Raw genomic sequence first — 55317 nt, 5'->3', positions numbered from 1 at the left:
TCTCAAAGCTCGAAGTTTTTGGCGGGTTAATGTGGACGGCAATATGGGCAACACTTTATTTTTATGCGAACCATCTTGTAGGTGTATATCATGGTACAGAAAGCGGATTGAAGTTTGTCGCGCCAACTTTTAACCAAGATGTGTTACTTCAGTATTGGCCAATCGTTGTAATTATGATTGTCTTTGAAATAGGTATATCTCTTTATAAGTTAGTACAAGGACAATGGACGAAAAAGTTGGCAATCGTGAATGCTATTCTTCAAATATTTGGAACAATAGTATTCATTGTAATTGTAGTAAATCCGCATTTATTTAATGAAGGATTTATTACGTATGTGGCAAATGTGTTTACTACTTCTCCAGAGGAAGTTAAAAAGTGGTTAATTGGAGGAGGTATTATCATTTACATTTTGTCTGCTGCGTTAAATATATTTGATGGTTTCCGAAAAGCTCGTATTCGTATATAGGAATGAAATTAGAGGAAAGGAAGAATGGGATGATAAGGGAAGCAAGGAAACAAGATGTAACATACATGTTAGAAATTTATAATGATGCTATATTGTATACAACGGCCGTATATACGTATAAACCTGTAACCCTTGAAAATAAAATAGACTGGTATGAACAAAAAAAGGCTGACGGTTATCCAATTTTAGTATATGAACTAAATAATAAAGTAGTAGGATTTGCGACATTTGGACCGTTTAGAACTTGGCCTGCTTATAAATATTCAATTGAGCATTCTGTGTACGTTCATAAGGAATATAGAAAGAATGGAATAGGAACTTCTTTAATGAAAGCATTGATTGCAATGGCAAAAGAAAGGGAATATATGATTTTAATTGCTGGAATTGATGCGGAAAATGAGAAAAGTATTGCTTTACATGAAAACTATGGATTTGTTCATGCTGGTACAATCAAAAAGGCTGTTTATAAGTTTAATAGATGGCTTGATTTAGCTTTTTATCAATTGGAGCTTAGCGGTCCTAAAAATCCTTTAGAAGAATAGAAGTTTAGTATCTTAGGTAGCATGGAGTAATGCATGCTACCTTTTTCTTATTGTAACCATAAGAATGGTTTTCTAAAAAAGGTATTTTATATTATATATTGAATTATTAAAAAGTAATATAACGTTCGGAAAAGAGGCTGTGAAATGGAAAATGTCATTCGAAAAATGAAAGAGATACAATCTGATTATGTTGGGATAGCCATTTATTCTACAAAAAGTAATCGTATAGTTGCTTCATATAATAGTGAATTAAATATTCCGTTAGCATCGGCAGCAAAAGTAGTAATCGGATTTGTAGTAGCGCAAATGGTGAAGGAAAAGAAACGTAATTGGAATGATATACTTCATCATGTTAAATTTAATCCAAATGAAGATAGTGCGCAGTTGTATCCACATTTACAAGGAAGAAGGACTTTAACACTTAGTAAAGCAGTAGAAGTGATGATAGCATGTCATGATAGTTACGTTGCACAGTCAGTTGTAATGTACTGTGGTGGTGGTTGGGATGCTATGAAAATGTATGCCCAAACGTATTTTTCAAAAATTCATATACAAGAGGACGCTAGAGATGAGAAAAATGTTGGAGAATTAAATGAAGTTCTTTCACTTTTATTACATATTTTTCAGGGTTATAAATCAGAAGCGGAATTATGGGAACCAGTTATTGGCGGCATGGTAAGGCAGCAGGGTGAATATGAAGGAATACATTCATATCACTTAGCTCATATGACAGGTGGACTATCTTCAGCTACTATGAATATTGGTATAATAGGAATATTTAACGAATTCCCGTTTCTTTATGTTATTGGGGGAAAAGATTTACCTGATCGACGTGAAAATAAAGAGGTAGATGAAGCTTTTGCAGTAGCTTTGAGGCACATATACAGAGAATATAGTGAAAGTATGCTAGGAGTGAGCGATTGAAAAGAAATTTAAAGACATCAACAATCATTATTTTAATTGTAACGATTATTGCTCTTGAAGTGGGTATCGCACTATACGATCACAATTTGTCATTAGATACTATTTATTTTGCCGCAATCATCATTTGTATTGTATTACTTTTTGGTACACGTGTTTCTAAAGAGAAAGAAAATACATCGAAACAGGGACGAAGAAAAACAGCTATTATATTTTGGCCATCTATTATATTGTCTATCGCTTGTTTTGCAGTTATAAGTTATATAAGAATAGGCTATGTCTCTGTGCCAGGGATAATTGGTTTTTCCTGCTTTGTTACCTATGGTGGATTCGTATTTATTAGTATTTTAAAAAGGAAAAGTAAAAATGAGAGGTAGCTTACAAAGTTGAAAGGAAGAGATATATGAAACGCATAGAGAATGGTACTCGCATTGAAGGAGAATATATAAAGAATAAAGTCATTCAATATAACATGTCTATTTTAGCAGATGAAGTAAAACAGCCAATGGAACAAGTAAGCTTTGTAGTGAAAAATGAAGATGGGAAAATCTTTGGCGGCGTAACAGGAACAATGTATTTTTATCATCTACATATAGATTTTTTGTGGGTTGATGAATCAGTTCGTCATGATGGTTATGGTAGTCAACTGTTACATAAAATTGAAGACATTGCGAAGGAAAAAGGTTGTAGATTAATATTATTAGATTCATTTAGTTTTCAAGCACCAGAATTGTATAAAAAGCACGGCTACCGAGAATATGGTGTTGTTGAAGATCATCCTAAAGGACATAGTCAACATTTTTTAGAGAAGAGGTTATAGTATTCGTGTTTTACAAAAAAGTGGATTTTTAGAAGCATCGCTAACCAGGTGATGTACCAGGTATCGGTAAATGTATTGATAGGAAGTAAACCACTTTCTTGGTTTACTGAATCAGTACCAAAACAAGAAAACATACAAGCACAAGTTTCTAAGCAAAATATCATCCAATCTGGAGCTTTTTCACCTTATGAAACTCTAGACGTTATGGGGAGCGTTAACTTCTTTGAAAATGACAGCTACCTTCATTTTACAATCGGATGGATTAACGTATTTTGTTTCTGAACCAACTAGTGATACGCAATTAAAGGCTCTGAAAGATTGGCTTGATCGAAAAGGTTGGTGGTATAAAGTTGAATAATAATAAATAAATAGCTACTATTTGTGTAAAAAAAGAGCCTTCCAGTTTTGGAGGACTCTTTTTTTACTATTCAAATAGCTTATTCATTAAATCTTGTATTTCACGTCTTCTTTTATCTGTTTCGCCCTTATCAATTGTATACGTATCATCCTCTATTATGAGAACATCACCCTCTTTTGCAGTGGAAGGGAGTTTGGATTTAGGTACATCAATTGTTACGTTATTCACTTCAATAACTGCTAGTTCACCTTCAAAACGGTCAATAATACCTCTTTTCATAATTATCTCTCCGTTCTTACAGAAATGTTAGAACCATCACTATTAATAATTACAGTTCCATTTAAATCAGTTCTATATACATTAACAGACATTGCATTTAACTTTGCTAAAGTTTCTTGTGTAGGATGACCATAACGGTTACCTGCACCGGCACTGATCACAGCGATACTTGGTTTCACTGCATCTAAAAATGACTGGGAAGAAGATGTCTTACTTCCATGGTGACCAGGTTTTAATACATCAGATTTTAAGCTAGAACCATGTGTTGCAACCATATCTTTCTCACTTTTAGATTCAGCATCACCAGTAAATAAGAAAGATTTGCTTCCATGTGTTACTTTTAATACAGCACTCCACTCATTTAGATCGTTACCGTATTCTTTAACGGGAGCTAAAAATTGTGTGTTTAAACCATTGATTGGTAAAGTTACTCCAGATTTTGCTTCTTTAATTGTTAATCCTTTGTTAGCTACTGCAGTTAGGAAGTCTTTAAACGTTTGAGTTGTATGACTTACTTTAGGTGCATATACGTTTTTTACATTCATAGCATAAAGTACTTCATCTAATCCACCTACATGATCAGCATCAGGATGAGTAGCGATCATATAATCAATAGATTGGTATCCTAATCCTTTTAAATAATTTGCTACTACTTTACCTTTTCCGTTGTTACCAGCGTCAATCAGGATCGTTTCTCCACTAGGAGATTTAATAAAAGTAGCATCACCTTGTCCAACATCAATATAATGAACCTCTAAGTTACCTTTAGGCTTAGGAAGAGCTGGACGGAAATTTGGCTCTAATACACGAGCCAAGAATGCAGCAAATTGCTCACGAGTTACTTTTATATCTGGACCAAATGTACCATCTGGTAATCCAGCAGTGATATTATTTTGCGCTAAAATTTTGACATAATTGTAACCCCAGTGATTAGAGGGAACATCAGGGAAATTGACATCGGCACCTGTAGGTTTCAAATCAAAAGTTTTAACAAGAACTACTGCCATTTCTGCACGAGATAATGAACGATCAGGGAAGTAGTTTTTTTCACGTTGTACAATGTTATTGTGTGCTAACTTATGTACAGAATCGTAATAATAGATACCTTTAGTTACATCAGAAAAAATATGATTATACTTAGATGGCTTTTCTAATTTTAATGATAAATCTAGCATTAAGGCCATTTGTCCACGAGTTACATGATCACTCGGTTTAAAAGTTCCTTCTGGCGTACCATTAATGATGCCGTTATCCGATAAATAGTTAATTTCTTTAATTGCCCAATGATTAGATTGGACATCAGGGAAAGATTTAGCACATGTAAGATTTGGAATGAACAACGTTAAAATCATGACAAATGCTGATAGTAATAAACTAAACTTTTTCAAAAAATCGCCTCACTTAATGTATTTTTCACCTTATTAACTTTACCATTTCTTACAAGTAATTCAAAGTTTAATAGGTAAATATTTTATTAGTTGTTGTGTATTTCCATAAATTCATTAATTTGAAATAATCTAACTTAATAGAAGGAATAGGAAAGGTAGTAGAGAATTGTTTGAATTGTAATTGTAAAATCTATATTATAAATTTATACAATTATTTATAATAATTTAAATTATGTTAAATGGGAGAAAGAAAATGTACACGTATAAATTGCAACATGAACAACCAATCTGCGTAGAAAAAATAAGAAAACTTTATGACTCCGTCGGTTGGTGGCCAGAAAGAAAAGAAAACGATATTCAAAAAATGTTAAAGAATAGTATAGCGATTGGGGTATGGGAAAAAAATGAATTAATCGGATTTGCTAGAGTTGTTTCTGACGGTGTTTTCCGGGCGTATATAGAAGATGTTGTTGTACATGAAAGTGTAAGAAATAAAGGCATTGGAGAGAAAATGCTAACAATATTACTTCAAGAAATATCTCATGTTCATATCGTTAGTTTATTTTGCGGAGAGAAATTAATAAAGTTTTATGGTGAAAAGCAATTTCAAGCGACGAAACAAATTGTAATGCATCGTAATCAAATCGTGAGAGAATAAGAGGTGTCAATTAGAATGGATGCAACTAGAACATATTGTTTATCAAAAAGAAAAGCGACAGAAGATTCACCAGATGGTTGGAATGCAACATGTATGAGGCTCAACAATAAAATATTTGCGATATTGAACCATGAAGAAGGTGAAAAAGCGGCAATTACATTAAAATGTGATCCAGAACTTGCAATAAGAATAAGAGATGATTATCCAGATACAATCATTCCAGGGTATCATATGAATAAAAAACATTGGAATACAGTTTATTTACATAAGGATGTAGAGCAGGAACAAATTAATAAAATGATTGATTGGTCGTATGATTTAGTTCTACAGTCATTTTCAAAGAAAAAGCAGCAAGAGTTATTAGATTAATATGTATGAGGGGTGGATGTATTGAAAGACATGATTAAAGATACATATGATAAATTAGCGAGTACATATAAAGAAAATCTAGATGTGGCAAATCCATATAACAGTTATTACGAAAGACCAGCGATGATGGAGATGATTCCAAAGAATTTAGAAGGGAAGAATATATTAGATGCTGGATGTGCAGCAGGGTGGTATACTTCTCAATTTATAGAAAGAGGAGCAAATGTAACTGCAATTGACGTAAGTTCTGAAATGATAAAAGCTGCAAAGGAAAGTATGGGCAATAAAGCAACGTTTCTTTGTCATGACTTGCAAGAAATATTACCATTTGAAGACAATACTTTTGATGTTATTGTGAGTTCGTTAACCCTTCATTATTTAGAAAATTGGAATCAAGTATTTCAGGAGTTTCGTCAAGTATTGAAGTCAGGGGGAGAATTGATATACTCCATTCATCATCCTTTTATGGACTTTACAAAGTTTACTTGTGAAAATTATTTCGAAAAACAATTATTGGTAGATACTTGGATTAAACCAAATATTACAATAGAAGTTAGCTTTTTCAGAAGGTCACTTCAAGATATTATTAATGAAACAACAAATTATTTTGTGTTAGAAAAAATGCTAGAACCGAGACCGGTTGAACAGATGAGAGAAGTAAATGAAAAATCATATCATTATCTAAATACAAATCCACATTTTCTTATTATGAAAGCCATTAAAGAATAGCTAGTAAAATAATTATATTTTACTAGCTATTTTGCAGTTTTAAATAATGAAATAGGAGTTTTGAAATGAATACGAAACGAAATAGATTACTATACGCAACGTTTACAATCATTGTTATTATTTTAGGGCTTAGTTCAAGAAAGTTAGCTTTTGCACTGCCCGCTCTATTAAATGATTATTTAGGTGATGCTTTATGGGCATTAATGATTTTCATTGGATTTGGATTTTTATTTCCTAAAATAGAAACGAAGAAATTGGCTTTTATAAGTTTACTGTTTTGTTATGGGATTGAATTGAGCCAATTATATCATGCCGAATGGATAGATAGCATTCGTGCAACGACTTTAGGTGGGCTCGTGTTGGGATATGGTTTTCTGTGGAATGATTTAGTGGCTTATACAATTGGTGTTGGAGTAGGGTTTATTTTTGAGTTTATTTTACAGAAGAAATAAAAGATTTGTAAAAGGGGTATTCGTTTATGGATGATATATTAGAAATTACAAATTTTGGTTTGGAGATAAAGAGGTCACAGCTACTGAAATAAAAGTAAACGTAACAAAGATTCATTGTAATAATAAATCCTATATTTTAAAGGAAAAGAGATCGATAAAACAGCTATTAGTTGAAATAAATCTAATAGAACAACTTGATAAAAAAGGGGTTAAAGTACAAAGGATAGTTAAAACGAGTAATAATGAAGAGATGTTCTTCTGGATTTTTGTAAATAAAAAAGCTATTGAAGAATCAATAGAAAGGGGTGTATGAATATGAAAAAAATAATATTAATAGGTTCTGGTGGTTCAGGGAAATCTACATTAGCCAGACAGTTAGGTAATAAATTAAGTATAAAAGTGCATCATCTTGATGCGTTATTTTGGAAACCGAATTGGGAAGGTGTACCGAAAGTGGAGCAAAGAAAGGTTCAAAATGAATTAGTTAAAGAAGATGAATGGATTATTGATGGGAATTATGGCGGGACAATGGACATAAGAATGAACGCAGCTGATACAATTATCTTTCTTGATATTCATAGAACAATATGTGTTTATCGAGCTTTTAAAAGAGTTATACAATATCGGAATAAAACAAGACCGGATATGGGTGCTGGATGTGAGGAAAGGTTTGACTTGCAATTTTTCAAATGGATATGGGAATATCCTAAAACGAAACGACCTTCAATTTTAAAAAGGTTAAATCAATTGAGTAAGGAAAAAGATGTTATTATTTTAAAATCTCCAAATGAAGTACGACTATTTTTAGAGAAGTACGATACTATAAATAGTTAGATTATAAAAAGAGGTAACGTGGGGGGATAAAATTGAATAGATTCATTGACCTGGTTGATTCTAATATGGTGAAAATTCCAGCAGGAAAAGTAGAATTAAGAGATGATCGAATAAAAAAAAATGGGAAGTTCAAGTTAAACCGTTTCTTCTTGCAAAATATGTTGTAACGATGGAATTATATGACGTCATTACGAATCATACATCAAATTTATTCAAAGATAAAAATAAACCAGTTGTAAATATCTCATGGAATGATGCCATTATGTTTTGTAATTTACTTTCAAAAAAAGCGGGATTAAAAGAATATTATTCTATTAATAATGGTGGTCAAATTGTTAGTTGTAATTTAGATTCAAATGGGTACCGATTACCTTCAGAAGCAGAGTGGCAATATGCGTGTAAAGCAGGAACTACTGGATACATATACGGTGAACTGAAAGAGATTGCTTGGTATAATGAAAATTCAGATGGACATATTCATGAAATCGGTAAAAAAGAGCCGAATGCATGGGGCTTGTATGATATGTTAGGAAACGTTTGGGAATGGTGCTATGATTTGTATGATGAAAAGGTATATGGATCATATCGAATTTTCCGAGGCGGTAGCTGGGCTGAAGCAGCTAGAGGTTGTGGTGCAACTTGTCGCCGGCGTAGCCATCCTACATTTCATATAGATGACCTTGGATTTAGGCTCGCTAAGTCCATTTAGAAGAATTATAAGAGCCAAACTAATATAGAGAAGATTTAAATTAAGGAGTGTTTTAAGTGGCACGTGTTTTATTCATTAATACTGGATCAGAAGGACATATAAATCCAACATTGCAAGTTGTAGAAGAATTAGTTTCACGTGGGGAAGAGGTTGTATATTTTTCAATAGAATCTTTTAGAGAGCGTATTGAAAAGACGGGTGCTACTGTACGAACAATTGACGATCAAAAATTTATAAATGCTTTTCTTTCCGGTGGTCGAAATTATTTACCAGAGAGAATAAATGGTCTATTACATACGGCAGATGTTATTATACCAAATGTTCTTGAACAAATTGAAGGGGAACATTTTGATTATATCATTCACGATTCGATGTTTGGGTGTGGTCGTTTAATTGCTCAAATTTTAAAGCTTCCAGCAATAAATTCCTGTACATCTTTTGCACAGGATGAAAAATCATTTGAACAAATGTTAGGCCATTTGTCTAAAAATATACCAGTGGAAGTTCAAGATAAAATACATAATGATTATGAACGATTAACTAAGGGAATTGCGGAAAAGTATAGTGTTGAAATAAAATCACCGTATGAAGTTTTCTGCAATCCAGCGCCACTTACTATTGTGTATACAATAAGGGAGTTTCAACCTTTTGGAGATATGTTTAATGAAACATTTAAATTTGTAGGTCCATCTATCTCTACGCAAGTAAAAAATGAAGCCTTTGATTTTACTGCAATTGAAGAAAAAAGCGTAGTTTATATTTCTTTAGGCACTGTTTTTAATGAAGCGCTTGATTTTTATAAACTTTGTATGAAGGCGTTTGAGAATAGTGATTATACAATTGTGATGTCTATTGGCAATAAAACGAAAATAAGTGATTTAGGTAAAATTCCTAAAAACTTCATTGTGAAAAATTATGTACCACAAACAAAACTACTTACATATACAAAGTTATTTATTACACACGGCGGTATGAACAGTACACATGAAGGATTATATAACGGGATTCCGCTTATTGTAATCCCACAAAGTGCAGATCAACCAGTTATCGCCAAGCAAGTGGAGAATCTCGGAGCTGGGGTTAAGTTGTCAATGAAGGAATTAACTGAGGAACAACTACGTGAAAGTGTAGAACTTGTATTAAATAATCCATCATATAAAGAAGTTGCATTGAATTTGAAGGAGTCTTTCCGAAAATCTGGTGGCTATCAGGAAGCTGCTGATGAGATTTTTACATTTATAGGTCAATAATAAATAGAAAATTATACATGAGAAGAGTGTCTATATGAAATGATATAGACACTCTTCTTTTATATGAAGCGGAGAATTCGTTGTTTTGAAATGTTAAATATTCTGTTTTGTAAATTCGAACCATAGTTTTACGTGTTACTAATGCTTTCATCATTTCTGCACAACTTCTGCACATATTTTGATGATTTCTATGTCATGATATATTCATCAAGTGAAATATTTCACAAGGAATGAAATATATTTTCACTGCGGTGTATGCATAACACACACATACATCGTTACAAGATTGTCTCTTGTTATTCTTTTACATCGAAGCCCACATTACACTACAAAGTATAACAAGAAGGGGACAGGAACATGAATAATCGATTATTAAAACAACTACAAAACATGAAAATGAACAAAAAAAGTCTAGGAGCTGTTGCATTAACAGCTGGAATTATTGGCACGACACTTATTCCTCAAAACGCATACGCGCACGGTTTTGTTGAAAAGCCTAGCAGCCGATCTGCTTTATGCAGTCCAACTTATGGTGCACTAAATGTAAACTGCGGAAGTGTTATGTATGAACCACAAAGTTTGGAAGCTCCAAAAGGGTTCCCGCAAGCTGGACCAGTTGATGGCCAAATCGCTTCTGCAGGTGGTAAATTTGGTGGTGTTTTAGATCTACAAACAGCTGATCGTTGGTTTAAAAATACAATCACAGGCGGGGAAAATACTTTTACTTGGAAATATACAGCGCCTCACTTAACAAGTAAATGGCATTACTATATTACTAAAAAAGGATGGGATCCAAATAAAGCGCTCACAAGAGCAGATTTAGAACCAATTGGAACTGTACAACATGATGGCTCTACAGCTTCAAATCATTTAACTCACAAAATTAATGTACCTACTGATAGAAGTGGATATCATGTGATTTTAGCAGTATGGGATGTAGCCGATACAGCAAATGCATTCTATAATGTCATTGATGTTAATCTCATCAATGACGTAAAACCAGACACAGAAGCTCCAAGTATTCCAAATGGAATTCAGGCACAAAAAGTAACAGCGAATAGTATAGAACTAGCATGGAACGCTTCTACGGATAATGTAGGGGTAAAAGGGTATCAAATCTTCCGTAACGGAGAGATGATTGATACAGTACCAGGAACTCATTTTATGGATAAAAAATTACAACCAAGTACAGAATACTCTTATACTGTAAAAGCAATTGACGCAGCTGGAAATGTATCGAAAGAAAGTGCAACGCTTACAGTAAAAACAACAGTTGAGACTCCTGATACAGAAGCACCAACACAACCAAAAGGATTACATAGTATGGGAACGACAGCGTCAAGTGTGGATCTAATGTGGAGTCCTTCTGACGATAATATTGGTGTAGACCATTACGATATTTATAGAGAAACAGAAGGATCATTGAAAAAGATTGCAACATCCAATACGACTTCTTATATGGATAAAAATTTACTTCCTAATACTACTTATAAATATGTAGTGAAAGCTGTTGATGTAGCTGGAAATGAATCTGTACAGAGTGATATATTCGTAATCGCCACAAAAACTGAAAGCGCTTCATATGAAGCGTGGGATGCAAAGAAAGCATATGAAAAGGGAGATAGAGTTCTACACGAGGGAAAAGTATATGAAGCAGTCCAGAGTTATCAAGGAAATGGGGATCCAAACTGGATTTATGCTTTATCATTATGGAAAACAGTGTAAGCCTTACCTAAATATGAACTAAGAGATGATGGGCTTTGATGCAAAAGAAAATCTTGAGAATTCACTTTTCTATTTATAAAAAAGGGTAGTATATAAATTCATATACTACCCTTTTTATTATGATAGTATTTTCGTCATAAGAACGTGCGGAATACCATCTTCTATAAATACATCAGAAGAAGTTTGATAATCTAATTTTTTATAAAATCCTTCAGCTTGTGTTTGACCGTGTAGTTTTACTTTTGTTGCTTCTTTGCTACGTGCAATTTCTTCTAACGCCTTGATTATTACTTTTCCTAATCCGTATTTACGATAGTCTTTTAAAATACAGATGCGTTCTAATTTTCCTGCACCGTCAACAAATCGTATACGACCTGTACCAACAGGAAGATCGTTATAATAAACTAAAATATGTTTACATTTCTCACTGATTTCATCGAATGTATCGAATTCATCTTCAAGAGGGACATTTTGTTCTTTTACAAATACTTCTGTTCTAATATGAAAGGCAGTTTCTAAATCTGTAAATTCTGTTATGACTTTGGAGTGCAAATTGTTCAGTCCTTTCTAGTGTGATGTGTTTTTGTTTTCATAGTATATCATAATAATAAGTAATTAAGAGAAAATATAAAAGCTGACTGTAAGAGTCAGCCTTCATTATAATTCTTTTATCCCATTTTTTGTTCCAATAATTGCTTTGCTAGTCATATTAACAAACAATCCTGTTTCAACTACGCCTGTAATCATTTTTAATTGTGTGTGTAAATTGGCAGGATTCGTTATATTTTGAGGGAATACGCAATCGATAATGATGTTATTGTTATCCGTAATAAACATTTCATTATTTTTTAAACGTAACGTTGTTTGACAACCTAAAGATTGAATTTTCCTTTCGGTTTGTTTCCATGAAAAAGGTATAATTTCAACAGGTAATGGGAAAGTACCTAAATGCGTTACGAGTTTCGATTCATCAGCAATGATAATTAGTTCTTTAGAGGAGGAGGCAACGATTTTTTCACGAAGTAATGCGCCACCACCACCTTTTATTAGTTGTAAATTTAAATTAATTTCATCGGCCCCATCAATTGTTAAATCGAGTATTTCAATTTCGTTTAAGGAGATTAATGGAATAGATAGTTGTTTAGCTAATGCTTCCGTTTCTTTTGACGTTGGTACAGCTTGAAATGATAATCCATCTTTTACACGCTCACCTAATTTTTGTATCGTCCAATATACAGTGGAACCTGTGCCTAGCCCAACTGTCATTCCATCTTTTACAAAGTTAGCGGCATATTCACCTGCGAGTTGTTTTAAATGTAACATATTATTCTGCTGGACGTGGGCCTGCATCAAGACCTGAATTTTCTACTGTAAGTATAGGGCGAACGATTATATCTTTATGTACGTGCATTTGGCATGATAAACGTAAGTGATCTTCAATTCCTTTTTCCGTAATTGCATTTTTTTCATTAGAACTTGCTTCACAAAACTCACCTGCTATAATTTCTACTCTACAAGTAGTGCAGCGTGCTTTTCCGCCGCAGCGATGGAGAATGTTTACACCGTTATCTTCAATCGCTAATACTAACTTTGTGCCTTCTTTTACATCAAAAGTTCCTGCACCTTCAATTGTTAATTTTGGCAATTTTGTTCCTCCTCACGTAAAATTGTACATAACATATTTATGACCGCGAATTATTGAACATAAACATAATTTTTTTATATGCCCCGTAACTTTTTTATTTGTTGAATCGTTAATTAAGTAAGCGCTGAAAAGGAGTGGTTATTTTGTGCACAAAAATAACTCATATTTTTAAAAATCATATCGATATGAATCATTCGAATATAGACTTTTTAATTGAGCAATATGGAGAGTTGAAAAGGTACTGTACATTTTTAACGAAAAATAAATGGGACGGCGAAGATCTTGCCCAAGAAACAATTTGTAAAGTTCTTCAAAAATATAGTAATAAAGATATTTGTATGACACTTGTATATAAAATAGCTAGAAATCGTTGGATAGACCAGATGAAATCAAAATCAGTTCATGAAAAAATAAAGGAACAAATTACTTTTGAAGAACCACAAGAGAACATTGCAGATTTGCATGAAATGGTAGAGAAAGTATTATCTTCATTAAATGTACAACAATCCGCGATTTTATTATTAAAGGATGTTTTTCAATTTAGTATCGCTGATATTGCTAAAGTATGTTCTGTATCGGAAGGTGCAGTGAAAGCTTCTTTATTTCGGAGTAGAAATAGGATGAAAACTGTAAGTGAAGAAGGGATTGAGATAGTCGAATTCACAGATGATATTGAAGTTGTAGTAACGTCTATTCGTGAGGAAAAGCCAGAATTGTTAACAAAGCTTCTTCCAACAATAGATTTTACTAAGTTACCATCTAAACAACCAGTCTTATTATTTAATGCGAAAAAACCTTCTTCCTACAGTTGTATGCTTTTAGCAGCATAACAATTATTGGAGGGATATAAAATGAATGCAATTCCATATGTTGTAGAACAAACGAAATTAGGAGAACGTTCCTATGATATATATTCAAGGTTATTGAAAGACCGCATTATTATTATTGGTTCAGAAATAAATGATCAAGTAGCGAGTAGTGTCGTAGCTCAATTATTATTTTTAGAAGCGGAAGATGCAGAGAAAGATATATTTTTATACATTAATAGTCCAGGCGGATCAACGACAGCAGGTTTTGCCATATTAGATACGATGAATCTCATTAAACCAGATGTACAAACGCTATGCATGGGATTTGCAGCATCATTTGGTGCATTGTTATTATTATCAGGTGCAAAAGGAAAACGGTTTGCGCTACCTAATAGTGAAATTATGATTCATCAGCCGCTTGGTGGTGCAAAGGGGCAGGCTACGGAAATTGAAATAACAGCAAAAAGGATATTGAAGTTAAAGCATGATATTAATAAAATGATTGCAGAAAAAACAGGGCAACCGATTGAAAGAGTAGCACATGATACAGAAAGAGATTATTTTATGACTGCAGAAGAAGCGAAGGCATATGGGATTGTAGATGATGTTGTTACGAAAAAATAAGATAAAACAGGCTAGAGGATACGATAATCCTCTAGCCTGTTTTATTAATCTTTTATCCATTCATCGACTAAAGCTTGATTCTTTTTAATCCATTTTCGCGCTGCTTCTTCGGGATCTTTCGTTTTATTTAACTCAACCATTAATGTACCAAGTTGTTCATCGTTCATTTTCCATTTGTCAAAGTATTTTATGATATCCGGATGATCTTTTTCGAAACCTTTACGAACAGAGTAATAAATGTCATCTTTTTCACCATATACTTTCTTAGGGTCTTTTAAATATTTTAAATCAAATTCTGAAAAGCCCCAATGCGGATTCCAAAGCGTAACAGCGATTGGTTTCTTTTTCGTATATGCTTTCTTTAGTTCACTCATCATCGCCGCTTCAGAAGATTGGACAAGTTTTAGCTTAATATCATATTCCTTCATCGCCTTATTGGTTAAATTCATTAGGCTGCTGCCAGGTTCGATTCCGACAATTTTGTTATCTAGTTCATCTTTATGTGCATTTAAATCTTCAATACTGTTTATGTTTTTCACATAAGAAGGGACAACTAAACCTAGTCCGGTTCCTTCATACCATTTTGATTTTAAGACAATATCATCTTTATAACGATCATTTAGTGGTTTATCCGTAACGGGTAGCCATACTTCTAAATTAGCATCAACATCACCGCGAGCGACACCAGTCCAAATTGCCGCTTTTTCTAAATACATGAGCTCAACTTTGTAGCCTTTTTGTTCTAATAGAACTTTCCACATGTTTGCAGTTGCAATATTTTCTTTCCAACTTGTTACACCTAGTTTAATTTTTCCTTTCGAATTTGCATTTGTTGCATTACATGAAGAGAAAATCATAGTAATAAATAATGCAAGGCATATAAGCCATATTTTCTTTTTCATTGAGAACCTCCTAAAAAACATTTGCCTTTTAAATAAATGTATAAGTAAGCATTCTTATTATGAACGGAAACGAGAATTTTAAATAAATCTTATGAATGTCATTTTTATGTAATATTTCTTTGCAAAATCGCAACACTATGTGAATAGATGGGTAGAAAAGGAGTAGTGACATGGATAATACAAAGGTGCGTGTTGAAAACGTAACAAAAGTATTTGGGAAACACCCGCAAAGGGCGCTTACTTTATTAAAAGAAGGGAAAAGTAAATCGGAAATTTTAAAAGAGACGGGGATGAACGTTGGTGTGAAAAAGGCAACGTTTGAAGTATACTCTGGAGAAATTTTCGTTATTATGGGTTTGTCTGGTAGTGGCAAATCAACTCTAGTTCGAATGCTTAATCAATTAATCAAACCGACAGCAGGACACATATACATAGATGGTGAAGACATCGCAACAATGGGAAAAGAAGAATTACGAAGAGTGAGAAGAACAAAAATGAGTATGGTGTTTCAAAAGTTTGCTTTATTTCCTCATCGCACAGTTATACAAAATGTAGCGTACGGATTAGAAATTCAAGGAGTTCCCGTAGAGGAACGAGAGAGAAAAGCGTTAGAGTCTTTGAAATTAGTTGGACTAGACCATCACAAAGATAACTATCCAAGTCAGCTGAGTGGTGGTATGCAGCAGCGTGTAGGAATCGCAAGGGCACTAACGAATGATCCAGATGTTTTATTGATGGATGAGTCATTTAGTGCATTAGATCCACTGATTCGAAAAGAAATGCAAGATGAGTTATTAGAACTGCAAGACAAAATGGAAAAAACAATTATATTTATTACTCACGATTTAGATGAAGCTCTTCGAATTGGTGATCGAATTGCGTTAATGAAAGATGGAGAGGTTGTCCAAATTGGAACACCGGAAGAAATTATGATGAGTCCTGCGAATGAATTTGTAGAGAAGTTCGTAGCGGACGTGAATTTAGGAAAAGTAATTACAGCGGAATCTATATTAAAACGACCAGAGACATTACTAATTGACCGTGGACCACGTGTGGCACTTCAAATTATGAGGAACGCCGGCGTTTCAACTGTATATGTTGTTAATAAAAAGTATGAGTTTTTAGGTATATTAACAGCAGATGATGCAAGTAAAGCTGTTCAAAAACAGTGGCCAATTGCTGATTTATTACTTACCGATATCCCGCATGTGTATGTAGATACGTTACTGGAAGAAACGTATGCGAAAATGGCGGAGATGAAATATCCGTTACCAGTAATTGATGAGAAGAAAAGGTTAAGAGGAATTATTAAACGTGAAAGTGTCATTCAAGCTCTTGCAGGAAACATTGAGGAAGAGGTGAAAGACGATGAATAATGTACCACGTATTCCTTTAGGGGAATGGGTTGATTCATTTGTTGCGAGTTTATATGAGCACCTTGAAGGCTTATTCCGAGGATTCTCTTATATTATTGGTGGATTCGTTGATTTACTCACTAATTTTTTAACAATAATACCGGCCATATTGATGATTATTATTCTTTGTTTCCTCATTTGGTACACAACGAGAAAAGTATCTTTAATTATTTTTACACTGATTGGTTTATTATTTATTTTAAATATTAACTACTGGGCACAGACGATGCAAACATTAGCGCTCGTACTTACATCTGTGATTATTTCAATTATTGTCGGAATCCCAATCGGAATTTTAGCTTCTCAAAATGAACGCTTTTCAAAATTTTTAAAACCGACATTAGACTTTATGCAAACAATGCCGGCTTTCGTATATCTTATTCCTGCGATTACATTTTTCGGAGTAGGTGTAGTACCTGGGATTATTGCATCAGTAATCTTTGCAATGCCGCCGACAATTCGTTTTACTGACTTAGGAATTAGACAAGTTCCAGAAGATTTAATAGAAGCAGCGAATGCGTTTGGCTCTACCGCATCACAAAAATTATTTAAAGTACAATTACCACTCGCAACCGGAACAATCATGGCTGGTGTGAACCAAAGTATTATGCTTTCTTTATCGATGGTTGTAACAGCATCTCTTGTAGGAGCACCAGGTCTTGGAGTTGATGTATACCGTTCTGTAACACAAGTTAATATTGGAATGGGATTTGAAGCCGGACTCGCTATTGTTGTCATTGCGATTATATTAGACCGCATTACACAAGGATTTCATCAAAAAAGAAGATAAAAGGAAAACACACTTTATTATACAAAGTGTGTTTTTGGTTTAAAAAGATGCATACGAACAATGACAGAACCGCCAGTTGGGGCACAAGCTTGGTTTTGATGTTCCATTGATTTTTATTAAATAATTATTTACTTCGATTAATGAGATTAGTTTCGCTGATTTACTTTCAAGACTTGCAATACGCTGCATCATTCATTGTGAATTTTGATGCAATGTATTTCTTACGGGATGGGGGGAATACACATATTGTTGATTTATATATGGATTCCAATGAGGATGTATTTGAATCACTCCTCCTTCAATAAATTACGAAGCTTTCTTGTAGTAAATGCCTATGTTTAAATTAATGGTTACTTAAAATTTTTTTATTATAAAAGGAGTATGTACAAAAAATGGAAAATATTATATGTGAAGTTAAAGTACATTTTTTGGAAATATTCAAGTGAGATAGTGAATATATTAATACATTCAAGTAAGTGTATGTTATTTAGGGAGAAATGATGGGAGGAGATGCAATTTTGGCTAAAAATAATAAAAGGAATGATGCCTTGGCAATAGGTATTGGTATAGGGGTTGTAATCGGTGTGTTTCAGGGGTTCTTCACTAGTAGTTTAGTAATCGGAATTGTGATTGGAATTGTAATTGGAAGTGTGTTTTTGAAGAAATAGTAAGTTTTAAATTTATTTCAAAAAATGCGCTATTAAAAGAATGAATTTTCGGAATATAAATCCTGTTTTTCCTTTTTTTATGATATTATTAATAAAAAGGATGGTGAAGGATATGTCAACAAACAATCAATTAGAACAAAAATGCTTTATTTGTGAAAAACATAGAGGAAACATTACAGTTCCAGGTGGAGCTATTTACGAAGATGAACTCGTTTATGTTGGACATGTCCATTGGGATAATGAAGAAACATACCTTGGTTATGTCATGATAGATATAAAAAGACATGTACTTGGCCTTGCTGAATTAACGGATGAAGAAGCAAAAACGTTCGGACTTATAACAAGTAGGGTAAGTAAAGCGTTAAAAGAAAGTGAGGGAGCAGAACATATTTATGCTTTTGTTTCAGGGAATGGTGTGCCACATATGCATATGCACCTCATACCGCGTTATCCAAATACACCCAAAGAGTTTTGGTCACCGACTGAAGTAGCGAAATGGAATGGTGCGCCATATGGTGACGCAGAGAAAATCCAAAAACTATGCGAAAGAATACGAAAGTATATGGTGATTGAATATGCATATAACAAATAATAGACAATATTCATGGGTTGGAAATACAGAAATGTGCTTAGGAGAAATTTCAGTTAAACAATATGGTGACACTGTACTTGGAAAATACGGCGGGAATATAAGCGCCGGAGCAAAAAAGAACGAAGATGGCGCGTTAGTTTGGTCAAATGGTGATTGGGAATTTGCAGCTATTTTAGATGGACATAATAGTGCGGAAAGTGTTGATTTAGTAGTAAATACAATCCAACAAGAATATGAAAATATAAAAGTAATGATGAATGAATCGATTGAAACAGTATTTCGATCTGTTGAAAATCATCTACTTACAATCTTTCAATCCCCCGTATTTAAAGAAAAGTGCAAAAGAGTAAAAGGTGAAACAGCGTGCTTACTATGTGTAAGAAAAGAAAACTACATATGGTGGTTATCTATTGGCGATTGCTTAGTTTATGTATTTCATGAAGAGTTACATAAGTTAGGACAATATGCATTAAATCAACGTCACTTTTACGAATGGATTGGAAATGTAAATACCTTTGATTTATCTGTACCTTGCTATTCAACAGGAATTCGTGAATTACGTACTGGAAAAAATCGAATTGTCATGGTTACAGATGGGGTATTAGAATGCGGGGAACGACACTATGAAACACCATTAAATCTATATAACGATATGAATAGAAATGATATAGAAATGGAAGAAAGTGTTCATCATGTATTAGAGCACGTTCATCATCAATTCGGACGAGACAGTGCGACAATTATTAGTTGGGATGTTGAAAATAAAAGAAATACTACGTATCCGAGTGATCAGCTGGATAAAAAGTAAAGGAGGGGACATCACTGCTTTTAGCTAAAGGGATTTTATTAGTATTATGGATTATATCCTTATTTGTTTTGGAAAAAGTAGTGAGAAAAAAATTAAATATACCGAAACAAACTGACTGGAATAGTAAATATGTAAACAACGCTCATAAATGGGGGACTAGGGCTCTTATCATTTCTTATATAATTGTTACGATGATATGTGTCACTTTCAATCCCATTTATATTAGTAATTTACCCATACTATTTTTAATAACTTTATACTGCTTTCAATCATATATGGAGTGGAAATATGATAAAGAATCGAGGGAGTATGTCATTTCTTTAGGTACGGTTCCATTATTAATAATAACAGGAATTATGATTAATCTTTTCTTTTATAACTATTGGATTTAATTATATGTAGAATAAATGGGGAGACAAAATGAAAATATCTAAATTACGCGCTGAAGTAATGATTTTAAATGAAGATCATTCTAAAGTACTTGTTCAATGTGATGAGAATGAATTATTTTACCGTTTTCCAGGTGGTTCTATTGAATTTAGTGAAACTGCAAAAGAAGCGATAATACGAGAATTAATGGAAGAATACGATTTGAAGATTGATGTTCAAGAGTTAGCCGTTGTAAATGAGCATATTTTTGAGTGGAACATTGAGAAAGGACATCACTGTACATTGATACATAGGGGGACTCTTCAAGAGAGAATGACAAATGAAATAAGACATAAAGAATATGAGGATATTATATTAATTTGGAAAAGTATAAATGAATTAAAGAAGAAGCCCACATATCCTAAAGGGATTGTAAGTTATTTAGAAGAGAATAACCGAAATATAGTCCACTTTATTTCTAAAAATAAATAAAGTAATAGGAGGGGGATAACAATGGACATTTCTACAATCTTGATTATTATTATTGGACTGGCTATAGGTGGTTACTTATTAGAACAGTTTTTAAGAATAAAATTAAATGTGGTGAAAAGAGGCTTCTTTGGATATAAGCATGTGAATAGTTTACATGTAAAAATAGAAATAGGGCTTATTATTATTTATGTAATAAGTAGTTGTTATTATATGTTTAAATTTGAAAACGCTAAAATGGCTTATGTCATGTTCGTTTATTTAGGGATATCATTGACTTTAAGAGCATGGATGGAATGGAAGTATGATAGAAAATCAAAAGAATATATACTGTCGATAACGGGAATGGTTACATGTATATTGATGCTCTCAATACTCGTTTATTTCGTTCCACCTGCTGCATAATAAGGTGATTATTAATGGTACAAATAAAGAGTTAACTAATAAATAAGAAACCATTTACTACTAAATGGTTTCTTATTTAAATTCATCATTTATCCCACTTTAATGGGCAGTAAGACCCCCAACTCAAAATTCAACGAAAGCAAAGAATTTAGGTGGGAGTCGGGCTGCCCATTAAAGTCCGATTGGTTCAACTAATAATCAGTGGGGATGAAGAAAACGCCCACTGATTAAAGTTTCACTTTATTTTGGCTAATATGGATGTAACGAAATTTGTTTTATCCTCAGCATATTGATGTTTATCATTAGGATTAGCTTGTGAAAGTTGAACCTTTAACTGTTCATACTGGATACGAGAAGTTTTGTTGTTTATTAAGTAATCTCTGAATTGTAATTGCTCTATTAAATATGTATTTCCTTGTTCATACATATGAATTTGATGAGTTCGTGGTTCTCCTTTATTAAAATAATATCGCTCAGGTAGTACATTTTTTCTATATTTATAGTTAAGTAGTTCTAACTTTTTAATGCATGTTAATCCGTCCTTATAATCTTCTAATTCAATTGCAATGTCAATAATTGGCTTTGCGCTTAAATGTGGAATAGAAGTACTACCAATATGGTGTATCGCTAAAATATGCTCGCCAATTTGTTCCTCGATGAGTTGTTTCTCTTTCATAAACTCAATTTGCCATTGTTCAGTCCACGGAACTAAAAATACTTGTCCATATGGTAAACCTAACATTTAATTGCACCTCTTTCAAAATGGTTTTCAAAAAGTCTATTACATTTTCTTAAAGGTTCTCAATACAAGGTATTCCCACAATCTCCAAGGAAGAATCATCTTTGCAAAGATCATAAATTTTACACCTTTTCCGATCGGATATCGTAAATTCGTTCGCTTAGATTCAGTGATTTCTACAATTTTATTAGCAACATCTATCGGATTACCAAATGTATCACTGCCGCTATTAATATGTTTTTGTATTTTATTCATATAATCTTTGTAAGGAGAAGTGGTATCAGATTGGTTTGTAGCTAGTTGTTTACCAACTTCCCATATGTTTGTGTTATAAGAACCAGGTTCCACTAAAGCAACATCTATTCCGAAAGGTTTTACTTCTAAACGAAGGGATTCACTCCAGCCTTCTAATGCATATTTTGAAGAAACGTAAGGGGATAGACCAGGGAATCCAACTTGACCACTAATGCTGCTTATATTAATGATTTTCCCACTTTTTTGTTCTCTCATATAAGGTAATACAAGTTGAGTAATTGATATAGCTCCAAAAAGGTTCGTTTCAAATTGTTTACGGTATTCCTCTACTGGAATTTCTTCTACAAAGCCCCCATTTGCATATCCTGCGTTATTAATAAGTAGATCTACTCTATTTATTTCTTTTATATATAATTGAAAGTTATGTATAGAGTTTTGATCGGTTACATCTAATTGTTGAACTGTTATGTTTTGCTGCAAGTGGAGTTGAGTAGCTTGAGATATTAAGTTCGCTTGTTTTTCAAGGTTTCGCATTGTAGCGATAATTAAATAATCTTTTTTTGCGAGTTCGAGTGTAGTTAATAGTCCAAATCCACTTGAGGCTCCTGTAATAATTGCGACTTTTTTGTTCATTTTCTGCCAGCTTTCTTTTTCTTTTATCATAACGAGTTATGATAAGAAAATCTATTATTCTTACATTTTCTTTGAGAGCTATTCATGTTAATTCTACATACTATTAGATTTTTAAAAGAGGGAATGATACGGACTTATCGTATATAGAGAAGTGATTATGAATACGTTAATGAAATGAGGGAAGAAAAATGGCCCATGTGAAAGATGTATTAGCAGATCAATTATTGGCGAATGCAAATGATCCTAGTTGGTACATTCCATTTTCAGATGCAGTGAAAGATTTATCAGAGAGGGAAGCTTTCTGGAAACCGAATGAAGAGAGTAATAGTATAGCTGAAATTGTACAACACTTACTGTATTGGAACTCAACGTGGCAAACTAGATACAAAGAATCAAATGTGAATGCCGTGCCCGCAATTGGTGATAATAACAAAAGTTTTATGCTTTCAGATAATCAATCTTTCGATGAGTTAAGAGAAAAACTACTAGAGAAACTGTTACAATGGCAAAAGCTTATAGATGAAGAGAAGGTTGAAAGTGACGTAGTTGGATTTCCTGTTTCTGCAAAGTAGTGGGAAGTATTAGCCAATGTAACAACTCATAATGCTTATCATATAGGTCAAATTATTTACATCCGGAAGTTACAGAAGAGTTTTGATCCTGAATAAAATAATAATTCTCAAATTAGGTGAACAAAAGTGGACAAAACGAGACAGATGTCTCATTTTGTCCACTTTTTTATTTTGAAAGAAAAGAGAAAACCTATTAAATCAAGGATTAGAATTTGGCACAGTATTTGCAATATAAAAGATGAAAAAGAAAATAGGAGGGCTGAACATGTTAAAAACAACTGAAAGTAAAGGGAATGAAATTACGAAAGAACAAGCTCGTTGGATGTATGAAAAAATGTTAGAAATTCGTAAGTTTGAAGATAAGGTACATGAATTATTCGCGCAAGGCATTCTGCCAGGTTTCGTTCATTTATACGCAGGTGAAGAGGCAGTAGCAGTAGGTGTATGTGCCCACTTAACGGATCGTGACAGTATTACAAGTACACATAGAGGACATGGGCATTGTATCGCAAAAGGTTGTGATTTAAACGGTATGATGGCTGAACTTTTTGGAAAAGCGACAGGGTTATGTAAAGGGAAAGGCGGTTCCATGCATATTGCTGATTTAGATAAAGGAATGCTTGGTGCAAATGGGATTGTAGGCGGAGGTTTTCCACTTGCTTGCGGCTCAGCATTAACAGCTAAATATAAAGGAACGAAAGATGTAAGTGTTTGTTTCTTCGGTGACGGAGCAAATAATGAAGGCACATTCCATGAAGGGGTTAATTTAGCTGCGATTTGGAAGTTACCAGTTATTTTTATCGCAGAAAATAACGGTTACGGTGAAGCAACGACATTTGAATATGCTTCAAGTTGTGATTCCATTGCAGATCGCGCGAAAGCATATAATATTCCAGGTGTTCAAGTAGATGGAAAAGATTTACTTGCAGTGTATAAAGCGGCGGGAGAAGCAGTAGAACGTGCGCGTAATGGCGGTGGTCCAACAATAATTGAATGTATGACCTATCGTAATTACGGTCATTTCGAAGGTGAAGCACAAACGTATAAAACTTCAGAAGAAAAAGAAGAACATTTAAATGAAAAAGATGCGATTGTGAATTTCCGTAAGCATTTAATTCATGAAGCTTTATTAACTGAATCTGAGCTTGTAGATATGGAAAGGGCAGTAGATGAAGCAGTGCAAAAATCAATTGAATTTAGTGAAAATAGTCCATATCCAGAGGATGAAGAGTTATTAAAAGATGTATACGTTTCTTACAAATAAGAGGAGGGTGAAAAATAATGATTAGAACAGTAAGTATGTCAACTGCAATTAATGAAGCAATGAAAATCTCAATGCGTCGTGATGAAAACGTAATTTTAATAGGAGAAGACGTTGCAGGTGGTGCACAAGTTGATCACTTGCAAGATGATGAGGCATGGGGCGGTGTACTCGGCGTTACGAAAGGACTTGTGCAAGAGTTTGGCCGAAATCGTATTTTAGATACTCCAATTTCAGAAGCAGGTTATATGGGAGCGGCGATGGCAGCGGCGGCAACAGGACTACGTCCGATTGCTGAATTAATGTTTAATGATTTTATCGGTAGTTGTCTTGATCAAGTATTAAACCAAGGGGCAAAGTTCCGCTATATGTTCGGTGGTAAAGCGAAAGTGCCAGTTACAGTACGTACGATGCATGGTGCTGGATTTAGCGCAGCGGCACAGCATTCGCAAAGTTTATATGCGTTGTTTACGAGCATTCCAGGTATAAAAGTTGTCGTTCCTTCTACTCCGTATGACGCAAAAGGCTTATTATTAGCGGCAATTGAAGATGATGACCCAGTAATCTTCTTTGAAGATAAAACACTTTACAATATGAAAGGTGAAGTGCCGGAAGGATACTATACAATTCCATTAGGAAAAGCAGATATAAAACGTGAAGGTTCTGATGTAACAATCGTCGCAATTGGAAAACAAGTTCATACAGCACTTGCAGCTGCTGAGCAATTATCGAAAAAAGGACTTGAAGTAGAAGTAATCGATCCACGTTCTTTATCACCGCTTGATGAAGATACGATTTTAGCATCTGTTGAAAAAACAAATCGCCTTATTGTTATTGATGAAGCAAATCCAAGATGTAGTCTCGCAACAGATATTGCGGCAATTGTAGCGGATAAAGGATTCGATTTATTAGATGCGCCTATTAAACGAATTACAGCACCACATACACCAGTTCCATTCTCTCCACCACTTGAAAAGTTATATTTACCAACGCCGGAGAAAGTAATTGAAACTGTATCAGAAATGATCGGAGACCAATCTTTATTACATGTGTAATGAAACTATGAGAAGGGAGAGAGAAACATGGCTGTAGAAGTTGTAATGCCGAAGTTAGGTATGGCGATGAAAGAAGGTATTATTACGAGCTGGAATATTAAAGCAGGTGATCATGTAGCAAAAGGTGAACTAATTGCTAGTATTAACTCAGAAAAAATCGAAACGGAAATAGAAGCACCAGCGGATGGAACTGTTATTGATATAGCTGTAAGTGAAGATGAGGGAGTTCCACCTGGCACTGTCATTTGCTATATCGGTAAGCCGAACGAAAAAGTAGAAGTCTATGAAAGTAAAAATATTATAGAAGAAAAAATACCTAACCCTGAGCCTGAAAATATCCAACATCCAGAACCATATGCGAAAGAAGTGGCGAAGCAAAGAATCAAAATTTCACCTGTAGCGAAGAAAATTGTAAAGTCTGAAAATTTAGATATCAAGGCATTAGTTGGTACAGGCCCTGGCGGAAGGATTACAAAAGTAGACGTATTAAAAGCGATTGAAGAAAGAGTAATAATTCCAGAAGTACTTAAACAAGAAGAAAGCAAAGTCATTCCTGTTACTGGTATGCGAAAAGCAATTGCGAGCCGTATGCATGCAAGCCTACAAAATAGTGCGCAATTAACATTAACGATGAAAGTGGATGTTACAGATTTAGTAGCTTTACATAAAGAAATAGCGGAAGTGGTACAAAAACGGTACGATAACAAACTAACTATCACGGATTTCGTTTCTCGTGCTGTTGTATTAGCGCTTAAAGATCATAAAGAGATGAACAGCGCTTATATAGATGATGCCATTCATCAATTTGAACATGTTCATTTAGGCATGGCGGTCGCGTTAGAAAAAGGACTAGTCGTTCCAGCTATTCGCTTTGCAAATAATCTATCTTTAGTAGAACTATCTAAAGAGATTAAGAATGTGGCACAAAAGGCACGAGCAGGCAGTTTAAGTAGTGATGATATGCAAGGAACAACCTTTACAATTAGTAATTTAGGTAGCTTCGGTATTGAATATTTTACACCAGTATTAAATACACCTGAAACTGGTATTTTAGGTGTAGGGGCAATTGAATACGTTCCTGTATATAAAGGGAAGAAATTAAGAAAAGGAAGTATGTTACCTTTAAGTTTAACATTCGATCATCGTGTATTAGATGGTGCACCAGCAGCTGCATTTTTACGCACAATTAAACGTTATTTAGAAGAACCTGTAGCAATTCTTTTATAAAGAGAAGGTGAGAGAATGAGTAAATTAGTCGTTATTGGAGGTGGGCCTGCTGGTTATGTAGCAGCAATTACCGCGGCTCAAAATGGGAAAGATGTTACTCTAATTGATGAAGCTGATCTTGGCGGGACTTGTTTAAATGTTGGTTGTATGCCTACGAAATCATTGTTAGAAAGTGCAGAAGTGCATGACATTGTGAGAAAAGCGAATCACTATGGAATTATGCTTAACGAAGGAAGTATTTCAGTTGATTGGAAGCAAATGCAGGCAAGGAAATCACAAATCGTAACGCAGCTCGTCCAAGGAATTCAATATTTAATGAAGAAAAATAAAATAAAAGTTATACAAGGTAAAGCGAGATTTAAAACGGATCATCGTGTGAGAGTTACACACGGTGATAAAGAAATTGTAGTAGATGGAGAACAATTCGTTATTGCGGCAGGTTCAGAACCGACTGAATTACCTTTTGCTCCATTTGATGGGAATTGGATTTTAAATAGTAGCCATGCAATGTCCCTAGAAAATATACCGAAATCATTATTAATCGTTGGTGGTGGTGTAATAGGGTGCGAGTTTGCCAGTATTTATAGTCGTCTTGGAACAAAAGTTACGATTGTTGAAATGGCACCGCAATTATTACCTAGTGAAGATGGAGATATCGCACAAATATTAAAAGAGAAATTGGAAAATGATGGCGTAGAAATATTTACAGGAGCAGCTTTAAAAGGATTAAATAATTATAAGAAGCAAGCTTCATTTGAATATGAAGGAAATATCCAAATAGTCAATCCGGAAATTGTTCTCGTTTCTGTCGGTCGAAAACCACGTGTGCAAAAATTAGGTTTAGAAAAAGCAGGTGTTAAATTTTCAAATAAAGGAATTGCTGTGAATGAACATATGCAAACAAATGTACCACATATTTACGCAGCAGGTGATGTGATTGGCGGAATCCAGCTTGCTCACGTTGCCTTCCATGAAGGAACTACGGCAGCATTACACGCGAGTGGAGAAGATGTAAAGATAAACTACCATGCTGTACCTCGCTGTATTTATACAGCTCCAGAAATTGCTAGTGTCGGTTTAAGTGAAAAATTAGCAAGAGAGCAATATGGTGATATTCTTATCGGTGAGTTTCCTTTTTCAGCAAATGGAAAAGCGCTTATTATTGGGGAACAAACGGGTAAAGTAAAAGTTATTGTAGAGCCTAAATATCAAGAAATTGTAGGAATTTCTATTATCGGTCCTCGTGCAACCGAACTGATTGGACAAGGAACCGTAATGATTCATACGGAAGTTACTGCTGATATTATGAGAGATTATATTGCAGCGCATCCAACTTTATCTGAAGCGATTCATGAAGCGTTATTGCAAGCGATAGGACATGCTGTACATGCTTAGATGGAAATATAATAAACCACTATTCTCTAAATGAATAAGAGAATAGTGGTTTGAATTTTTATAGAAGAAATGAAATACCTTATTACTATTTAATTTCAATAGCTGAAGTTTTATCGTTCCATTCAGCAGATAAATTAGCAGTTTTACCATACCAATCAGCGTGTTTAAATAAAACACCTTTTCCTAATCCTTGTGTAGAAGTATGCTCCCAAAGTGTCGTTGAATAACTTGCAGAAGGTGACGCCGTACTTACAGAAGAAATTCTATCGTTCCAGCTAGATGGTAAGTTTTTAAAGCCACTGCTCCAGTAAATGTATTGCCCACCTTTATTTATATGTTCATAAAAATCTGTACTACCAGCGCCGCTACCTAAAGGATTAATTTTATTTTTAAGTGCTTTTTTATCCTTTTCAATATAAGCATCCAATGTTTCTCTACTAGTAAAACCGTAAGCTAACCAATCTCCATTTTCATTTTGCTCTGGTAATACCATAGTAATTTGGATATCTTTCTTATCCTGATCACTTAATTTTGTAAGTGAATTAACATTCTGTTCATCCACTTTTAAATAATCAAAAGACTTAATTGTGTTACCTTTTTCTTCAGCACTTGCTACCCCTAGTCCTCCAGTTAATGCAAATCCTGCTACTAATGTACCCGCTACTAGTTTTTTTAACATATAACCATCCCTTTTTATTTAGATTTTTGTACAGGTGAATTCTTTGTACTAGTAAAATGTATTCTAATTATTAATTATTGTAAATATTCTGAAGTTTTAGAAATAAAAGGCGGAATATTTACAGTTTTGCATTTTTTCTTTAGAAAAAATAGTTATTGGAATGATATAATAAATAGATATATCGCTTTTGTTGGATGTTAAAATGTTTTAGGAGGGAAGCTATTGAAATATTTCAATAAAGATTGGTATAAAGAAATGCAAGTGTCTGGATTTTTAATTTTCCCAGAAACAGTAGAAGAATGGGAAGAGATGTTACGAGAGAGCGAAGAAGTAAGAATTGATTATAAGCAAAGTTTAAGAGAAGACGTGGAAGAAAAGAAAGAAGATTTATTAAAGTTTCTACCTAAGTCATTACATCCATACATTCATGACAATACAATTAATTCAGAATACCCATCGAAACAATTAAAGAAACATATGCTTGAATGGACAGTAGATTATGAGAAAAGAATGAATGATTTAGAACAAACTTATATAGATAATTACAATAGTATAAAAGAAAAGCTCTCGCAGAATGTCGTTCAACTACATGATTACTCACTACATGACAGTGTAGTCAAATCAGTAGAGAGATTATCAAAAGATACGCTAATTATTACTTTGGATTGCAGCGGTACGTTCAGTGAATTTGATAAACTACAAGTAACTTTTACAGGGGTAATGAAATGTTCTATTCCGGAAGAATTTGAAGGTGCTTGGTGGTTATGTCATGAAATAGATCTTACGAATGAAGGGTTCGAATTGAGGATTTTATTTGATTGTCCATTTGAAGAAGTGACGATTTGTGCAAAAGACGTACTGCTTGAGATAAGTAACTAGTAAACTTTACAAATAAAAAAACAGTCTTATAGGACTGTTTTTTTATTTAGATGCTAAATTATCAAGTTTCCAATATGTATCTGTTAACGGCGCAGCTTTGCTATCTATGTATAAATACATATTATTTAAATCTTTTGGTGAAGTTTTCATATTAAATTCAATGTCGCTAGTTAAAGAAAACTCAGATGGAACCTTTTTAGCATTTTCATTTTGTATAACTTCACCTTCGTATTTTTTACCCGTTTTTTCATCTTTTATGAAATATTTTATTTCTGAAAGATCTATCGTTTGTCCGTCAGCACGAGCGTTATTTATAGTAACACGAGCTGTGAGACGCCACTCTTTGTCTATTTTTTCGAATTTAGCATTTTCAACAGTTGCTCTATAGTATTCATTTTTAACTATTTCCCCATAGTGCATTGCATTCTTTTCAAGAGCGCTCTTTTCTTGTTTCGGTGCAGTATTCCCACTACATCCTGCCATAAGTCCTGTAAATAATAATGCTGTACAAGTTACTTTCATTATAGATTTCATAATAATTCCTTTCTGTGTTAAAAAGTAAAACATAGGAATAATTTTACATGAATAGGAAAGGAAATGGAAGTGTATTTGCAGAATATGCAAATATGCATTTATTTTGTTGTCAAGTTAATGGAATAGAAAGAGGGAGAAAGCTGAATAAAACAGAGTGAATAAGAATTGAAAATATTGTAACACGGAAGAGACATGCATATAATTAAAATAAAGATAAAGTTTCAGAATCTTCAATGACGGCGGTGGATACATGTTTACTGAAGAGCGTAGAGAGAAAATTTTAGAGTTACTTAAGAAAAACGGAAGGGTAATTGCTAAAGATCTTGCGGAAAGTTTCGATATGTCTATTGATTCTATAAGAAGAGATTTGTCTATTATGGAGAAGGATGGCTTGTTAAAAAGAACACATGGAGGTGCAATCGAACTTACTAGAGTAAGAAATTTAACTGCTGAATCATCGAAATGTTATCGTGATAGTTCACTAGGTGAAGAAGCGATTGCGAAAGTTGCTGCATCCTACATACAAGAAGGAGATTCCGTTTTTATTGGCGGAGCTTCTATCCATTATGCAATGTTAAAGTATTTACCTGAAACGTCATTTACAGTGATTACGAATGCTTTAGAAATTGCTAGTAAGTTACGGGATTATAAGAATGTAGAAACGTATTTAATTGGTGGAAAGGTGAAACCATCAGGAAAGATGACAGATACACTTGCCTCTGAAATGATCAGTAGGTTATCAATTGATATTTATTTCTCTACAGGTGTTGGCATTTCATTGAATGGTATAAGTACTACAACACCGGAAGTTGCTTATTTTGGAAAAACAGTAAGTAAAATTGCTAGAAGAAATATTTGTTTAGCTCCGCATACTAAACTTGGAAGAGATTGCTTTATTAAAGGAGAGTCACTGAGAGAAATTGAACTTATAATAACAGATGAAGAAGCTCCTAAAGAAATGATTCAACAATTTGAGAAACAAGGCAAAGAAATTTTGATAGCATCAATAGACTGCATTTAAAAGGAGTTTAAAATGATTATAAAAGAACAAGAGTTTTATATAAATGGATTAACTTACACAATTCGTTCAGCAGCTCAAACGGATGCGGAGCAATTATCGAAGATTAGAGTTCAGATCGATGGCGAAACTGAAAATATGGATAGAGAAGCTGGAGAGGGATTTATAGATAAAATAGGTTTTCAAAAAATAATAAAAGCAGATAGTGAAGAGGTGAAGAATCTCTTTTTAGTTGCAGAAGTGCACAACCAAATCGTAGGGTTTTCAAGATGTGAAGGATCAAATTTGAAAAGATTATCCCATAAAGTAGAGTTTGGCGTTTGTATTTTAAGAGAGTTTTGGGGATATGGAATCGGGAAGAGTCTCTTGCAACAATCTATTCAGTGGACTAATGAAAATGAAGTAAAAAAGATATCATTACAAGTGTTAGAGACAAATGAAAAAGCCATTCAGCTGTATAAAAAATTAGGTTTTGAAGTAGAAGGTATTTTGAAACATGATAAAAGACTGTCGGATGGGAAGTATTATAATACGGTTGTAATGGGAAGATTCATAAAAGAGGTGTAGTGGAATGTTTTACAGAAGAAAGTACTATATAGTAAAGAATGAATTTGTAGAAACATTTAATGAGCACTTTACTAACACGAACTTACCCAATCAATTAAAGCATGGTTCCAGGTTAATAGGACGCTGGATGAAAGATAATAATGATGATACAACAGAAATATTCGCTATATGGGAATATGATAGTTATGACCAGTATAAAGACATTGAATCGAAAATTAGAAACGACAAGATACATGTTAACAGAATACATGATTGGTATGAAAAACATGGCGGAAGAGAATATGTTTTTCAGAAGTACATATTAGAGTTAAAAAATGAAGAGTTAGTATGTACTGTAAAGTGATTGAGGAGTGATGCATAATGGGAATGAAAACAAAATTATATTTTAGTTTAGCATCCACTATTTTATTTGCAATAGCGTTGATAGTTTTCTTTATAAACGGCAATCCACAAAAGTGGTTTTGGTTATGTATTTTCTTTGCGTCTATCATACAAAATATAGTTTTACTAAAAAAGAATAAAGAAGCGCATTAAGATATTCAAATTATTAACATATTTGTGTCGTCTTTCTAGATTTATTGAAAACGCTTTTATACAGTTTTATAATAAAAGTATGTTTTACAGATCTCCAAAACAATGAATAGGGAGATGATACAATGTTAGCTTCACCGTTTTACTTACATACATGGAAAAAGTTTGTTGATGAAGGAGTCCTTGATTCGAACCGTATTAACGAAAGAATTTCAGAGTCATGGCATCGATGTAAACAAGCAAATGTGAATCCTCATATGAATAAAGGTCAGAAAATTTTGTCTTCTAATATTTTTCAGGATCAAAAGAAAAAGAGTGAAATCTTCCTAGATATAGCAATACCCCAAATACAAAAAATGAGAAAAACCATTGATGAACTGCAAATGATGGCATTATTAATTGATCCAGACGGTTACGTTCTATCGTTAAGTGGAAATCAACAAACGTTGAAACGAGCGAAACACATTAACTTCATTGAAGGTGTGAAATGGACGGAAGCAGCTGTTGGTACAAATGCGATAGGAACCGCATTACAGATTGAAGAGGCTATTATGATAAGTGGTACAGAGCATTATTCTGTCGCATCTCATAGCTGGAGCTGTGCGGCCGCTCCCATTCATAATGATGATGGGAAATTAATTGGAGTTCTAGATTTTTCTTGTCCAATTGAATTTTCCCATCCGTATATGCTCGGGATAGTAACTTCGATTGCACATTCGATTGAACGTGAATGTAGTATTCGAGTGCATCAAAATGAATTACATTTAATCCATCGTTTTTTAGATGTAATTGACAGTGATGAACAAGTTGTTATTTGTAATCATCGTGATGTTATCGTTTCTGCAAGTAAAAAGGTTCGAGAACGAGTTTCTAATTGGTCACGAATGAAACTAGAAGATCTAATGCAAAATGGATTGAAACCTAAGTTAGAGGTACCAGTATATAGTAATGATAGAATGATTGGGAAATGTATTTATGTAAAGGAAAATAAACAAGGAAATGTATTTTCTACTTCCCCAGCTATAAACAAAATTACGTTCCCTGGAGTTATTGGGACAAGCAATGCATTTCAACATACTTTAGAAGAAATTAAGTTAGTATCTCCAACTGACGCTAGTGTATATGTTTGTGGTGAAACAGGTGTAGGGAAAGAATATGTAGCGAGAGCGATTCATGAAAATAGTCCAAGAAAAAATGGTCCTTTTATAGCTGTTAACTGCGGTTCATTGCCGAAAGAATTAATGGAAAGTGAATTATTCGGTTATGCTGAAGGTGCATTTACAGGTGCACGGCGCCACGGATATAAAGGGAAATTCGAACAAGCAGACGGAGGGACAATATTTTTAGATGAAATTGGTGAAGTGCCGCCAGAGATGCAAGTCGCATTATTGCGTGTTTTACAAGAACGAACAGTAACCCCAATTGGCAGTTCAAAAGAGATACCAGTAAATATTCGTATTATTACTGCGACACATAAAGATTTATTGCGATTAGTTGAGGAAGGCAAGTTCCGTCAAGATTTATATTATCGTTTACATGTTTATCCACTATATGTTCCATCGTTAATAGAAAGAAAAGAGGATATTCCGTACTTCATACAACATTTTTGTGAACGAAAGAATTGGAATGTTGCATTTCCAAAGAGCATTTGTAATCAATTTTCACAACATACATGGCCCGGAAATATTCGAGAATTATTAAATGTATTAGAACGTATTTACATTTTGTCGCAAGGACGGGAAATATGTGAAAAACAAATCTCTTTTTTATTACAAACAATAATGGGATATCAACATCAACTTGCATTGCAAGCAGAAAATAAAACAGAGCATACATTAAATTTCCGTGAAAGAATACAGCGTGATAGCATGATTGAAGCGCTAGAAAAGACGAACGGAAATGTTTCGTTAGCTGCAAAACTGTTAGATGTACCTCGAAGTACATTTTATAAACGAATGCAGAAATATAAGCTATAAAGTAGATTTTTGTAATCTACTTTTTCTTTGTGAGCTCATGTTCTGTCGGAATATGCGCTTACCGGGGAAATAATAAAATAGTTAAAAATAAATTTCCGAAAGGGGGACTTATGTGAAGTATATTGAAATTGGTATTGGAAATAGGTGGTTCGTTCGAACAGAAACAGAAAATACAGATGGAACTGAACTTGAGGAACGAGGAATTATAAAACCTATTTATTTTGAGTCTTTATCCCGCATTAACGGGCAGTAAGACCCCCACCTCAAAATTCAGCGGAAGCAAAGAAGTTAGGTGGGGGATCAACTGCCCGTAAATGTCCGATTGGTTCAACTAATAATCAGTGGGGATGAAGAAAACCCCACTGATTAAAGTTTCACTTTATATGTACGAATTTGGTTTCGGAAATCATGTTTTATTTTTGATACGAAAGAGGGGTTTAAAAAGGTTAAGAAGAGGAGGATTGAATATAAATTTATAGTTGGGATTGTAAGTAGAATGAATAAAGAAAAGGTGTACTGACATAAGTCGTTATATTGGCTAGGAAATTCTTTGGACGTATATCAAATTCATAAAAAGCAATTTTGTAAATATAAATTATTAAGAAAGTCGCTAAGGAAACTTAGTGGCTTCTTTTATAGGAGGGATTTACGTATGAATAGAATTTTAACAATTTTACTTGCAATTATTGTAATGGGGTATTCCATTTATAGTTGGGATGATGCTTCGAAACAAAGCGTACTAATTTTACAAACGCTGTTAGGATGTATGTTAGTTAGTATGGGGATACAAAATTTCAAAAATAAAGAAACAGAAAATAGGAGTATAGAAATTGCTTTACTACTTGTTGCTTTATTTTTAATTATTGTATCGTTTATTAAATATTTTAAATGATTTTCTTATGACAATAAGCATTCTCAAAATAAAAGTTAAAATTCTACTTGTATTTCACTATATAAAATATGGCATAATGATTTAGTTAATATAGAATTGGATAGGGTATTTGAGAGGGGCAGTTTAATGAGTTTCGCACTAGAAATAGTAATAAAAGCACCAATTGATGTAGTTTGTGACTATATTGTAGAAGATGAAAAAATAAAAGAATGGAATACGTTTATAATAGAAAATCGTTATCCTTCAAATATGGATAAAGAGAATCCATGTGTAGGAGATACATATATCTCTGTTCAAAAAGTCGGTAAGAAAATAATTGAGGCAGAAGTAGAAATCATTGAATACGATACACCACATATTATTTCACTAGGAAGTGAAATGAAGCAAGGTTATTCAGCGATGACTTATATGTTAGAAAAAGATGAGGAAGGTACAGCACTAACATTAATTTCAGAATATGAACCTAGTAATTTTTATTATAAAATTATGTATAAGTTAACAGGTTGGATTTCACGAGGTTTGACTATGGAACAAATGGAGCGTCTAGCAGAATGTGTAGAAACTGCTTATAATAAAGAAAATTAATATTAGTTACCATATCCAGATAAAATATTTTTATAAATGTAAAATAGCACACCTTATTTATTGAAGGTGTGCTATTTATATAACCCCGTCGTATACATTTCTTTCAATGTATGTACTATCTCTTCTAACTCTAATTTTTTATCATTTTTCACAATTGTCCAAAGAAACATTTCATTCATTGCGAACCAAGCACGTGCTACAATTTCTTTATTTAATTCAGGCTGTGCTAATCCACTTTCTTGAGAGTATGTAATATCCTGCGTAATATTGTTTATAAATCGTTCCCGTATCTCGTCCCATTTTTGACGTATCTCTTTTGATAATCCGATCGCTTCTTCTACTACTTGTAAAATAGCTCGTTCTTTCTTTGCTAGTTGCAGAAATGCTCTAACTTGATTTTGAATCATTTTATATGCTTCTTCTTTTGTTTGAGGTGAAAAGGAGCGCTCGGCAATATCATAAAATTGATTCATGACATCTTCCATTAAAACGATGAGGAGGTCATCTTTGTTTTTAAAGTATACATATGCCGTGCCATAACCGGTTTCTGCATGTTTAATAATTTGTGTAATTGTCGTTTTTTGAAATCCGTTACGTATAAAAATAGTGTAACCAGCGTGTAATAGTTTTTTCTTTGTTTCTAAGGAGCGGTGTTTTCTTGATGAAAGAGTACTGTTTTTCAAAGAATCACCTCTTTATACTGAAATATCTGAAAATATAACTGTATTGTAAAAGAAATTCACATATAAAGTCAACTGACATAATATCATTGACGTTATATCAAGTAAGGTGATATATTTCAATTAGTTAGAATAAAAAGAAAATTAAAAGAAGGTGACACCATGTATAAAGAACCATTTCAACCGAATTATGAATATGCGCTTGAATGTGATAAACATGATGAACTGAAAGATTTTCAAACTGAATTCTATAAAAAAGAAGGAACGATATATTTAGATGGAAACTCATTAGGGCTACTTTCAAAAAGAGCAGAGAAATCATTACTTACGTTGCTCGATTCATGGAAGGAGTATGGAATTGACGGCTGGACTGAAGGAGAGCATCCGTGGTTTTTCCTTTCGGAGAAATTAGGTGAATTGACTGCGCCTCTTATTGGAGCTTTACCGGAAGAAACAATTGTAACCGGTTCCACAACGACGAATATTCACCAAGTAATTGCGACGTTTTATGAGCCGAAAGGAATACGTACAAAAATCCTTGCTGATGAATTAACATTTCCGTCAGATATATATGCACTTCAAAGTCAAATTCGTTTAAAGGGCCTAGATCCAGATGAGCATTTAGTACGAGTGAAGAGCCGAGACGGTAGAACACTTTCTGAAGATGATATTATTCAAGCAATGACAGATGACATCGCGTTAATTTTATTGCCTTCTGTACTATATAGAAGTGGACAAATTCTTGATATGAAACGTTTAACAATGGAAGCTCATGAGCGTGGTATTCATATTGGATTTGATTTATGTCATTCAATCGGTTCTATTCCGCATCATTTCAAAGAGTGGGATGTTGATTTCGCGATTTGGTGTAATTATAAATACTTAAATGCGGGACCTGGTGGTGTTGCAGGGCTTTATGTAAATAAAAAGCACTTTAATAGACTTCCGGGATTATCAGGTTGGTTTAGTTCTAGAAAAGATAAGCAGTTTGATATGGAACATACATTAACAGCTGCTGATCATGCAGGTGCTTATCAAATTGGTACACCACACGTATTAAGTACTGCACCTTTAATTGGTTCTCTTGAAATGTTTAAAGATGCTGGTATAGAACGTTTACGCGAAAAATCATTACATATTACAAGATACATGCTTAATTTGATTGATCATGAATTAAAAGATTTCGGATTTACAATTGGAAATCCATTTGAGGATGAAAAACGAGGCGGGCACATTTATTTAGAGCATGCAGAAGCAGCACGCATTTGTAAAGCGTTAAAAGCAAATGGAGTTATCCCTGATTTCCGTGCACCTAATGGAGTAAGACTTGCACCGGTCGCTTTATATAACACATACGAAGAAGTATGGAAATCTGTACAAATATTAAAGAAAATAATGAAAAATGAAGAGTATAAGCAGTTTGAAAATAAGCGAGAGGTTGTGGCCTAAGTATGAAAACATCAGAGTGGATTGATATTTCACAACCGCTAAATAATGATATTGCTACTTGGCCAGGGGATACACCATTCTCGTATGAAGTTTCATGGTCAAAAGAAGAGAGTGGTTCAGTAAATGTCGGAAAGTTAACGATGAGTATTCATACAGGCACTCATATTGATGCACCGTTTCATTTTGATAATGAAGGAAAGAAAGTAATAGACTTAGATGTTCAAGTTTATGTCGGACCAGCGCGTATCATAGATGTTTCGAATCTTGAAAGCATCGGGAAAAAGGAATTGGAAAACTTTCATTTAGAAGGCGTAGAACGATTGTTGTTACGCACATCTTCACATGGTAAAGCGAATGAATTCCCAGATGTAATCCCGCATTTACGTGCGGAAATAGCACCATTTCTTTCAGAAAAAGGTATACGTTTAATCGGAGTGGATGTACCATCAGTTGATCCATTAGATGATAAAGAATTAGCAGCGCATCATCAATTATTTAAACATGGCATACACATTTTAGAAAATGTCGTACTAGATCACGTAGCAGATGGCGATTATGAATTGATCGCATTACCACTTGCCTTAACAGAGGCAGATGGCAGTCCAGTTCGAGCAGTTATTAGACCAATATAAGTAGAAATATATAAAAGGGGCGTTTGGCTAATATGAAAGAAAATGAAAAGGTAATTATGGAAAAAGGGATTCATACGGACTTTAAAGAGAATATGACGTATGGGGAGTATTTACAATTAGATAGTTTACTATCTTCTCAAAAGAGATTATCAGACCATCATGATGAAATGTTATTTATCGTAATTCACCAAGCAAGTGAACTTTGGATGAAACTTATTTTACATGAGTTAAACGCAGCAATTGAATCTATTAAACAAGATAAATTACAACCAGCTTTTAAAATGTTAGCACGTGTATCAAAAATTCAGTCTCAAATTATTCAATCTTGGGATATTCTTGCGACATTAACGCCATCAGAGTACATTGAGTTTCGTGACTCGCTCGGTCAAGCTTCAGGTTTTCAATCGTATCAATACCGTATGATTGAGTATGCGCTTGGTTATAAAACACCATATGCATTAAAAATTTATGAAAAAGATCCAGAATTACACGCTCGACTTTATACAGCGCTACATGCACCAAGTTTGTATGATGTGGCAATTCAAGCACTTGTAAAAGAAGGATTCCCTATTCATAAAGATGTGTTAAATCGTGATATTACACAGCCTTATGAAGAAGATGCAACGGTAGAAGCAGCATGGTTAGAAGTGTATGCCGATGTGAAAAAATATTGGAACTTATATCAGCTTGCTGAAAAATTAATTGATATCGAAGATTGGCTACAACAATGGCGTTTCCGTCATATGAAAACGGTGGAACGCATTATCGGACATAAAATGGGAACAGGCGGCTCTTCTGGTGTATCGTATTTAAAACGAGTACTTGATCAATGTTTCTTCCCAGAGCTTTGGAATGTTCGCACGAAATTATAAAAAAGAAAACTGTCAGTAATGAACTGTAAACTGGTACCTGTAGTTAGGACACTTGAAAACGAGTGTTTTTACTACGGGTATTTTTTATATACTTGAATTTCAAGATATGGAGATTAGGGGACATCATGAGTAAAATAATATTTTCAACTAAAGAGATAAAAAACTTCAAAACAATTCAAATGTACAACGATTTAGCAGTATAACTAAATTTGATAGATGTATTCAAATTAGAAAATAAATAGACAAGAATGGAGTAGGGTGTTATTAAAGTAAAAATAAAAAAGTTAAGTCTTATTGTTTTGAGGTCGTAAAAAGTGCTCCAAAACACTGAGGAATCAATAAGGGGAATTTTTTAAAAGCAGACAGAGCGGGATTTACTACAATCGTAAACTTGTTTTCATTTTGTTAAAACACTCAAAATTCCTATTAATTATGAGAAAATTTCATATCTTATTTATAAAATTTATGTTATGGTACAATATGTAAAATAATTACAATGTTTTCTAAGGGGAGGATACATAATGAAAGCAAAGAAACTAGTAAGTTTTGCGATACCGATTATGTTATTGGCAGGTTGTGGTACTGATAAAATTGACGCAAAACCAAAAGAAAAAGTAGAGTCTAAGTCAGAAACTAAGGATAAGTTATCAAAAGAGCAGTATCCAGTTCGTATGACTGGTTTATCTTCTGAATTAATGAATAAAATTTCTTCTATAACTGAGATAGCATTAGATAAAACGAAGGACGAAAAGGATCTAGTAAAAGGGTTGGTAAAAGAAGAAGCTGAGTTACAAAAGACTATTACCAAGTTTGATAAAATAGAACCGCCTAAAGAGTATCAAGACTCACATAAAGAAATATTAAAGGCAGTAGGCTGTTATAGTAAAGCATATGCAATTCAAGCTAAAATGGCAAAAACGAATGCTAAAGACATAGATAAGTCAAAGGCAAAAGAATCAATGGAGTTAATCAAAGAAGGTAATGGTTATTGGAAAGCTGGTTTCAAACCAATTGAAGATGCCACAGTAAAAAAAGCAAACGCTCTTGGTTTTGATACAGGGACAAAAACTGATACTCCTTCAACTGCTAAATCCGATGATGATAATGTGCAAATATCCGCAGACGGTAAAGAGTTATTTGGTTCGTGGGGTAGTTACAGAGGTTCTGAGTTTCATAAAGGTTTAGACTTTAGAGAAGATAATTCATTCACGGCTTATGATGATACTGGTAAGACTTCTTATGAAGACAACCATATGACAGGTACGTGGTTATATAATGCAGATAAGAAGCAAGTAACTTTGATTCCTACTGAATTTGTTAAAGATGGTAAGAAGATAGATGCTAGACAAATGAATGCGGTAGTAGATTATACAGTTGAGTTTCTCAGAGCAGGTTCTTTAAGAATGGTAGATAATAAAGGTAACAAATTAGAAGTAGAAAGACAGAAGTAGATATTGTTTTAAAAAAGGTTTTACATGAATTTTGATATGGATGAGTAATAATAACAAAAACGTAATTCTCTATAGAAGATTTCGAATTAAAAGTGGGAAAAAGGAAGAATTCAAAGAACTACTATCTGCTAATATGAGAGAGATGGAACATGAACTAGCTTTTGTAAGTGCTGTTCTTTCAGATGATATTGATAATCCAAATGAGGTTATTCTTTTTGAAATTTGGAAAGGAACAAAGGAAAGTTAGCTAGAAGAAGAACTTCCTAAACCTTATAGAAATACATATGAGAATAAACTAGTAGATTTAATCGATGAAAGAATAATTAGTTATCTTACACCAACGAATGAGTGGCGAACTAATTTATCAAACAAAAAAGTAAATTAATAAATAATTTAAAGAGTGACTTGTCTAAAAAACAGGTTGCTCTTTCGCATTTAAAGAAAGTATGGTTTACTATAACAATTATCGATATCAGTGGAACTTAAAGAAGCTGACTCCCATTCAAAATAGGAATCAGCTTCTAATTGCTTAATCTCTTTTTTTATATGTCTTTGACATAGTTACCAGATTAACTGGCAGGTTTGTTTTTTATTTGAACACAAGTATGTTTTAATGAAAGCTACAAGATATAATAAATTAGGTAATGATTTAATTGGAGGTAAAGTTTTGAATTTCAAGCAACTAGAAAATAAATTTGAAAAGAAAAAAGTAAATACATTTCTTGTTTATCAAAAAGGTGAGTTAACAACTAAATATTATAAAACGTTAGAGTGTGAAAATAATCTATTTAAAATAAATTCGATTACAAAAAGCATTGTATCTATATTAATTGGTATTGCAATTGATAAAGGATATATAAATGATATACATACACCGATTATAGAGTGGATTGAAAATGTATCAAATGAAAAGCGGGATTTGACTCTTTATCATCTATTAACGATGACTACAGGTGAGGATTGGAAAGAGTTCGGAAATGGAGTAGTGTTCCCAAATGATTTTGTAGAATCGGAAAACTGGGTGCAGTACATAGTAGAAAAACCAATAATGGAAGAACCCGCTACAAAAATGAATTATAACTCAGGGTCTTCTCACTTGCTGAGCTATATTATTCAAGAAGCAACTGGAATGCCGACAGAACAGTTTGCGAAAAAATATTTATTTGATCCATTAGAAATTACCGAATATGAGTGGCAACAAGACCCCCAAGGCATACATGTTGGCGGTTTCGGTATGAAAATGAAATCTAAAGATTTATTAAAGCTCGGAATATTATGCTTGCAGCATGGATATTGGCAGGGGAATGAAATTGTATCATCGAAATGGATAGAAGAATCAAGTACAGCTCTATTTGAAACGTATGAACATGTAGGGGCGTATGGATATCACTGGTGGGTTTTGAATAACGAAAGATTTCACATACCGCATTGTATGTACTTTGCTATGGGATATGGCGGGCAATACATCGTTGTCATTCCACAGTTAGAGCTTGTTGCTATTATAAGTAGTCATATGCCAAAACGTGGACTTGTTCCATTGAAATTGTTTATTGAGCATGTACAAGAGAATTATAAGTTTAAATAAGCAGACAGAATGTATGAAAGGTGTAAATATAGGAATGGAGTTTAGAAATGAAAGAACCCGCACTGTTTAAAATATAAACAGTGCGGGTTCTTTCATTTTATCTACTCGTCTTCTGAAACGTCATCTTTATAAATTTCTCTGTCTTCGTTTCAAATTCAACATCAACAAAAACGCCATATTCTTTTCCATCCTCACGTAGCCACAATTTAAATTTTTCAACTGTTATTTGAATGGTTTTTGGTTTTCTACCTATATGAAGGTAATCAATAATCTCCGCTTTTGGATATTGTTCTTTCGTCTTTTCTACAGCAAGTTTCCCCCATTTGGCATACGGTGGCTGCGCATGAACAATTGATGAGCCGGTATATGTATTTGAACATGTTGTGATAAATAAAATGACGAGTGCGACACGCTTTAACAATTTTTTCATGATGAACTCCTTTTATATTTTTTTATATTGTTTACATATTTTTTCAACGATATGAGTTTGGATTTTTTTGTCTTCTTTACATAAAAGCGAGGCTTTTACAAAACATAACCAAGAAATCATTTACATAATTAAGGAGGGAAAATTATGCGCCAAAAAGCTATTTTTAAAATAGCAGTTTTACTTGCGTTCATAGGACTATCTTTGATGGTTAGTAGTATACAACTGAAAAATGTAGAAGCTTTTTCTAACCAAGTCATTCAAAGAGGGGCATCTGGCGAAGATGTCATTGAACTGCAATCTCGTTTGAAATATAACGGATATTATACGGGAAAAGTGGATGGTGTTTTCGGATGGGGTACATACTGGGCACTTCGAAATTTCCAAGAGAAATTCGGATTACCTGTCGATGGTTTAGCTGGAGCTAAAACGAAGCAAATGCTCGTAAAAGCAACAAAGTATGATAAGTCAACTTCTAATAAAGGAAATAGTGGTGGTACTGCACAAGAGAATAAACCATCTCAAAATAAAGGGACAAATGTTCCCAATGGTTATTCTCAAAATGACATTCAGCTTATGGCAAACGCAGTATATGGAGAATCTCGTGGTGAGCCGTACTTAGGACAAGTTGCGGTAGCTGCAGTTATTTTAAATCGGGTTACAAGTGCATCGTTCCCAAATACCGTTTCGGGTGTCATCTTTGAGCCAAGAGCATTTACCGCGGTAGCAGACGGACAAATCTATTTAACGCCAAATGAAACAGCGAAAAAAGCTGTATTAGATGCAATTAATGGATGGGATCCAACAGGAAATGCATTGTATTATTTCAATCCAGATACTGCAACAAGTAAATGGATTTGGACTCGTCCACAAATTAAAAAGATTGGGAAACATATTTTCTGTAAATAGAGCGGAGGTGGAACTATGTTACGAGGTATTATCATTGTATTATTAACAGTCGGTGTAGTCGGAACAGGATACTGGGGCTATAAAGAACATCAAGAGAAGAATGCAGTATTAATTCGAGCGGAAAATAGTTATCAACGTGCGTTTCATGATTTAGCATATGAGGTTGATTTATTGCACGACAAAATTGGAACAACGCTGGCGATGAATTCACGCGCATCTTTATCGCCTGCATTAGCAGACGTATGGAGAATAACATCTGTAGCTCGTTCGGATGTAGGACAACTTCCTTTAACATTAATGCCTTTTAATAAAACAGAAGAATTTTTAGCGAATATCGGTGATTTTAGTTACCGTGCAGCCATTCGTGATTTAGAAAAAGAGCCGTTAAATGATCAAGAATACAAAACATTACAAACTTTATATTCAAATGCGGGGAATATACAAGATGAGTTACGAAAAGTGCAACATCTTGTTTTGAAAAATAATTTACGCTGGATGGATGTTGAGATGGCACTCGCATCAAATCGCGATCCTGCAGACAATACAATTATTGACGGATTAAAGACAGTAGAAAAAAATGTAACATCGTATTCCTCTACAAACTTCGGACCAACCTTTACAAGTGCACAAAAAAATAAAAAAGGTGGATTTGAAGCAGAAGGAAAAGCAATTTCTAAAGATGAAGCGGCGAAAATTGCAAAATCGTTTTTGAATTTAAAAGGAAATGAAAAAGTAGAAGTTGAAAAAAGCGGAAAAGGTGCGAAAGAATCTTTCTATAGTGTGAAAATAAAAGATCCAGCAACGAATAATGAATTTTATATGGATATTACCGGGAAAGGCGGATATCCAATTTGGGTTATGAATAATCGAGAAATTAAAGAACAGAAAATTAGTTTAAACGATGCAGGAAGTAAAGGTTTGACATTCTTAAAGGACCATAAGTTTAAGAATATGGAGCTTTTTGATAGTTCACAATATGATAATGTTGGTGTATTTACGTATGTAGTAAATGAAAATGGTGTACGAATTTATCCAGAAGCAATCCAAATGAAAATTGCTTTAGATGACGGTTCTATCGTCGGATTCTCCGCAAAAGAATATTTAGCATCACATCAAAAACGAACAGTTCCATCAGCTAAACTAACTGCAGCAGAAGCAAGAAAGAAAATCAATCAAGATGTTAAAGTTATGGAAGAACGTAAAGCTGTCGTAGTAAATGATTTGCATAACGAAGTACTTTGCTATGAATTTGTAGGTACATTAGGAAAAGATACGTATCAAATTTTCATTAATGCAAATAGCGGCGCAGAGGAAAAAGTGAAGAAAATGCAAGCTGTTGAAAAAATTTATGATTAAACTTTAATAGTAAAGTGGTGAGAATAATGAAGATTCTAATATATATGTTGATGCTTTGCTTATTTATAACTGGCTGTAGTATAGGAAAAAAGGACAATTCAAACGAAAAACCAGAGCAAAAAAATGTTTCGACGAAAAATGTTAATTACACGAACAAACCAAATAAGCCAAATGAAAAAGCAGCGGACCATTTAGCATCTTTAGCTGCAAGTGTGCCAGGTGTGAATGATGCAACTGCCGTAGTAGTCGGTAAATATGCTATTGTAGGTATTGATGTAAAAGCGAAACTTGATCGAACTCGCGTTGAGTCCATTAAATACTCTGTTGCAGAAAGTTTAAAAAACGATCCTGATGGTGCTAATGCAGTCGTTGTAGCAGATGTTGATACGTATGAAAGACTAAAACAAATTGGAAAGCAAATTAAAAAAGGAAAAACAGGCGAAGGTATACTAGATGAGTTAGCTGCAATTGTTGGCCGAGTCATGCCACAAGTTCCAAATGACATGATTGAAAATCGAGAAACGAACCCAATTAAAGATAATGATAAACAATTACCAAAAGAGGAAGAACAAGAACTAAGAAAAGAACAGGATGACCAATCAAATAATCATTTGAATAAATAAAATTAACCTTAACCCTGTACTAAATTGTGCAGGGTTTTCTAATATAATATTGAATATTCAGTTTATTTTTAAGGGAAAATATGGTTTAATTATTATGGGAGGGACAACTGTTATGATGAAAAAAAGCGCATTAATATTATGTAGTTTATGCTTAGGTTTCAGTATGACAGCGTGTGAACAGAAGAAAGAAGTGAAAAAACAAACAGCGACTTCTTCAACCGTGATGGAAAGTGAGAAGAAAGAAACTATTAATATAAATCATTTCTCGAATATAAATGAAGGAATGACTTATACAGAAGTGAAAGAATTAATTGGTTTTGATGGTAATTTACTTATAGAAGAAGGTGTAGAAGATTCTACACAAATTAAACAAATTTTTGCTTGGAAGGGAAGCAATTCAACTGCATTAGTTGAAATTACCTTTTTAGATGGAAAAGTACATTCTAAAGTGCAGCAAGGTTTAAGTTAATAAGTAAAAATGGGAGAGTTTAACATGAACATACATACTGGGGAAATACAATTAGTTCCGTATAAAGAAAAATATAAAGAAGTTATACAAACATTTACTTTACCAAGTGAACAAGTCCAATTCACATCAGATCCGAGCGAATTATTGGAGAAAGCAAAGAGTGATCGTACAAAAAATGTGATTGTTATTTTAGATTACAACGGGATACCTGTCGGTCTTTTTGCATTGCAAACGGGAGATAGAGTACAGGAGTTCACAGACAATCCAGATGCATTACTTTTAACATCATTTTCTATAAATTACGATAGACAAAGGAAAGGATATGCTGAAAAGTCATTGGTACTATTACAAGACTTTGTACAACGTTATTTTTCGATAAAAAATGAAGTTGTACTTGCTGTAAATGAAAAAAATATTCCTGCACAAAATTTATACGAAAAAGTCGGCTTCCAAGATAAAGGTTTTAGAAGAATGGGACCAATTGGTCAACAAATAATAATGCATTTACCTATCATAAAATAATGAGAAGAAAAACTTACTCCTCGCGTAACAAAGTAGTAAGTTTTTTTATTTAGAACGATAAGAGAATTAATATTAAAAGGCTATATTTTAGAGTAAAGAAATTATAGCTAGATACATAAAAAATTAAAGATACTTGAAAAGCATTAATTTTAGTTATTTGTACAATCATTACATAATATTTTTAGGAGGCTTAGCTTTATGGAAATAATTCAATTACTAAAAAAGGATGACTTATTTAATAAGGCAATAGATGTTTTTTGGAAAGAATGGGGTGAGGAAGGTGGGCGTGCTTTTTATGAAGATTGTATGACTAATGCTTTAACTAATTCAAATGGCATACCGAGTTTTTACATAGCAAAAGTAGACGATAAGATTATCGGAACGTATGCATTAATTCGCAATGATTTAAATAGTCGTCAGGATTTGAGTCCATGGCTAGCATGTTTGTTTGTAGATGAAAAATTTAGGGGCAAATCTATAGGCAAAAAATTGTTGAATCATGGACTGCTAGAAGCAGCAAAAAGAGGGTACAAATTTCTTTATCTTACTTCAGATCTTAAAGGCTATTATGAAAAATATGAATGGGAAAAAATTGGAGTTGCTTATGGGCCTAGTGGAGGGCATATACCTTTGTTTAAAAAGTCAACGGATCTATAACGAAATTAAAAAACGATAAGAAACTTACTTCAATACAATGTAGCAAGATTCTTATCTTTTATATTATTACATCAATTGTGAAACACATTTGAATAAGGAGAAATGATATGACCATTTATATTGCGCTTCTAAGAGGAATTAATGTAGGCGGGCATAAGATAATCAAAATGGCTGATTTAAAACAAATGTTTGAATCAATAGAGTTAAAACAAGTAAAAACATATATTCAAAGCGGTAATATCGTGTTCGAATCTGAAAAAGATATTGATTTTTTAAATAAACAAATACAATCAGAAATTAAAAACGTTTTTGGATTTGATGTTCCGGTCATGTTAAGAACACATGTTGAATTTATAAATATGATAAAAAGGTGTCCTTATGAAGTCGATTCATTACTTGAGGGGGAAAGTATACATGCTGCCTTCTTAGCAAATGAACTTTCTGAAAAAGAAATAGATCAGCTGCTTATGCAAAAAAATGAAACTGAAGATTGTTATATAGATGAAAAGGTAGTGTATTTGTTTTTCAAAAATAGCATTCGAAACTCTAAATTAATGAACCAGTTTCAGAAGTTACATACACCAGCTACAGTAAGGAATTGGCGGACTGTGAATAAGTTAAAAGCGATAGTTGAGGGAATGTAAATACAAAAAGGTGAGATTTTCTATATTCAGAAAATCTCACCTTTTTATTTATATTGTTTTGCAACTATAAGTTCGACAATAGGATAAATAAAGAAAGAAGAGCAAAGGGCGATAAAAAGAGGAAGATTCTTTATTTCATCGAGTAATAGGAATGTAAATCCTTCTGATAATAGTAAAATAAAAAATATTAGGCATATTAGTACAAAATAAGCAACTTTAAAACTTTTATATTGGATTTGTTGTCCCATTTCATCTTGGTTTTCTTCCGATACTCCGTTTGGATCTCCCCACGTAATATAATTGAAGAGGTAGCTAATTATTATTGCACTTGCGAATATTGTTCCACCTAATATCGCACCTTCAGAGATGTATTTATAGACCCCATATATAAGTACTCCAAGTAACGATAAAATGATTGTTAGTAAAATGAAATTTTTGCGATTCATATTAGAAACGACACCTCCATAGTTGTAAAAAACTCTTTACAAACATAGTATAAAATTGGAAAACATTCATATCAAATATTTTTTACATGAATGGTGTAATAATATAACGTTTTGTTTTTGCGATTCATAAAAAATTACATTACATTTGAATGTAAAAGAATGGGCTCGCATATATTTGGAAGGGATGTCAGATTAATTTAGGGGGTAGTTATGTCTATTCTTTTAAAAGCTGGTGCTGATGCAGGAAATAACGGTTTGAAGTTAATGGTGAAAGGGCAAGATCCTATTTTTATTCCGAGTATATATGCTTTATATATAGGAGAGCCTACTGGATTGTTAGATGAGGGAGATGTTTCCTTATCTGAATTAGAAAATCACATTGACGTGACCATCAGTTCTCCATCGTTAATGTTAAATAACGTGCGGTACATCGTTGGAGAAAAAGTCATTCAAGATCAATTAAAAGGTACTGAGGTTGAGAAGAAATCAAATAAGTCAACTGATGAGTTAATGGTTATTACAATTTTATCTGGTTTAGCGGTAAGTGCTATGCGTCAAAGTCCAACTTCTAGTCATATTAATATTCGATATGATTTATCTGTTGCTCTTCCTATGCAGCTTATTACACAAGAAATAGCTGCGGAAAATGCGAAACGTTATATGGGCAATCATAAGGTTGTATTCCATTATCCTAACGGACGTGATGTGACAATTAATATTTCTATTGAATATTGTAAATGCCTACCTGAGGGTGCTTCTGGGACGTGGGGCATTGTATATGATGAAGAAGGAAATGTTGTAAAACATAAAATAGAATGTGAACAAAATCAAGTTTCAGAAATTGATTTTGTTGATAAAACATTATTATCTTTTGATATTGGCGCAGGGACGACAGAAGAAGTAGTTTCACTAGGTGTTAACTTTAGACCACAATTAAGTAAGGGCTTATCATATGGTGTGAAAGAAACGTTACTACAAATTATTACGAGATGGAACCGGAAGTATCCAACAAAGACGATTGATAGTATTACAGAGTTTAACCAAATTTATTTAAATGAAAAGCACCCAAGAAATGCGTTATTAGTTGAGGAGTCACAACCGGCATTATTAGGATTAGCAGCACGTGTCGCAACGGATATTATAAATAAAATTGATGATATGAAGGACGATCCATACGTATTTATTTATGGTGGGGGCGCAGTAATTATTAAAAATAGTTTAAAAATGATTTTAAAACAAAAAGGACGATTAACAAATGTAATCTTTGTGGATAATCCATTATTTACAAATGCACGTGGATTATTAGTCTACACTTGTTCACCAAAATATAGAGAACATAAACAAAAAGAGTTAGGGTTTACAAACTTAACGATAAGTTAGTTGGTGGAAGCATGCGATCTAGGCGATATAAACGTGGTGATCGAGTGAAAATCAATATTCATAAGTCAGTATCACCTGAAATGCTTGCATGGCTAAATAAACAATCAAACCCAACTAATTTCTTTTTCTTTGCAGCGCAGCAACTCTTTAAACAAGTAGGAGATATTGATGTATCAAAAGCAATTCCTAGTAGCCATGTTTTCTCATTATACGTGGAACCATCATCCTTATTAAAAGTTGAAGTAAATCCCTTTAAAAACGTGCCATTAGAAGCAAATAAATCCACCGATAATATAAAAAAAAAATCATGGGAAGCTGTTGATCAATTAGATTGTCCGTTTTTTTAAACATAGAAAAATAATAAGTATTGCCCATCACTATACATATGGATACAGTGATGGGCTTTTTATATAACAAATAGAAGAGGCACACGACAATCTGCACTCCTTCTATTCGTAATTTATCTATATTTTAGCTGTATGTTCAGTAACAGCATGAATTATGTCTTCCCAGTCATCAGGGTGAATCTCATGTCCGGCACCTTCAAGAGTTAATAGAGCTGAGTTAGGAATCTCATCGATAAGTGCGAGACCATGTTCGAAGGGGAGAGCAGTATCGTCCGTCCCGTGAATGACTAATGTAGGTGCTTGTATGAAGTGTAGCACACCTTCATATGCATCATCTCCTTGAAGTAAAGCGTGATTAAACATGCTTAATAAATTGTTAGCTCGTTCTATTTCTTGTTTTACTTGTTTATAGACTCTTTTTTCATCAAATGTTCGTTTTGATCCACATAATAGGCGAGATCCGGAAACTAAATATTCAGCTACAACTTTATCATTTGTCCAATCTAAATGCGTGCCATTTGCGTGATGTGTTAAAATTCTTTCATCCATCGGAGGTAAATCGCGCGTGTTATCGTCAGATCCTATTATACTTGTAGCTAATAATGTTAACGATAAAATTCTTTCGGGATGTTTTACAGCAGCAATTTGAGCGATCATACCACCTAAAGACATACCAAATAGATGTGCTTGATTAATATGATAAGCATCAAGTACCCCAATCGCATCTTCTGCCATATGTGTAACTGTATAATTGGAAGTTCCAGGATCGTATGCAACAGAGCGTCCCACATCACGGTTATCAAAACGAATAACAAATTTCCCCGTGTTAGCCAACTGTTCACAAAACTCTTCATCCCAATACACCATTGAACACGTAGCACCCATAATTAATAAAACAGCTGGGTTTTTAGGGTTCCCAAAGCTTTCTGTACATATATCGATCCCGTTTATTTTAAATATCTTTTCAGCCATAGCATTCTCCCCATTTCTTTTGAATTAAATTTAAAATATAGTTTTGAAAGATTCTAAGGTGGTTGTAAGTTTCGTTTTGGAACTTGCAACGCTTCTTACGCAATTTACCCCCAAAAATAAGTTTATGATAATTCAAGGGGAAAAATTTTGAGAAATATTTGTATATTATTAAAATAAACAGCAAGGAGGAGAGGAAATGAAAGCAATTGTTATAGAACAATATGGTAGTGTTGAAGAATTAAAAGAAAGACAAGTTTTAAAACAAATTGTTAAAAGTAGCGTAAAGTTGTACTGTTTAATGAAGCAAGGGGAAGAGAAGCTCATATTTTGAGTGAAGGCCAACATGTTAGAGGTAAGATTGTAATAAAAATGGAATGAAAATGATTAAGTATCTTTCAAAATTTTTCATTATACCCCAAAACTAAAATATTTTGGGGTATTTATTTTTTAGCTTAAAGATATTGTGCATATGCTTTTATAGCTTATAGTTTCGTACTGTATCATGTAATTTCTCTAAACCAATCAACATATCTTTTTCATTTAACATAGAATAGCTAAGCCTTAATTGATTATTATTTGTATCGTTATTTAATAGACAAGCTGTCCCTGGTAAAAAAGATACATCTACTTCATTTGCTTTTTGTAATAAGGTAAAGGGATCAATCGAATCAGGAAGTGTAATCCACAAATTAAATCCACCATTTGGCATTTCAAAGTGTATTTCTTTAAGTGTTGATAACATATTAATCGTTATATCACGCCTAATTTGTAAAGCTGTACGTAATTTTTCTAAATGGTTTTTCATACGTTCTGCACGTAAAAAAGGTAGAAGTGCTTTTTGTGTTAATAAAGGACTACCGATATCCATTGAACCTTTTACAGCATATAACCATTCGAAAATAGGTCCATCAGCAATAAGAGATGCGATACGTAGCCCTGGTGCTAACGTTTTACTAAATCCTTTTATATATATTACATGGCCATTCGTATCAAAATTTTTGATCGGAGAGGGGACAGTAGCGCCCTCAAAATATATTTCTCCGAAAGAATCATCTTCAATTATAAAAAACTTATATAGCTCTGCTAGTTCTATAAGTTCCATTCTCCGTTCTTTACTCATTACTGAACCTGTTGGGTTCTGGAACGTTGGATTCGTATACAATAAAACGGGATTTTTACTTTGACAAATATCATCGATTAAGTCGGAGCGAACGCCATGATAATCAAGAGAAATAGGTATAATTTGAGCACCTTTATTGATGAAAATATCAAGTGCAGCACTATAACACGGACTTTCCACTAATACAATATCACCAGGTTTTAATAATGTTTGAGCAATTAAATCAATTCCTTGTTGAGCGCCGCTTGTAATTAATAATTGGGATGGATCTGTCACTAATTGCTGGTGTTCGTGTAAGTAATTTGCTATTTCAACTCGCAGTTCATAATCTCCTTGAATTGGCCCGTAAGTTGCTAGAATTATCTGGTCTTTATGAAGTATTTTATGCATTTCGTCTGCCAAGAATGGGTTTGGCAATAAACGAGGATATAAAATCGCTTGAGAAAAATCATAATATCTCCGGTGCTGATTCATTGCGTATTGAGAACGTATAACATTAATTGTTTTCGTTTGTTGCCACTGATACGGAATTGGTTTGAAATCTTTCTTTACATGTTTATGTATATAAGCACCTTTTCCTTGCTGGATGCGTATATATTCTTTCTTTTCTAACTGCTTATATGCTTTACGAACAGTTAATAGGCTAATCTGTAAATCTTCGGCCATAGAGCGTAAAGATGGAAGTGAGTCACCATATGAAAGCATGCCACTTTGCACTCTTTCAACGATTTGCATATATATTTGTCTGTAATACGGTATGTTGGATTCTTTACGAAGGACAATCTTCACGGTTTCACCTTTTTCGTTTTTATTTAATTAAAGCGAAAAATATATATAGAATCAACTATGATTTTAGGTAACTGTTATATACATAGTTACACTGTTATACACCATACCTTCTATACTCATGTTAAGAGTAAAAAGGAGGAAGAAAAATGGTCATTTTCAATTATATTTTAGTATGTATTATTTTCGGAACAACATTTTTAACGATAAAAATTGGAATTGAAGCAGGAACGCCCCCGTTATTTTCAGCGGGAATTCGTTTCTTTTTAGCAGGAGTAATCTTGATGATTATATTTAAGTTAAAGCGAAAAGAAATAATGCCACATGTATTTTCAAAGCGTATTATATATGCTGGTTTTTGCTTAACGTTTATGACATTCGCTACATTGTACTGGGCAGAACAATATATTTCTTCAGGGCTAGCTGCTATACTATCTGCTACGGGACCGATGATGATATTGTTATTGCAGGCAAAGAGAAATAAGACAAAATTACAAAAGGAGCAACTTCTTGCTTTAATTATTGCACTAATAGGTGTTGTTTTTGTTTCTTTACCTGGAATTCACCAAGAAATAAGTTTCATATGGAGTATTGCTTGTTTTGTATTAATAATAGGAGAGTTATTTTACGGAATAGGCTCAATTCGCTCAAAAGAAATACTTTCGGATTTACAAAGTGTATCGCCATTTCTCATAAATGGTATTCAAATGTTTTATGGAGGAGTGTTACTACTAATCGTCTCCATCATAGTAGAACAACCGAATGTAACTGTATTAGCTTCATGGAGTGTACAGTGGCCTATTTTATATCTTATCTTTATCGGATCAATTGGTGGGCACGGATTATATTATTGGCTCTTATCAAAAACAAATCCTGTATTCCCGTCAACCTGGTTATATGTCTCACCATTAATTGCTATTATAGTTGGATACATCATATTAGGAGAACCTTTAAACCCTACAATGGGAATAGGTGCTTGTTTCATTTTAATTGGTGTATTTTTAGCTAATCGATCCACACTCCGGTCTTATTTCAAACAAGGGAAATTATTTGAGAAAGAAATGTAGTAGAATTAAAAACACAGTTGGAAAAATAACCAACTGTGTTTTTTACTTAATTTACTTTCTTTATAAACCCTTTATAATGACGTTTCACAAGCTGACTTTCTAACGTCTTCATTGTTTCAAGTGCTACACCGACAATGATAAGTAAGCTTGTACCACCAATTTGTGCAGAAGGTGGTAATGTAGCAATTTTTGTGAATACGAGCGGTAAAATTGAAATGGCACCTAAGAAAATTGCACCGATAAATGTTAAACGGTATAAAATTTTCGTTACATATTGTTCTGTTGATTTACCAGGGCGAATACCAGGCACATATCCATTTTGCTTTTTCAAATTCTCAGCCATTTGTTCAGGGTTTACTTGAATAAATGCGTAGAAGTATGTAAAAGCAACGATAAGACCGACATAAAGTGTCATTCCAATTGGATGTGCGAAATCCAGATTAGCAACTAACCATTTTGATACGCTTGAATCAGGGAAAAGCTGCGCAATTGTACGCGGCGTCATTAAAAATGCAGAAGCAAAGATTACTGGAATTACACCAGCACTATTTACTTTAAGAGGTAAATGAGTGTTTTTTGCTCCTTGATATGGATTGTTGCCTGAAACAGCTTTCGCATATTGAATCGGTATTTTACGCACGGCTTGTTGTATGTAAATAACACCGACAACTATCGCTAAAATTACGAGACCAATTAAAACCATCTTTATGATGTGCATGAATAATTGATCGCCTGCATTTTGAAATTGTTGTAAATAAATTTGGTTCGCAACATTTGGAATCGCTGCTACAAGTCCTGCGAAGATAATCATCGAAATACCATTACCTACGCCATTAGCGGTAATTTGTTCACCTAACCAAAGTAAAAATGCAGTACCTGCAGTTAAAACTGTCGCAATAAATAAGTATGTAGTCCAGCTTTGATCTGTTATTAATTGTCCACCTGCTATATTATTAAAGCCATAAGACATCCCAATGGCTTGTATGAATGCGAGAATGATTGTAAAGTATCGAGTGAATTGAGCTGATTTTTTACGGCCCATTTCTCCTTGCTTTGCCCATTCCGAAAATTTAGGTATAACGTCCATTTGTAGTAATTGCACTATGAT

Annotated in this window: 66 protein-coding genes and 8 pseudogenes (2 of these 74 cut by a window edge); 57 read left to right on the top strand and 17 right to left on the bottom strand. The window is 33.6% G+C overall.

Annotated features, from left to right (window positions below; translation table 11 throughout):
• The 6 genes and pseudogenes from ACZ76X_RS01560 to ACZ76X_RS01535 all read left to right on the top strand — a co-directional run.
• Positions 1–467 carry the final stretch of an HAAS signaling domain-containing protein gene (locus ACZ76X_RS01560; protein WP_479849273.1) on the top strand. The gene continues 535 nt to the left of window position 1, outside the view, so the window shows 467 of its 1002 coding nt (coding positions 536–1002); its start codon lies beyond the left edge, outside the window; the stop codon is at positions 465–467.
• A gap of 29 nt (positions 468–496) precedes the next feature.
• Entirely contained in the window at positions 497–1009 is a 513-nt protein-coding gene (locus ACZ76X_RS01555) for an N-acetyltransferase family protein (RefSeq protein ID WP_479849272.1), read from the top strand.
• A 144-nt stretch (positions 1010–1153) separates the two neighbouring features.
• Entirely contained in the window at positions 1154–1933 is a 780-nt protein-coding gene (locus ACZ76X_RS01550; protein ID WP_479849271.1) for a serine hydrolase, read from the top strand.
• Positions 1930–2307, top strand: a complete 378-nt coding sequence (locus ACZ76X_RS01545; RefSeq protein WP_479849270.1) for a hypothetical protein — start codon at positions 1930–1932, stop codon at positions 2305–2307. Before ACZ76X_RS01550 ends, ACZ76X_RS01545 begins: the two co-directional genes overlap by 4 nt.
• Before the next feature lie 26 nt (positions 2308–2333).
• A complete protein-coding gene (locus ACZ76X_RS01540) occupies positions 2334–2750 on the top strand; it encodes a GNAT family N-acetyltransferase (protein WP_479849269.1) in 417 nt (138 codons plus the stop codon).
• A 147-nt stretch (positions 2751–2897) separates the two neighbouring features.
• Positions 2898–3108: pseudogene (locus tag ACZ76X_RS01535) on the top strand (N-acetylmuramoyl-L-alanine amidase C-terminal domain-containing protein); the annotation flags it as partial.
• Between the two features lie 66 nt (positions 3109–3174).
• Here the strand turns inward: ACZ76X_RS01535 and ACZ76X_RS01530 are convergent.
• Together ACZ76X_RS01530 and ACZ76X_RS01525 are read right to left on the bottom strand one after the other, a co-directional pair.
• Positions 3175–3387, bottom strand: coding sequence for a DUF3006 domain-containing protein (locus tag ACZ76X_RS01530; protein ID WP_098670644.1), 213 nt, complete (start codon positions 3385–3387; stop codon positions 3175–3177).
• Between the two features lie 2 nt (positions 3388–3389).
• Positions 3390–4775, bottom strand: coding sequence for an S-layer homology domain-containing protein (locus tag ACZ76X_RS01525; protein WP_479849268.1), 1386 nt, complete (start codon positions 4773–4775; stop codon positions 3390–3392).
• A gap of 253 nt (positions 4776–5028) precedes the next feature.
• On the opposite strand from ACZ76X_RS01525, the gene ACZ76X_RS01520 reads away from it, so the two are divergent.
• The 9 genes and pseudogenes from ACZ76X_RS01520 (at position 5029) to ACZ76X_RS01480 (ending at position 11501) form a co-directional block, all read left to right on the top strand.
• Positions 5029–5433 (top strand): GNAT family N-acetyltransferase, encoded by a 405-nt coding sequence (locus ACZ76X_RS01520; protein ID WP_479849267.1) that lies wholly within the window; start codon positions 5029–5031, stop codon positions 5431–5433.
• A 15-nt stretch (positions 5434–5448) separates the two neighbouring features.
• Positions 5449–5802: an MmcQ/YjbR family DNA-binding protein gene (locus tag ACZ76X_RS01515; protein ID WP_479849266.1), complete on the top strand. Its 354-nt coding sequence runs from the start codon at positions 5449–5451 to the stop codon at positions 5800–5802.
• Between the two features lie 21 nt (positions 5803–5823).
• Positions 5824–6531, top strand: a complete 708-nt coding sequence (locus ACZ76X_RS01510) for a class I SAM-dependent methyltransferase (RefSeq protein ID WP_479849265.1) — start codon at positions 5824–5826, stop codon at positions 6529–6531.
• 65 nt (positions 6532–6596) lie between these two features.
• Positions 6597–6983, top strand: coding sequence for a ribosomal maturation YjgA family protein (locus ACZ76X_RS01505; RefSeq protein ID WP_479849264.1), 387 nt, complete (start codon positions 6597–6599; stop codon positions 6981–6983).
• 26 nt (positions 6984–7009) lie between these two features.
• A pseudogene (locus ACZ76X_RS01500) lies at positions 7010–7245 on the top strand (aminoglycoside phosphotransferase); the annotation flags it as partial.
• Positions 7246–7298: 53 nt separating this feature from the next.
• Positions 7299–7817 carry a DNA topology modulation protein gene (locus ACZ76X_RS01495; RefSeq protein ID WP_479849263.1) on the top strand — a complete coding sequence of 173 codons (519 nt, stop codon included), beginning with the start codon at positions 7299–7301 and terminating at the stop codon, positions 7815–7817.
• Positions 7818–7849: 32 nt separating this feature from the next.
• Positions 7850–8526 (top strand): annotated as a pseudogene (locus ACZ76X_RS01490) (formylglycine-generating enzyme family protein).
• A gap of 56 nt (positions 8527–8582) precedes the next feature.
• A complete protein-coding gene (locus ACZ76X_RS01485; protein WP_479849262.1) occupies positions 8583–9776 on the top strand; it encodes a macrolide family glycosyltransferase in 1194 nt (397 codons plus the stop codon).
• A gap of 357 nt (positions 9777–10133) precedes the next feature.
• A complete protein-coding gene (locus ACZ76X_RS01480) occupies positions 10134–11501 on the top strand; it encodes a lytic polysaccharide monooxygenase (protein WP_479849261.1) in 1368 nt (455 codons plus the stop codon).
• A gap of 117 nt (positions 11502–11618) precedes the next feature.
• On the opposite strand, the gene ACZ76X_RS01475 is transcribed toward ACZ76X_RS01480, so the two are convergent.
• The 3 genes from ACZ76X_RS01475 to ACZ76X_RS01465 form a co-directional block, all read right to left on the bottom strand.
• The gene (locus tag ACZ76X_RS01475; RefSeq protein ID WP_479849260.1) at positions 11619–12053 is read right to left on the bottom strand and encodes a GNAT family N-acetyltransferase; all 435 of its coding nucleotides are present in this window, start codon (positions 12051–12053) and stop codon (positions 11619–11621) included.
• Between the two features lie 105 nt (positions 12054–12158).
• Positions 12159–12824 (bottom strand): ribose 5-phosphate isomerase A, encoded by a 666-nt coding sequence (gene rpiA, locus ACZ76X_RS01470; protein WP_479849259.1) that lies wholly within the window; start codon positions 12822–12824, stop codon positions 12159–12161.
• A gap of 1 nt (position 12825) precedes the next feature.
• On the bottom strand, positions 12826–13146 hold the full coding sequence (locus ACZ76X_RS01465; protein ID WP_098094662.1) for a 2Fe-2S iron-sulfur cluster-binding protein: 321 nt from the start codon (positions 13144–13146) through the stop codon (positions 12826–12828).
• A gap of 143 nt (positions 13147–13289) precedes the next feature.
• Here ACZ76X_RS01465 and ACZ76X_RS01460 point away from each other — a divergent pair, with 143 nt between their 5' ends.
• Positions 13290–13976: an RNA polymerase subunit sigma-70 gene (locus ACZ76X_RS01460; protein ID WP_479849258.1), complete on the top strand. Its 687-nt coding sequence runs from the start codon at positions 13290–13292 to the stop codon at positions 13974–13976.
• Between the two features lie 21 nt (positions 13977–13997).
• Positions 13998–14579 (top strand): ATP-dependent Clp endopeptidase proteolytic subunit ClpP, encoded by a 582-nt coding sequence (clpP, locus tag ACZ76X_RS01455; protein WP_000991609.1) that lies wholly within the window; start codon positions 13998–14000, stop codon positions 14577–14579.
• 44 nt (positions 14580–14623) lie between these two features.
• Here the strand turns inward: clpP and ACZ76X_RS01450 are convergent, their stop codons facing one another.
• Positions 14624–15481, bottom strand: coding sequence for a glycine betaine ABC transporter substrate-binding protein (locus ACZ76X_RS01450; RefSeq protein WP_479849257.1), 858 nt, complete (start codon positions 15479–15481; stop codon positions 14624–14626).
• 170 nt (positions 15482–15651) lie between these two features.
• Between ACZ76X_RS01450 and ACZ76X_RS01445 the strand changes: the two genes are divergently transcribed.
• Positions 15652–16857, top strand: coding sequence for a quaternary amine ABC transporter ATP-binding protein (locus tag ACZ76X_RS01445; RefSeq protein WP_098670658.1), 1206 nt, complete (start codon positions 15652–15654; stop codon positions 16855–16857).
• A complete protein-coding gene (locus ACZ76X_RS01440) occupies positions 16850–17686 on the top strand; it encodes an ABC transporter permease (protein ID WP_479849256.1) in 837 nt (278 codons plus the stop codon). The genes ACZ76X_RS01445 and ACZ76X_RS01440 overlap by 8 nt, the downstream gene beginning before the upstream one ends.
• 17 nt (positions 17687–17703) lie before the next feature.
• Here ACZ76X_RS01440 and ACZ76X_RS01435 read toward each other — a convergent pair.
• Positions 17704–17968 (bottom strand): annotated as a pseudogene (locus ACZ76X_RS01435) (hypothetical protein).
• A gap of 218 nt (positions 17969–18186) precedes the next feature.
• Between ACZ76X_RS01435 and ACZ76X_RS01430 the strand changes: the two are divergent.
• From ACZ76X_RS01430 to ACZ76X_RS01405, 6 genes are all read left to right on the top strand, one after another.
• The gene (locus ACZ76X_RS01430) at positions 18187–18354 is read left to right on the top strand and encodes a septum formation initiator (RefSeq protein WP_479849255.1); all 168 of its coding nucleotides are present in this window, start codon (positions 18187–18189) and stop codon (positions 18352–18354) included.
• A gap of 40 nt (positions 18355–18394) precedes the next feature.
• Positions 18395–18946 carry an HIT family protein gene (locus tag ACZ76X_RS01425; protein ID WP_479849254.1) on the top strand — a complete coding sequence of 184 codons (552 nt, stop codon included), beginning with the start codon at positions 18395–18397 and terminating at the stop codon, positions 18944–18946.
• A complete protein-coding gene (locus tag ACZ76X_RS01420) occupies positions 18930–19754 on the top strand; it encodes a PP2C family serine/threonine-protein phosphatase (RefSeq protein WP_479849253.1) in 825 nt (274 codons plus the stop codon). The genes ACZ76X_RS01425 and ACZ76X_RS01420 overlap by 17 nt, the downstream gene beginning before the upstream one ends.
• A gap of 68 nt (positions 19755–19822) precedes the next feature.
• Positions 19823–20146, top strand: a complete 324-nt coding sequence (locus tag ACZ76X_RS01415; RefSeq protein WP_479849252.1) for a DUF4181 domain-containing protein — start codon at positions 19823–19825, stop codon at positions 20144–20146.
• A 28-nt stretch (positions 20147–20174) separates the two neighbouring features.
• Positions 20175–20615, top strand: coding sequence for an NUDIX domain-containing protein (locus ACZ76X_RS01410; RefSeq protein WP_479849251.1), 441 nt, complete (start codon positions 20175–20177; stop codon positions 20613–20615).
• A gap of 21 nt (positions 20616–20636) precedes the next feature.
• On the top strand, positions 20637–21017 hold the full coding sequence (locus tag ACZ76X_RS01405) for a DUF4181 domain-containing protein (protein ID WP_479849250.1): 381 nt from the start codon (positions 20637–20639) through the stop codon (positions 21015–21017).
• Positions 21018–21252: 235 nt separating this feature from the next.
• Here the strand turns inward: ACZ76X_RS01405 and ACZ76X_RS01400 are convergent, their stop codons facing one another.
• Together ACZ76X_RS01400 and ACZ76X_RS01395 are read right to left on the bottom strand one after the other, a co-directional pair.
• Positions 21253–21759: a GrpB family protein gene (locus ACZ76X_RS01400; protein WP_479849249.1), complete on the bottom strand. Its 507-nt coding sequence runs from the start codon at positions 21757–21759 to the stop codon at positions 21253–21255.
• Positions 21760–21798: 39 nt separating this feature from the next.
• Entirely contained in the window at positions 21799–22644 is an 846-nt protein-coding gene (locus tag ACZ76X_RS01395) for an SDR family oxidoreductase (protein ID WP_479849248.1), read from the bottom strand.
• Positions 22645–22832: 188 nt separating this feature from the next.
• Here ACZ76X_RS01395 and ACZ76X_RS01390 point away from each other — a divergent pair.
• The 5 genes and pseudogenes from ACZ76X_RS01390 (at position 22833) to lpdA (ending at position 28154) form a co-directional block, all read left to right on the top strand.
• Positions 22833–23312: pseudogene (locus ACZ76X_RS01390) on the top strand (DinB family protein).
• Positions 23313–23481: 169 nt separating this feature from the next.
• Positions 23482–24480, top strand: coding sequence for an acetoin:2,6-dichlorophenolindophenol oxidoreductase subunit alpha (gene acoA / locus ACZ76X_RS01385; protein ID WP_479849247.1), 999 nt, complete (start codon positions 23482–23484; stop codon positions 24478–24480).
• 17 nt (positions 24481–24497) lie between these two features.
• Positions 24498–25532 (top strand): acetoin:2,6-dichlorophenolindophenol oxidoreductase subunit beta, encoded by a 1035-nt coding sequence (gene acoB, locus ACZ76X_RS01380; protein ID WP_479849246.1) that lies wholly within the window; start codon positions 24498–24500, stop codon positions 25530–25532.
• Positions 25533–25559: 27 nt separating this feature from the next.
• Positions 25560–26759 (top strand): dihydrolipoamide acetyltransferase family protein, encoded by a 1200-nt coding sequence (locus tag ACZ76X_RS01375; protein ID WP_479849245.1) that lies wholly within the window; start codon positions 25560–25562, stop codon positions 26757–26759.
• Between the two features lie 15 nt (positions 26760–26774).
• Positions 26775–28154, top strand: coding sequence for a dihydrolipoyl dehydrogenase (lpdA, locus tag ACZ76X_RS01370; protein ID WP_479849244.1), 1380 nt, complete (start codon positions 26775–26777; stop codon positions 28152–28154).
• An 85-nt stretch (positions 28155–28239) separates the two neighbouring features.
• Here lpdA and ACZ76X_RS01365 read toward each other — a convergent pair whose 3' ends face one another.
• Entirely contained in the window at positions 28240–28833 is a 594-nt protein-coding gene (locus ACZ76X_RS01365) for a hypothetical protein (RefSeq protein ID WP_479849243.1), read from the bottom strand.
• A 222-nt stretch (positions 28834–29055) separates the two neighbouring features.
• Between ACZ76X_RS01365 and ACZ76X_RS01360 the strand changes: the two genes are divergently transcribed.
• Entirely contained in the window at positions 29056–29712 is a 657-nt protein-coding gene (locus ACZ76X_RS01360) for a DUF4085 family protein (RefSeq protein WP_479849242.1), read from the top strand.
• A gap of 42 nt (positions 29713–29754) precedes the next feature.
• Here ACZ76X_RS01360 and ACZ76X_RS01355 read toward each other — a convergent pair whose 3' ends face one another.
• Entirely contained in the window at positions 29755–30246 is a 492-nt protein-coding gene (locus ACZ76X_RS01355; RefSeq protein WP_479849241.1) for a hypothetical protein, read from the bottom strand.
• 250 nt (positions 30247–30496) lie between these two features.
• On the opposite strand from ACZ76X_RS01355, the gene ACZ76X_RS01350 reads away from it, so the two are divergent.
• From ACZ76X_RS01350 to ACZ76X_RS01310, 9 genes and pseudogenes are all read left to right on the top strand, one after another.
• Positions 30497–31267: a DeoR/GlpR family DNA-binding transcription regulator gene (locus ACZ76X_RS01350; RefSeq protein WP_479849240.1), complete on the top strand. Its 771-nt coding sequence runs from the start codon at positions 30497–30499 to the stop codon at positions 31265–31267.
• A 12-nt stretch (positions 31268–31279) separates the two neighbouring features.
• Positions 31280–31831 (top strand): N-acetyltransferase family protein, encoded by a 552-nt coding sequence (locus tag ACZ76X_RS01345; protein ID WP_479849239.1) that lies wholly within the window; start codon positions 31280–31282, stop codon positions 31829–31831.
• Between the two features lie 4 nt (positions 31832–31835).
• Positions 31836–32174 carry an NIPSNAP family protein gene (locus tag ACZ76X_RS01340; protein ID WP_098228385.1) on the top strand — a complete coding sequence of 113 codons (339 nt, stop codon included), beginning with the start codon at positions 31836–31838 and terminating at the stop codon, positions 32172–32174.
• Between the two features lie 17 nt (positions 32175–32191).
• Positions 32192–32365, top strand: a complete 174-nt coding sequence (locus tag ACZ76X_RS01335) for a hypothetical protein (protein WP_479849238.1) — start codon at positions 32192–32194, stop codon at positions 32363–32365.
• Between the two features lie 122 nt (positions 32366–32487).
• Positions 32488–34338 (top strand): sigma-54-dependent Fis family transcriptional regulator, encoded by a 1851-nt coding sequence (locus ACZ76X_RS01330; protein WP_479849237.1) that lies wholly within the window; start codon positions 32488–32490, stop codon positions 34336–34338.
• A 112-nt stretch (positions 34339–34450) separates the two neighbouring features.
• A pseudogene (locus tag ACZ76X_RS01325) lies at positions 34451–34567 on the top strand (DUF3977 family protein); the annotation flags it as partial.
• Positions 34568–34717: 150 nt separating this feature from the next.
• Positions 34718–34858, top strand: a pseudogene (locus tag ACZ76X_RS01320) (DUF3977 family protein); the annotation flags it as partial.
• Between the two features lie 132 nt (positions 34859–34990).
• Positions 34991–35230 (top strand): DUF3953 domain-containing protein, encoded by a 240-nt coding sequence (locus ACZ76X_RS01315; RefSeq protein WP_479849236.1) that lies wholly within the window; start codon positions 34991–34993, stop codon positions 35228–35230.
• A 126-nt stretch (positions 35231–35356) separates the two neighbouring features.
• Positions 35357–35815, top strand: coding sequence for an SRPBCC family protein (locus ACZ76X_RS01310; protein WP_479849235.1), 459 nt, complete (start codon positions 35357–35359; stop codon positions 35813–35815).
• A 71-nt stretch (positions 35816–35886) separates the two neighbouring features.
• Here the strand turns inward: ACZ76X_RS01310 and ACZ76X_RS01305 are convergent, their stop codons facing one another.
• Positions 35887–36498, bottom strand: coding sequence for a TetR/AcrR family transcriptional regulator (locus ACZ76X_RS01305; protein ID WP_479849234.1), 612 nt, complete (start codon positions 36496–36498; stop codon positions 35887–35889).
• Between the two features lie 159 nt (positions 36499–36657).
• On the opposite strand from ACZ76X_RS01305, the gene kynU reads away from it, so the two are divergent.
• The 6 genes from kynU (at position 36658) to ACZ76X_RS01275 (ending at position 42484) form a co-directional block, all read left to right on the top strand.
• Positions 36658–37944, top strand: coding sequence for a kynureninase (gene kynU, locus ACZ76X_RS01300; protein WP_306182884.1), 1287 nt, complete (start codon positions 36658–36660; stop codon positions 37942–37944).
• Between the two features lie 2 nt (positions 37945–37946).
• Positions 37947–38576, top strand: coding sequence for an arylformamidase (gene kynB / locus ACZ76X_RS01295; protein WP_479849233.1), 630 nt, complete (start codon positions 37947–37949; stop codon positions 38574–38576).
• A 32-nt stretch (positions 38577–38608) separates the two neighbouring features.
• A complete protein-coding gene (gene kynA / locus ACZ76X_RS01290) occupies positions 38609–39448 on the top strand; it encodes a tryptophan 2,3-dioxygenase (RefSeq protein WP_479849232.1) in 840 nt (279 codons plus the stop codon).
• Positions 39449–39969: 521 nt separating this feature from the next.
• Entirely contained in the window at positions 39970–40899 is a 930-nt protein-coding gene (locus ACZ76X_RS01285) for a DUF3994 domain-containing protein (protein ID WP_479849231.1), read from the top strand.
• A gap of 40 nt (positions 40900–40939) precedes the next feature.
• Positions 40940–41146: a putative quinol monooxygenase gene (locus ACZ76X_RS01280; RefSeq protein ID WP_479849230.1), complete on the top strand. Its 207-nt coding sequence runs from the start codon at positions 40940–40942 to the stop codon at positions 41144–41146.
• A 420-nt stretch (positions 41147–41566) separates the two neighbouring features.
• Positions 41567–42484, top strand: a complete 918-nt coding sequence (locus ACZ76X_RS01275) for a serine hydrolase domain-containing protein (protein WP_479849229.1) — start codon at positions 41567–41569, stop codon at positions 42482–42484.
• Positions 42485–42581: 97 nt separating this feature from the next.
• Here the strand turns inward: ACZ76X_RS01275 and ACZ76X_RS01270 are convergent, their stop codons facing one another.
• Positions 42582–42914 carry a DUF3889 domain-containing protein gene (locus ACZ76X_RS01270; protein ID WP_479849228.1) on the bottom strand — a complete coding sequence of 111 codons (333 nt, stop codon included), beginning with the start codon at positions 42912–42914 and terminating at the stop codon, positions 42582–42584.
• Positions 42915–43058: 144 nt separating this feature from the next.
• Here ACZ76X_RS01270 and sleB point away from each other — a divergent pair, with 144 nt between their 5' ends.
• From sleB to ACZ76X_RS01235, 7 genes are all read left to right on the top strand, one after another.
• On the top strand, positions 43059–43820 hold the full coding sequence (gene sleB, locus ACZ76X_RS01265; RefSeq protein ID WP_098668170.1) for a spore cortex-lytic enzyme: 762 nt from the start codon (positions 43059–43061) through the stop codon (positions 43818–43820).
• A gap of 15 nt (positions 43821–43835) precedes the next feature.
• On the top strand, positions 43836–45176 hold the full coding sequence (gene ypeB, locus ACZ76X_RS01260; RefSeq protein WP_479849227.1) for a germination protein YpeB: 1341 nt from the start codon (positions 43836–43838) through the stop codon (positions 45174–45176).
• 26 nt (positions 45177–45202) lie between these two features.
• Complete coding sequence (locus ACZ76X_RS01255; protein ID WP_048525826.1) at positions 45203–45799, top strand: YhcN/YlaJ family sporulation lipoprotein; 597 nt, start codon at positions 45203–45205, stop codon at positions 45797–45799.
• A 112-nt stretch (positions 45800–45911) separates the two neighbouring features.
• On the top strand, positions 45912–46268 hold the full coding sequence (locus ACZ76X_RS01250) for a hypothetical protein (RefSeq protein ID WP_479849226.1): 357 nt from the start codon (positions 45912–45914) through the stop codon (positions 46266–46268).
• A 24-nt stretch (positions 46269–46292) separates the two neighbouring features.
• A complete protein-coding gene (locus ACZ76X_RS01245; RefSeq protein WP_479849225.1) occupies positions 46293–46790 on the top strand; it encodes a GNAT family N-acetyltransferase in 498 nt (165 codons plus the stop codon).
• 198 nt (positions 46791–46988) lie between these two features.
• Positions 46989–47447 carry a GNAT family N-acetyltransferase gene (locus ACZ76X_RS01240; protein ID WP_479849224.1) on the top strand — a complete coding sequence of 153 codons (459 nt, stop codon included), beginning with the start codon at positions 46989–46991 and terminating at the stop codon, positions 47445–47447.
• Between the two features lie 107 nt (positions 47448–47554).
• Positions 47555–48091 (top strand): DUF1697 domain-containing protein, encoded by a 537-nt coding sequence (locus ACZ76X_RS01235; protein WP_479849223.1) that lies wholly within the window; start codon positions 47555–47557, stop codon positions 48089–48091.
• A gap of 44 nt (positions 48092–48135) precedes the next feature.
• Here the strand turns inward: ACZ76X_RS01235 and ACZ76X_RS01230 are convergent, their stop codons facing one another.
• Positions 48136–48537: a DUF2178 domain-containing protein gene (locus ACZ76X_RS01230; protein WP_479849222.1), complete on the bottom strand. Its 402-nt coding sequence runs from the start codon at positions 48535–48537 to the stop codon at positions 48136–48138.
• A gap of 210 nt (positions 48538–48747) precedes the next feature.
• On the opposite strand from ACZ76X_RS01230, the gene ACZ76X_RS01225 reads away from it, so the two are divergent.
• Both ACZ76X_RS01225 and ACZ76X_RS01220 read left to right on the top strand, forming a co-directional pair.
• The gene (locus ACZ76X_RS01225; protein WP_071759329.1) at positions 48748–49917 is read left to right on the top strand and encodes a ParM/StbA family protein; all 1170 of its coding nucleotides are present in this window, start codon (positions 48748–48750) and stop codon (positions 49915–49917) included.
• 11 nt (positions 49918–49928) lie between these two features.
• Positions 49929–50264: a hypothetical protein gene (locus ACZ76X_RS01220; protein WP_001257753.1), complete on the top strand. Its 336-nt coding sequence runs from the start codon at positions 49929–49931 to the stop codon at positions 50262–50264.
• Positions 50265–50381: 117 nt separating this feature from the next.
• Here ACZ76X_RS01220 and mleBCA read toward each other — a convergent pair whose 3' ends face one another.
• The gene (mleBCA, locus tag ACZ76X_RS01215) at positions 50382–51236 is read right to left on the bottom strand and encodes a BCA family alpha/beta fold macrolide esterase (RefSeq protein ID WP_479849221.1); all 855 of its coding nucleotides are present in this window, start codon (positions 51234–51236) and stop codon (positions 50382–50384) included.
• Between the two features lie 282 nt (positions 51237–51518).
• Between mleBCA and ACZ76X_RS01210 the strand changes: the two are divergent.
• Positions 51519–51614 (top strand): annotated as a pseudogene (locus tag ACZ76X_RS01210) (NADP-dependent oxidoreductase); the annotation flags it as partial.
• Between the two features lie 97 nt (positions 51615–51711).
• On the opposite strand, the gene pdxR reads toward ACZ76X_RS01210, so the two are convergent.
• Positions 51712–53145 carry a MocR-like pyridoxine biosynthesis transcription factor PdxR gene (gene pdxR / locus ACZ76X_RS01205; protein WP_479849220.1) on the bottom strand — a complete coding sequence of 478 codons (1434 nt, stop codon included), beginning with the start codon at positions 53143–53145 and terminating at the stop codon, positions 51712–51714.
• A gap of 146 nt (positions 53146–53291) precedes the next feature.
• Between pdxR and ACZ76X_RS01200 the strand changes: the two genes are divergently transcribed.
• Positions 53292–54209, top strand: a complete 918-nt coding sequence (locus tag ACZ76X_RS01200) for a DMT family transporter (RefSeq protein ID WP_479849219.1) — start codon at positions 53292–53294, stop codon at positions 54207–54209.
• Between the two features lie 46 nt (positions 54210–54255).
• Here the strand turns inward: ACZ76X_RS01200 and secY are convergent, their stop codons facing one another.
• A protein-coding gene (secY, locus tag ACZ76X_RS01195) for a preprotein translocase subunit SecY (protein ID WP_098668162.1) crosses the window boundary here: on the bottom strand, positions 54256–55317 show its 3' portion. Its footprint extends 243 nt past the window's final position; 1062 of the gene's 1305 nt are visible here — the last part of the coding sequence; its start codon lies off the right edge, out of view — the gene reads right to left on this strand; the stop codon is at positions 54256–54258.

Source organism: Bacillus sp. BC05(2025) (assembly GCF_056725905.1).
This window is presented reverse-complemented; position numbering and strand designations above follow the sequence as displayed.

What these genes read in the sequence shown, in the direction of transcription:
- ACZ76X_RS01375 (WP_479849245.1), top strand. Translation starts at nt 25,560, where the DNA reads ATGGCTGTAGAAGTTGTAATGCCGAAGTTAGGTATGGCGATGAAAGAA.
- ACZ76X_RS01555 (WP_479849272.1), top strand. Translation starts at nt 497, where the DNA reads ATGATAAGGGAAGCAAGGAAACAAGATGTAACATACATGTTAGAAATT.
- ACZ76X_RS01410 (WP_479849251.1), top strand. Translation starts at nt 20,175, where the DNA reads ATGAAAATATCTAAATTACGCGCTGAAGTAATGATTTTAAATGAAGAT.
- ACZ76X_RS01520 (WP_479849267.1), top strand. Translation starts at nt 5,029, where the DNA reads ATGTACACGTATAAATTGCAACATGAACAACCAATCTGCGTAGAAAAA.
- ACZ76X_RS01270 (WP_479849228.1), bottom strand. Translation starts at nt 42,914, where the DNA reads ATGAAAAAATTGTTAAAGCGTGTCGCACTCGTCATTTTATTTATCACA.
- ACZ76X_RS01400 (WP_479849249.1), bottom strand. Translation starts at nt 21,759, where the DNA reads ATGTTAGGTTTACCATATGGACAAGTATTTTTAGTTCCGTGGACTGAA.
- ACZ76X_RS01365 (WP_479849243.1), bottom strand. Translation starts at nt 28,833, where the DNA reads ATGTTAAAAAAACTAGTAGCGGGTACATTAGTAGCAGGATTTGCATTA.
- clpP (WP_000991609.1), top strand. Translation starts at nt 13,998, where the DNA reads ATGAATGCAATTCCATATGTTGTAGAACAAACGAAATTAGGAGAACGT.
- ACZ76X_RS01240 (WP_479849224.1), top strand. Translation starts at nt 46,989, where the DNA reads ATGGAAATAATTCAATTACTAAAAAAGGATGACTTATTTAATAAGGCA.
- ACZ76X_RS01250 (WP_479849226.1), top strand. Translation starts at nt 45,912, where the DNA reads ATGATGAAAAAAAGCGCATTAATATTATGTAGTTTATGCTTAGGTTTC.
- ACZ76X_RS01515 (WP_479849266.1), top strand. Translation starts at nt 5,449, where the DNA reads ATGGATGCAACTAGAACATATTGTTTATCAAAAAGAAAAGCGACAGAA.
- ACZ76X_RS01285 (WP_479849231.1), top strand. Translation starts at nt 39,970, where the DNA reads ATGAAAGCAAAGAAACTAGTAAGTTTTGCGATACCGATTATGTTATTG.
- ACZ76X_RS01220 (WP_001257753.1), top strand. Translation starts at nt 49,929, where the DNA reads ATGCGATCTAGGCGATATAAACGTGGTGATCGAGTGAAAATCAATATT.
- ACZ76X_RS01235 (WP_479849223.1), top strand. Translation starts at nt 47,555, where the DNA reads ATGACCATTTATATTGCGCTTCTAAGAGGAATTAATGTAGGCGGGCAT.
- ACZ76X_RS01395 (WP_479849248.1), bottom strand. Translation starts at nt 22,644, where the DNA reads ATGAACAAAAAAGTCGCAATTATTACAGGAGCCTCAAGTGGATTTGGA.
- acoA (WP_479849247.1), top strand. Translation starts at nt 23,482, where the DNA reads ATGTTAAAAACAACTGAAAGTAAAGGGAATGAAATTACGAAAGAACAA.
- kynU (WP_306182884.1), top strand. Translation starts at nt 36,658, where the DNA reads ATGTATAAAGAACCATTTCAACCGAATTATGAATATGCGCTTGAATGT.
- ACZ76X_RS01425 (WP_479849254.1), top strand. Translation starts at nt 18,395, where the DNA reads ATGAATTTTCGGAATATAAATCCTGTTTTTCCTTTTTTTATGATATTA.
- ACZ76X_RS01335 (WP_479849238.1), top strand. Translation starts at nt 32,192, where the DNA reads ATGGGAATGAAAACAAAATTATATTTTAGTTTAGCATCCACTATTTTA.
- kynA (WP_479849232.1), top strand. Translation starts at nt 38,609, where the DNA reads ATGAAAGAAAATGAAAAGGTAATTATGGAAAAAGGGATTCATACGGAC.
- ACZ76X_RS01430 (WP_479849255.1), top strand. Translation starts at nt 18,187, where the DNA reads ATGGGAGGAGATGCAATTTTGGCTAAAAATAATAAAAGGAATGATGCC.
- ACZ76X_RS01495 (WP_479849263.1), top strand. Translation starts at nt 7,299, where the DNA reads ATGAAAAAAATAATATTAATAGGTTCTGGTGGTTCAGGGAAATCTACA.
- ACZ76X_RS01405 (WP_479849250.1), top strand. Translation starts at nt 20,637, where the DNA reads ATGGACATTTCTACAATCTTGATTATTATTATTGGACTGGCTATAGGT.
- lpdA (WP_479849244.1), top strand. Translation starts at nt 26,775, where the DNA reads ATGAGTAAATTAGTCGTTATTGGAGGTGGGCCTGCTGGTTATGTAGCA.
- acoB (WP_479849246.1), top strand. Translation starts at nt 24,498, where the DNA reads ATGATTAGAACAGTAAGTATGTCAACTGCAATTAATGAAGCAATGAAA.
- ACZ76X_RS01315 (WP_479849236.1), top strand. Translation starts at nt 34,991, where the DNA reads ATGAATAGAATTTTAACAATTTTACTTGCAATTATTGTAATGGGGTAT.
- ypeB (WP_479849227.1), top strand. Translation starts at nt 43,836, where the DNA reads ATGTTACGAGGTATTATCATTGTATTATTAACAGTCGGTGTAGTCGGA.
- ACZ76X_RS01350 (WP_479849240.1), top strand. Translation starts at nt 30,497, where the DNA reads ATGTTTACTGAAGAGCGTAGAGAGAAAATTTTAGAGTTACTTAAGAAA.
- sleB (WP_098668170.1), top strand. Translation starts at nt 43,059, where the DNA reads ATGCGCCAAAAAGCTATTTTTAAAATAGCAGTTTTACTTGCGTTCATA.
- ACZ76X_RS01355 (WP_479849241.1), bottom strand. Translation starts at nt 30,246, where the DNA reads ATGAAATCTATAATGAAAGTAACTTGTACAGCATTATTATTTACAGGA.
- ACZ76X_RS01530 (WP_098670644.1), bottom strand. Translation starts at nt 3,387, where the DNA reads ATGAAAAGAGGTATTATTGACCGTTTTGAAGGTGAACTAGCAGTTATT.
- ACZ76X_RS01310 (WP_479849235.1), top strand. Translation starts at nt 35,357, where the DNA reads ATGAGTTTCGCACTAGAAATAGTAATAAAAGCACCAATTGATGTAGTT.
- ACZ76X_RS01440 (WP_479849256.1), top strand. Translation starts at nt 16,850, where the DNA reads ATGAATAATGTACCACGTATTCCTTTAGGGGAATGGGTTGATTCATTT.
- mleBCA (WP_479849221.1), bottom strand. Translation starts at nt 51,236, where the DNA reads ATGGCTGAAAAGATATTTAAAATAAACGGGATCGATATATGTACAGAA.
- ACZ76X_RS01200 (WP_479849219.1), top strand. Translation starts at nt 53,292, where the DNA reads ATGGTCATTTTCAATTATATTTTAGTATGTATTATTTTCGGAACAACA.
- ACZ76X_RS01450 (WP_479849257.1), bottom strand. Translation starts at nt 15,481, where the DNA reads ATGAAAAAGAAAATATGGCTTATATGCCTTGCATTATTTATTACTATG.
- ACZ76X_RS01255 (WP_048525826.1), top strand. Translation starts at nt 45,203, where the DNA reads ATGAAGATTCTAATATATATGTTGATGCTTTGCTTATTTATAACTGGC.
- ACZ76X_RS01550 (WP_479849271.1), top strand. Translation starts at nt 1,154, where the DNA reads ATGGAAAATGTCATTCGAAAAATGAAAGAGATACAATCTGATTATGTT.
- ACZ76X_RS01340 (WP_098228385.1), top strand. Translation starts at nt 31,836, where the DNA reads ATGTTTTACAGAAGAAAGTACTATATAGTAAAGAATGAATTTGTAGAA.
- ACZ76X_RS01480 (WP_479849261.1), top strand. Translation starts at nt 10,134, where the DNA reads ATGAATAATCGATTATTAAAACAACTACAAAACATGAAAATGAACAAA.
- ACZ76X_RS01345 (WP_479849239.1), top strand. Translation starts at nt 31,280, where the DNA reads ATGATTATAAAAGAACAAGAGTTTTATATAAATGGATTAACTTACACA.
- kynB (WP_479849233.1), top strand. Translation starts at nt 37,947, where the DNA reads ATGAAAACATCAGAGTGGATTGATATTTCACAACCGCTAAATAATGAT.
- ACZ76X_RS01330 (WP_479849237.1), top strand. Translation starts at nt 32,488, where the DNA reads ATGTTAGCTTCACCGTTTTACTTACATACATGGAAAAAGTTTGTTGAT.
- ACZ76X_RS01420 (WP_479849253.1), top strand. Translation starts at nt 18,930, where the DNA reads ATGCATATAACAAATAATAGACAATATTCATGGGTTGGAAATACAGAA.
- ACZ76X_RS01505 (WP_479849264.1), top strand. Translation starts at nt 6,597, where the DNA reads ATGAATACGAAACGAAATAGATTACTATACGCAACGTTTACAATCATT.
- ACZ76X_RS01230 (WP_479849222.1), bottom strand. Translation starts at nt 48,537, where the DNA reads ATGAATCGCAAAAATTTCATTTTACTAACAATCATTTTATCGTTACTT.
- ACZ76X_RS01225 (WP_071759329.1), top strand. Translation starts at nt 48,748, where the DNA reads ATGTCTATTCTTTTAAAAGCTGGTGCTGATGCAGGAAATAACGGTTTG.
- ACZ76X_RS01280 (WP_479849230.1), top strand. Translation starts at nt 40,940, where the DNA reads ATGAGTAATAATAACAAAAACGTAATTCTCTATAGAAGATTTCGAATT.
- ACZ76X_RS01445 (WP_098670658.1), top strand. Translation starts at nt 15,652, where the DNA reads ATGGATAATACAAAGGTGCGTGTTGAAAACGTAACAAAAGTATTTGGG.
- ACZ76X_RS01245 (WP_479849225.1), top strand. Translation starts at nt 46,293, where the DNA reads ATGAACATACATACTGGGGAAATACAATTAGTTCCGTATAAAGAAAAA.
- ACZ76X_RS01540 (WP_479849269.1), top strand. Translation starts at nt 2,334, where the DNA reads ATGAAACGCATAGAGAATGGTACTCGCATTGAAGGAGAATATATAAAG.
- rpiA (WP_479849259.1), bottom strand. Translation starts at nt 12,824, where the DNA reads ATGTTACATTTAAAACAACTCGCAGGTGAATATGCCGCTAACTTTGTA.